The following is a 57,671-nucleotide window of genomic DNA, read 5'->3' on the forward strand; positions in this document are numbered from 1 at the left end:
CGCAGAGCCGGCGCGCTTTCAATACTTTCGGCTCACGGTAGAGCACTGAAACTGTACGTTGTTGCTCCGGCAACAATCCCGTCACCACTTTCAATACTTTCGGCTCACGGTAGAGCACTGAAACTTGCGCACTGAGTACACGATCTATATCGCGCTCGTACTTTCAATACTTTCGGCTCACGGTAGAGCACTGAAACGCGTGCCCTTCGCGAACAGGTTCGTACTTGATTGGCACTTTCAATACTTTCGGCTCACGGTAGAGCACTGAAACCTACGGCTCAGGCAAGACGCTGCTCGCTGTAGCACTCTTTCAATACTTTCGGCTCACGGTAGAGCACTGAAACCTCCTGACTGGCTGCACCGGCGACCAGCAGGAGACCTTTCAATACTTTCGGCTCACGGTAGAGCACTGAAACTGAACTCCCGCCGCCGATTGATCTGATGCAGCGCGCTTTCAATACTTTCGGCTCACGGTAGAGCACTGAAACCTGGTGATAGTAGTGATAGTGAGGTGACAAAATGTCTTTCAATACTTTCGGCTCACGGTAGAGCACTGAAACAGTGCGAGCGCGTCTGCGGGCGAACGAGGAGTTACCGCCTTTCAATACTTTCGGCTCACGGTAGAGCACTGAAACGCGTTTCTCGCCGTGTTTGTATATCCGCGCGCGCGCCTTTCAATACTTTCGGCTCACGGTAGAGCACTGAAACGCGTTTCTCGCCGTGTTTGTATATCCGCGCGCGCGCTCTTTCAATACTTTCGGCTCACGGTAGAGCACTGAAACCATCGCGCTACGCAGAAACGTTGCTGCAGAGCGTTTCTTTCAATACTTTCGGCTCACGGTAGAGCACTGAAACTGCCAAACGGTGGGACAAAGGAACGATACCCAATTGCTTTCAATACTTTCGGCTCACGGTAGAGCACTGAAACGTGCTTTCGGTAGCGTTGGCTTGGATATTGTTTGCGACTTTCAATACTTTCGGCTCACGGTAGAGCACTGAAACTTAAGTACCGGTATACAGCGCAAACGACATACGGCGCTTTCAATACTTTCGGCTCACGGTAGAGCACTGAAACATTTGGTTCGGCGAGTTTATGCGGAGTACGCGTGACTTTCAATACTTTCGGCTCACGGTAGAGCACTGAAACGTCTGGACGAGAGTTGGCAACGCTGACCGGCTCGCGCTTTCAATACTTTCGGCTCACGGTAGAGCACTGAAACGTCACAAAGGACGTTAGCGTCGGCATCGACTATGTGCTTTCAATACTTTCGGCTCACGGTAGAGCACTGAAACCACGGAATGACTTGTACCACATAACACACCTCACTAACTTTCAATACTTTCGGCTCACGGTAGAGCACTGAAACCCAACGACGGTGTTTCTACTTTGATAATGACAAGTCCTTTCAATACTTTCGGCTCACGGTAGAGCACTGAAACGAACTAAAAGTGCGGATAATACCACGTCGACCACCACGCTTTCAATACTTTCGGCTCACGGTAGAGCACTGAAACAGCAGTGAGAACAGGAGCAGAATAGGTGCAACAACCACCTTTCAATACTTTCGGCTCACGGTAGAGCACTGAAACAACCAAACGGTGCACGTGTACGCAATCGACGTTCCACTTTCAATACTTTCGGCTCACGGTAGAGCACTGAAACTTCGCTGTTGCTCCTCTTGTTTTCGACCCGTGCGCCTTTCAATACTTTCGGCTCACGGTAGAGCACTGAAACCGTAGGTAACACCACCGCTCGTTGTGTTGTTGTCTCTTTCAATACTTTCGGCTCACGGTAGAGCACTGAAACTGATGTCTTGTTGCCGGTAGTGTTTAACGAACGTGTTGCTTTCAATACTTTCGGCTCACGGTAGAGCACTGAAACTCTGCTACTTCTCATCGTCTGTCCCGTCCTTCCCAACTTTCAATACTTTCGGCTCACGGTAGAGCACTGAAACGGCGCTCTTAGAGGCGCTCGGGGCGTGGTCCACAATTCTTTCAATACTTTCGGCTCACGGTAGAGCACTGAAACCGTCCGCCAAGATAACGTGTTCACTTGGCCAAGTGTCCTTTCAATACTTTCGGCTCACGGTAGAGCACTGAAACCAAAAGCGTTCGCTAACAACAGTAACGCCAGCCAGCTTTCAATACTTTCGGCTCACGGTAGAGCACTGAAACACTACCCAAAAATCACTTGCCCATACGCCGGAAGCGGTCTTTCAATACTTTCGGCTCACGGTAGAGCACTGAAACATCACATACTGTCGAGTCAGCGCCCACAACGGATCGGCTTTCAATACTTTCGGCTCACGGTAGAGCACTGAAACCTGCTACGATGATTAATCCCAACGTCGCAGTCGGGACCTTTCAATACTTTCGGCTCACGGTAGAGCACTGAAACGTAAGCGTCTATACAACGCCAGCTTCGATTGCAAAGGCTTTCAATACTTTCGGCTCACGGTAGAGCACTGAAACCAAAACGAGGAACGAGTCAGCACGGCGCGATGTAGGGCTTTCAATACTTTCGGCTCACGGTAGAGCACTGAAACAAAGAGATAAAGTCTTTTTTGGCGTATCTGCGGAAGAACTTTCAATACTTTCGGCTCACGGTAGAGCACTGAAACACCGCTGGTACGCGGCCCACTGCTGCTGCCACTACCGCTTTCAATACTTTCGGCTCACGGTAGAGCACTGAAACAGCGCCGCTTCAATATCCAATCCGTGAGTGCTACCGCCTTTCAATACTTTCGGCTCACGGTAGAGCACTGAAACTTGGATTTGGCGCCGATCCGATCCTTGGCCCGATATTCGCTTTCAATACTTTCGGCTCACGGTAGAGCACTGAAACGTCTTTTCGGTTGCGATTGGTTGGCTTCTGTTCGCCTTTCAATACTTTCGGCTCACGGTAGAGCACTGAAACAGGTAGTTGCAAAAGGACGTTCTTCAGTAGGGCTGCTTTCAATACTTTCGGCTCACGGTAGAGCACTGAAACTGCGACTCGTTGGGTTGAGAAAGATGTACGGATTGCTTTCAATACTTTCGGCTCACGGTAGAGCACTGAAACTACGTCCGACCCGACCAATCCCACGTCCAGTCAATCTTTCAATACTTTCGGCTCACGGTAGAGCACTGAAACGCGCTTGCAGGACTGGCGCGGTGTGAGATCATATGCCTTTCAATACTTTCGGCTCACGGTAGAGCACTGAAACATGATGGCGGCAACACGGTACCCGGCCAAATAGAGCACTTTCAATACTTTCGGCTCACGGTAGAGCACTGAAACCATCATAAACCCGGGGGGACCGGGTCCAACGCAGCTGGCTTTCAATACTTTCGGCTCACGGTAGAGCACTGAAACTCTGAGAGAAGAAGAAGAAGATGAATACACAATCTACTTTCAATACTTTCGGCTCACGGTAGAGCACTGAAACATTGACTGGACGTGGAGTTGGGATGGGCGGCAGTACCTTTCAATACTTTCGGCTCACGGTAGAGCACTGAAACGACGGTCGTTGTGCTCGCGTCGCTTGTAGTGTATCTTTCAATACTTTCGGCTCACGGTAGAGCACTGAAACATTTCCGCGTGCAGCGCTGATCTGGCGCCTAGAGTCTTTCAATACTTTCGGCTCACGGTAGAGCACTGAAACGTCGCTTTCGGTAGCGACGGGCTTACTATCTATTATCTTTCAATACTTTCGGCTCACGGTAGAGCACTGAAACGCCGTAATACTTCTTGAAACGCAGATAAAAAATACCACCTTTCAATACTTTCGGCTCACGGTAGAGCACTGAAACTCACGCGCGGTGATACAGTCGTTATTGATGCTGAGCTTTCAATACTTTCGGCTCACGGTAGAGCACTGAAACGTCTACTGTCATACGTGAGAACGGCAGGGGTACGTACACTTTCAATACTTTCGGCTCACGGTAGAGCACTGAAACCTGGGTATCGCGTTGTTTCGGTGGTTGGTCGGTACCTTTCAATACTTTCGGCTCACGGTAGAGCACTGAAACGTTTATCTTTCTGAATCCCACATCGCGCCGTGCTGACTTTCAATACTTTCGGCTCACGGTAGAGCACTGAAACCTTCTGTACGGATCGAACGGGAAGGCTTGCATTAACTTTCAATACTTTCGGCTCACGGTAGAGCACTGAAACGCGCGGTGTGGAGCATTGAGGGGGCGGCCAAGGTAACTTTCAATACTTTCGGCTCACGGTAGAGCACTGAAACACCGGTGCGCCGGCTGCTTCCAGCTGCGGCAGCTGGCACTTTCAATACTTTCGGCTCACGGTAGAGCACTGAAACGAACCGTAACGCCCAACGATTGACACCACCCGGTAGCCTTTCAATACTTTCGGCTCACGGTAGAGCACTGAAACGAAACGCGCCAAACAGTGACAAAAAAACGAAGGGAACTTTCAATACTTTCGGCTCACGGTAGAGCACTGAAACAGTTGGGTCAAGTTAAGTGGTGAGGATCGGTTAGCGTACTTTCAATACTTTCGGCTCACGGTAGAGCACTGAAACAATATCAACCATCTGACCGTTGGTTTCAGTACATATATCTTTCAATACTTTCGGCTCACGGTAGAGCACTGAAACATCATACTGACCCACAGCCGGAAGAGCTTATTGGGCCTTTCAATACTTTCGGCTCACGGTAGAGCACTGAAACGTTCGTTGAAAGGTCTGGTCGTCGCGCTCTGGGGCCTTTCAATACTTTCGGCTCACGGTAGAGCACTGAAACTTCCCACACCGATAACCTGCGACGGCCCATCACTACCCCTTTCAATACTTTCGGCTCACGGTAGAGCACTGAAACTGTGGTCAATCGAGGGTAGCGCGCAGGTGATCGCTACTTTCAATACTTTCGGCTCACGGTAGAGCACTGAAACGGCCTTCAGCTGGTCCGTGAGCACTTGAGGCGACCTCTTTCAATACTTTCGGCTCACGGTAGAGCACTGAAACTCGCTCCAGCAGCGACGGGGGAGACAGAGAGCGTTACTTTCAATACTTTCGGCTCACGGTAGAGCACTGAAACAGAAGGCCGGCGCCAGGTCGTCAGGTTGCTCGAAGCCCTTTCAATACTTTCGGCTCACGGTAGAGCACTGAAACTGCGGTGTTTGTGTATCCGCGTGCGCGCTGGCGCAAACCTTTCAATACTTTCGGCTCACGGTAGAGCACTGAAACCTCTTTGTCACGTTAACGTACCATGACACGTGGGGCTTTCAATACTTTCGGCTCACGGTAGAGCACTGAAACAACTGTTGCGCCGTTCGGTCCAGCTGCCGGCTTCGCTTTCAATACTTTCGGCTCACGGTAGAGCACTGAAACGCTGGAAGTTTGCTAACTGCACTTGCTTCATTTGGACCTTTCAATACTTTCGGCTCACGGTAGAGCACTGAAACCGATACTCAACATCAAATGTTACGAGTTCGTGACGACTTTCAATACTTTCGGCTCACGGTAGAGCACTGAAACATCATGACTGAGGTCCACACCAAAGTGGTGTGGATGGACTTTCAATACTTTCGGCTCACGGTAGAGCACTGAAACAGGGCTTTTTCGTGTTGGTGGCGGACGGTGGGGTTCTTTCAATACTTTCGGCTCACGGTAGAGCACTGAAACCCACAGTTTGAGGTGGCGGAGGTGATAAATTTACAACTTTCAATACTTTCGGCTCACGGTAGAGCACTGAAACGTGGTATTAAGTGATTAAGTGAAAATGATAATCGTCTTTCAATACTTTCGGCTCACGGTAGAGCACTGAAACGTTTGCATTGCTCCGCAGGGGGTAACATGACAATCTCTTTCAATACTTTCGGCTCACGGTAGAGCACTGAAACGCGTCGCATCAAGTAGACGCCACCAAGCAAAAAGCCCTCTTTCAATACTTTCGGCTCACGGTAGAGCACTGAAACCGCAGCAATGACCTTGTCCATCGCAACGCGCGCATCCTTTCAATACTTTCGGCTCACGGTAGAGCACTGAAACTTATTGGCCAAACACAAAAAGCCCCGGCGCTACTGGACTTTCAATACTTTCGGCTCACGGTAGAGCACTGAAACGGGGCTCTGTGTCACCTACGCGCTCCCTGGCTCGACCTTTCAATACTTTCGGCTCACGGTAGAGCACTGAAACTCGTTCCTCGCTGTTTTCACATATCCGCGCTCGCGCCTTTCAATACTTTCGGCTCACGGTAGAGCACTGAAACAAGGCAGACGCGGTCGGGAAAGAAGAAGGAGAAAAGACTTTCAATACTTTCGGCTCACGGTAGAGCACTGAAACGAGCTGGAGCGATGAGCGAAGGCGCGGTTGGAGAACTTTCAATACTTTCGGCTCACGGTAGAGCACTGAAACTGCCACGGTACCGGCGCACCGAAGCCGGCAGCCGGACTTTCAATACTTTCGGCTCACGGTAGAGCACTGAAACCGTACAGGCCGGCCTCATCTTAGCTGGGGCTGGCATCTTTCAATACTTTCGGCTCACGGTAGAGCACTGAAACCAACGAAGACGCCAACAGTCGACACGAACATATCACTTTCAATACTTTCGGCTCACGGTAGAGCACTGAAACTCAGCAGCAAGTTTTACAATCGCGTACTGCATGTACCTTTCAATACTTTCGGCTCACGGTAGAGCACTGAAACTCTTCTCCGTTCCGGTGTGGGCGTACCGGATTCGCGTCTTTCAATACTTTCGGCTCACGGTAGAGCACTGAAACCCAGCGATGGTACGCCACAAAGCGCGACCAATTAGGCTTTCAATACTTTCGGCTCACGGTAGAGCACTGAAACGCTATTATGCAGTTGCGTTACTACGCTGGCTCATCGCCTTTCAATACTTTCGGCTCACGGTAGAGCACTGAAACTTGTGAACAATTTTGTTCACGAGAGTTTGTATAGCTTTCAATACTTTCGGCTCACGGTAGAGCACTGAAACTCTACTAAACAACATAGCATAGCTAGCGCTTGCTAGCTTTCAATACTTTCGGCTCACGGTAGAGCACTGAAACGAAGAGTCAATGGCGACCAGCACCTTCTTGTCCGTCTTTCAATACTTTCGGCTCACGGTAGAGCACTGAAACGTTGGGAAATGTCGTACAACGGTGTAGTTGTTTGCACTTTCAATACTTTCGGCTCACGGTAGAGCACTGAAACAACGGATTGTCAACCGCTGGTGCAGAATGTCTTTCCTTTCAATACTTTCGGCTCACGGTAGAGCACTGAAACTGAAACGCAATCACACTGTGCGCGTGCTCGATGGACTTTCAATACTTTCGGCTCACGGTAGAGCACTGAAACAGCGTAACGAAGCTGGATTACTGCGTTTGACGAGCCTTTCAATACTTTCGGCTCACGGTAGAGCACTGAAACATCACAGCGCGTAGAAACGTTGCTGCAGAGCGTTTCTTTCAATACTTTCGGCTCACGGTAGAGCACTGAAACGGAGCGGTCCAGTCGTGCGGGCTGTCGATGTTGGTACTTTCAATACTTTCGGCTCACGGTAGAGCACTGAAACTTCACTAACTAACTAACTGACCGCAAGAACACTATACTTTCAATACTTTCGGCTCACGGTAGAGCACTGAAACCATCAATCTTCGCGACGGTGTCTTCCGTCGCGTTCATCTTTCAATACTTTCGGCTCACGGTAGAGCACTGAAACCGATGAGCGACGCCGGACGGAACAGTGGCAAAAACAGCTTTCAATACTTTCGGCTCACGGTAGAGCACTGAAACATAGGATAAACATAGAACGAAAACTTGACATTTCGTTCTTTCAATACTTTCGGCTCACGGTAGAGCACTGAAACTTCTTCCTCAAGAACGCGAGAAACGCTTTTATTTCTTTCTTTCAATACTTTCGGCTCACGGTAGAGCACTGAAACGAAACCACGGGCTGGTGGTAGGTGTGTACACGTTGGCTTTCAATACTTTCGGCTCACGGTAGAGCACTGAAACCGGGTTTGTGCAAGCGCCGTATGAAGCAATTGACGCTTTCAATACTTTCGGCTCACGGTAGAGCACTGAAACATGAGCGACGGGGGAGGGGGAGAGCAAATGATCACCTTTCAATACTTTCGGCTCACGGTAGAGCACTGAAACCACGCCAAGCGCGTGCGGCATGGTGTGATGCGTTTCTCTTTCAATACTTTCGGCTCACGGTAGAGCACTGAAACTGATGCGCATCATCCGCTAGGTGTGGGCGGTGCGCTTCTTTCAATACTTTCGGCTCACGGTAGAGCACTGAAACAGGTACGCAATGAGTGATGTCGAGGTGGCAAAGTATCCTTTCAATACTTTCGGCTCACGGTAGAGCACTGAAACCGATCCGTTGTGGGCACTGCAACAGCCCGATGTGATCTCTTTCAATACTTTCGGCTCACGGTAGAGCACTGAAACTGCCGCCGACCAGGTGCTGCCGGCTCACGGTAGAGCACTTTCAATACTTTCGGCTCACGGTAGAGCACTGAAACGGGGAAGGCTTTATGAGTACGGGGGAAGGCTAACGAACGCTTTCAATACTTTCGGCTCACGGTAGAGCACTGAAACCTCAAGTCTAACATCGTGCTTGCGCCAGCGACTCCGGCTTTCAATACTTTCGGCTCACGGTAGAGCACTGAAACCGTAAAGGAGAGGGGAGTCAGGGAAAACCCACTCCCCTTTCAATACTTTCGGCTCACGGTAGAGCACTGAAACCGCCAACAAGGGTATTGACAACGTGCGCGTGATGTGGTCTTTCAATACTTTCGGCTCACGGTAGAGCACTGAAACACTTTTCATCGTAAACCCGGGGGGATCTGGTCCAACCTTTCAATACTTTCGGCTCACGGTAGAGCACTGAAACTTGCTCGCTCCAGCTTTGCGCGCGCCACAGGCGCGACTTTCAATACTTTCGGCTCACGGTAGAGCACTGAAACGACGAAGTGCCGAGTTCGCGCCAGCCGGCGCGCTGGCTTTCAATACTTTCGGCTCACGGTAGAGCACTGAAACCGGGAGTTGAAAAGTTTTCTTGCGTTTCTCAGAAAAACTTTCAATACTTTCGGCTCACGGTAGAGCACTGAAACCTGGCGGCTTCGGGCCGGCCACCTGGAGCGGTCCAGTTGCTTTCAATACTTTCGGCTCACGGTAGAGCACTGAAACCGCGCTCCGGCATTGCAAACGCAATACAGCGTCTATACTTTCAATACTTTCGGCTCACGGTAGAGCACTGAAACCACGATTGCAAACAGTAGCCACGCGAGCGCTACGGCTTTCAATACTTTCGGCTCACGGTAGAGCACTGAAACTCTTTTTCAGGTTGGATGCATTGGTAGACGGCGACACTTTCAATACTTTCGGCTCACGGTAGAGCACTGAAACTCAGCCCAACTGCGCTTCAACACCTGATGCGCCAGCCTTTCAATACTTTCGGCTCACGGTAGAGCACTGAAACTGACAGCGTCTCGCTGTTGCACAATGACGGGGGAAGGCTTTCAATACTTTCGGCTCACGGTAGAGCACTGAAACGTGGTACCTTATTAAAAATGATTAAAAATGATAATCGTTCTTTCAATACTTTCGGCTCACGGTAGAGCACTGAAACCTAACCGTCCGCACAACTGGACCGCTCCAGTTTGCTTTCAATACTTTCGGCTCACGGTAGAGCACTGAAACAGCTAAATGACTTCGTTTCCCTAATTTAATCGCGTTCCTTTCAATACTTTCGGCTCACGGTAGAGCACTGAAACATTCTGCCGATACTCGACGTCAAATATAGCGAGATCACTTTCAATACTTTCGGCTCACGGTAGAGCACTGAAACATAGTCTCCCGTTGCGTCAATGCCCATAGAGGGCTAGTCTTTCAATACTTTCGGCTCACGGTAGAGCACTGAAACCGAAAATTTTCGCGCTGCAGGTATCGCATCGCAGCACGCTTTCAATACTTTCGGCTCACGGTAGAGCACTGAAACCCGCCAACCGCGACGCCGTTCTCGGTCCCGGGTCTGCTTTCAATACTTTCGGCTCACGGTAGAGCACTGAAACGACGTGTTCGCGTCGGGCTTTTGCATGTTTTGCGATACTTTCAATACTTTCGGCTCACGGTAGAGCACTGAAACCGAAGGCGTTCGCTAACAACAGTAACGCCAACCAGTCCACTTTCAATACTTTCGGCTCACGGTAGAGCACTGAAACTATGTTAGTAATTGAGCATCGCGGTAATCTTGAGAGCTTTCAATACTTTCGGCTCACGGTAGAGCACTGAAACTTCCTGCTACTAAACGATAAACGATAAACGATAAACGCTTTCAATACTTTCGGCTCACGGTAGAGCACTGAAACTCACGGGGGAAGGCTAACGAACGGTGGGTTCAGTTTTTCCTTTCAATACTTTCGGCTCACGGTAGAGCACTGAAACAGCAAACGATTCTGGCTGGACATCATCTAGATAACTTTCAATACTTTCGGCTCACGGTAGAGCACTGAAACCGTGCACTACGACGCGCACAGTGAGTCCGTGCAACCCTTTCAATACTTTCGGCTCACGGTAGAGCACTGAAACCGTAAATAACACAGATTCGCTCCTGTTTGCAATCACTTTCAATACTTTCGGCTCACGGTAGAGCACTGAAACGCGATCGGGAAACCAGCGACGGTCGGGAAGGAAGGAGACTTTCAATACTTTCGGCTCACGGTAGAGCACTGAAACGGTAACCGGCAAACTGGTACAACGGACGCAACGCTTTGCTTTCAATACTTTCGGCTCACGGTAGAGCACTGAAACTTCTACCAACGGCAAACGGCAGCAACAGCGCGTACTCTTTCAATACTTTCGGCTCACGGTAGAGCACTGAAACACCTGGCGACCGTCCTTCGTCGCGCGCACTTGCGCGCCTTTCAATACTTTCGGCTCACGGTAGAGCACTGAAACCGGTACGTTTTTTCGTGTAAACGCACCTTGCGTTTACTCTTTCAATACTTTCGGCTCACGGTAGAGCACTGAAACATAGCAGCGCGCGTCGAGTACCACCAGCTGCACGCCTTCTTTCAATACTTTCGGCTCACGGTAGAGCACTGAAACGCCAAACTCGGTCCAGCCCGAGCGCGCATACATGACTTTCAATACTTTCGGCTCACGGTAGAGCACTGAAACTGACAGCGTCTCGCTGTTGTGCAGATCGAGCGAGAAGGCCTTTCAATACTTTCGGCTCACGGTAGAGCACTGAAACTACATCGTAAATGATAGCACAAATAGTCAGTCCATCACTTTCAATACTTTCGGCTCACGGTAGAGCACTGAAACACCACGCGGTAGCAGTTGGCGTTGGCGTCGCGGTTGACTTTCAATACTTTCGGCTCACGGTAGAGCACTGAAACCAACAACTGTCTTGTTGAATGCGACAACGGATAGAACTTTCAATACTTTCGGCTCACGGTAGAGCACTGAAACTTTACCAAAGGCAAACCCACTCCGTGAGGATACGCGCTTTCAATACTTTCGGCTCACGGTAGAGCACTGAAACGCATCTGGCGGATGGAGTATCAGCGTCGGGGTGCTCCACTTTCAATACTTTCGGCTCACGGTAGAGCACTGAAACACGCGCTGCAAATACTTCATTGACGCGCGCAGGAACGCTTTCAATACTTTCGGCTCACGGTAGAGCACTGAAACGGCTCGGCTGGCTTTCTGTATTCGCGCGCGGGTTGGCACTTTCAATACTTTCGGCTCACGGTAGAGCACTGAAACACGTCGCGCGAGCACCGAGCGCGCATGCCGGCGAATCCTTTCAATACTTTCGGCTCACGGTAGAGCACTGAAACTTGTTCAGACAAAACAGGTGCAACTTGCGAATTTTGCTTTCAATACTTTCGGCTCACGGTAGAGCACTGAAACTGGGGGTTGGCGGAGGGGTTGGCGTGGGGGTTGATGCCTTTCAATACTTTCGGCTCACGGTAGAGCACTGAAACTGCTGGATACCGTGTTGCCGCCATTTTAGGTCGATACCTTTCAATACTTTCGGCTCACGGTAGAGCACTGAAACGCCAATATTGGATGCTTTCTACATTGAGCCGCGCGCTTTCAATACTTTCGGCTCACGGTAGAGCACTGAAACAGCGTCTATGATATGTCAGCGTGACAAACAACGGAACTTTCAATACTTTCGGCTCACGGTAGAGCACTGAAACGTGGTGCGATATCGTTCAGCGCACAACAAAGCAAGCTTTCAATACTTTCGGCTCACGGTAGAGCACTGAAACACGTACCCGTTTACTACGGAGCCACCTCCGATTATTGCTTTCAATACTTTCGGCTCACGGTAGAGCACTGAAACTTCTCGGTTACCGGTCCGCTCACGATGACGCCAACCGCGCTTTCAATACTTTCGGCTCACGGTAGAGCACTGAAACTGATAGAGAGAGAAGGGGCCCCAGCACCACCATTTTCTTTCAATACTTTCGGCTCACGGTAGAGCACTGAAACGTACACATATATTGTCATGCTACCCCCTACGCAATACTTTCAATACTTTCGGCTCACGGTAGAGCACTGAAACGCGCTTCGTGCTCCAGCTGTAATTGCGCCTTCTCTGCGACTTTCAATACTTTCGGCTCACGGTAGAGCACTGAAACTGCCGGTATCGGCGTGACCGGTGCATCAAGCGTTGTCTTTCAATACTTTCGGCTCACGGTAGAGCACTGAAACACCAAGCGCGGCACGATTCGCGGCTTTAGCCGTGCACTTTCAATACTTTCGGCTCACGGTAGAGCACTGAAACTTCTTCCTCAAGTAGGCGAGAAAACTTTTTAACTCACTTTCAATACTTTCGGCTCACGGTAGAGCACTGAAACTGCATCACGTCGGCGTTTCTTACAGAAGTTAGCATTCTTTCAATACTTTCGGCTCACGGTAGAGCACTGAAACGGGGACCGCGAGCGGAAAATTCGAGATCACACCTTCTTTCAATACTTTCGGCTCACGGTAGAGCACTGAAACCGCTACGTTTGCATGCGCAGCGGCAAGCTTTGTGTTCCTTTCAATACTTTCGGCTCACGGTAGAGCACTGAAACCGGCGGCGCAAGTAAACCCCACCGTCCGCCACCAAACACTTTCAATACTTTCGGCTCACGGTAGAGCACTGAAACGCGTGAATGTAAGCCTTCCCCCGTTATCGTGAGAAGCTTTCAATACTTTCGGCTCACGGTAGAGCACTGAAACTGCTGTACGCTGCGTCTAACGCCCGCAGGTACCGGTATGCTTTCAATACTTTCGGCTCACGGTAGAGCACTGAAACGCGTAGTGGTCGGCGTTGGCGGAGTGGTGGGGGTTGGCTTTCAATACTTTCGGCTCACGGTAGAGCACTGAAACCGTGCAAGCGCGCAGAAAGGTTGCCGCGGAACGGCCTTTCAATACTTTCGGCTCACGGTAGAGCACTGAAACGTCGAGGCTTCAGTTAATGATGCGGACTTTTTGGTACTCTTTCAATACTTTCGGCTCACGGTAGAGCACTGAAACTCTATGGGCATTGACGCAACAACAGGTGATCGGCTATCTTTCAATACTTTCGGCTCACGGTAGAGCACTGAAACAAAGCTGCTATGATCTGGCGCTTAGAGTTCCAGAAGCCTTTCAATACTTTCGGCTCACGGTAGAGCACTGAAACCCAAAAGGGCTCGGATGTACCCAAACATGAGCTCAGCTTTCAATACTTTCGGCTCACGGTAGAGCACTGAAACTTCATTAGTAGATTTCTTAACTGATGAAACGATCGACTTTCAATACTTTCGGCTCACGGTAGAGCACTGAAACGCGGTACGTATCTAATACGTACCACAATTATTTCTCTTTCAATACTTTCGGCTCACGGTAGAGCACTGAAACAGCGGTGGGTGGTATGCAACTTCAAGCTGGCGAACCTTTCAATACTTTCGGCTCACGGTAGAGCACTGAAACGCTTGGTAACGAGCACTGCGTCCAGCAACTGCGAGACCTTTCAATACTTTCGGCTCACGGTAGAGCACTGAAACCGATGCTCCACAATTAACATTTTTACCCTACCACTAACTTTCAATACTTTCGGCTCACGGTAGAGCACTGAAACGTCGCTACCGAAAGCGACGGGCTTACTATCTATTATCTTTCAATACTTTCGGCTCACGGTAGAGCACTGAAACCGTCTTTCGGTTCGATATAGAAAGCGTCCAGTATTGGCTTTCAATACTTTCGGCTCACGGTAGAGCACTGAAACCACAAGCAGTACCAACTGCACCACCGTTGGTTGCTCCCCTTTCAATACTTTCGGCTCACGGTAGAGCACTGAAACAGCTTCGCTGGGTTCGTGCTCTCGATCGGTTCGGCGCTTTCAATACTTTCGGCTCACGGTAGAGCACTGAAACGCGCCAGAAAGACGCCGACCGAGACGACGATAAAGACCTTTCAATACTTTCGGCTCACGGTAGAGCACTGAAACAGGCGGCCCAAATGCCAAAGCCTGTGGTAGTCAGACTCTTTCAATACTTTCGGCTCACGGTAGAGCACTGAAACCCAGACGGTCGTTGTTCTTTCATCGCTCGTTATCTACTTTCAATACTTTCGGCTCACGGTAGAGCACTGAAACGTTTCCTCATGTTCACCATCACTGACTTTGGCAACGCTTTCAATACTTTCGGCTCACGGTAGAGCACTGAAACGCGCGCGGTCAAGGATGATTTGCGCAAGTTCATGCACTTTCAATACTTTCGGCTCACGGTAGAGCACTGAAACTCTCTGGTTTCCCGACCGTCGCTGTCGGCTTCGGGCCCTTTCAATACTTTCGGCTCACGGTAGAGCACTGAAACTGGCATGGTTCTTGTTTGCACTATTGCGTAGGGGGTAGCTTTCAATACTTTCGGCTCACGGTAGAGCACTGAAACATTAACATACCCAACACTCCGAACAATGCTGTTGACTTTCAATACTTTCGGCTCACGGTAGAGCACTGAAACGGCGGATATGCTTCTCGATATACGCAAACCTCTTCATCTTTCAATACTTTCGGCTCACGGTAGAGCACTGAAACTTCGCCATACCGGACGGCTGGGTCTTGTAACGTCCAACCTTTCAATACTTTCGGCTCACGGTAGAGCACTGAAACAGCGGATGATGCGCGTTTAAAAAAATCTTAACTGACTTTCAATACTTTCGGCTCACGGTAGAGCACTGAAACTAGCTTCTTGCCTGTCCCAATCGTCGACCGCGTCGCCTTTCAATACTTTCGGCTCACGGTAGAGCACTGAAACAAGTAGACAGCGACGGCGAACAGGAAGAGACAGGGCGCTTTCAATACTTTCGGCTCACGGTAGAGCACTGAAACGCCGGTTGGCTACTACACGTTCGCATATACCATCGTTCTTTCAATACTTTCGGCTCACGGTAGAGCACTGAAACTTGACTAAGTTATCTCGTTTGGCCGCCCGAATGGCGCTTTCAATACTTTCGGCTCACGGTAGAGCACTGAAACCTCCCAGATGGATAAGCGCCGCTTGGCCATATTACCTTTCAATACTTTCGGCTCACGGTAGAGCACTGAAACCTCCCAGATGGATAAGCGCCGCTTGGCCATATTACCTTTCAATACTTTCGGCTCACGGTAGAGCACTGAAACCTCCCAGATGGATAAGCGCCGCTTGGCCATATTACCTTTCAATACTTTCGGCTCACGGTAGAGCACTGAAACCTCCCAGATGGATAAGCGCCGCTTGGCCATATTACCTTTCAATACTTTCGGCTCACGGTAGAGCACTGAAACCTCCCAGATGGATAAGCGCCGCTTGGCCATATTACCTTTCAATACTTTCGGCTCACGGTAGAGCACTGAAACCTCCCAGATGGATAAGCGCCGCTTGGCCATATTAGCTTTCAATACTTTCGGCTCACGGTAGAGCACTGAAACCTCCCAGATGGATAAGCGCCGCTTGGCCATATTACCTTTCAATACTTTCGGCTCACGGTAGAGCACTGAAACCTCCCAGATGGATAAGCGCCGCTTGGCCATATTACCTTTCAATACTTTCGGCTCACGGTAGAGCACTGAAACGGACACCAGCTCCGGCGGTGGTGGCTTGCAAATACTGCCTTTCAATACTTTCGGCTCACGGTAGAGCACTGAAACCGTGAGCGGGCCGCCATCATGCGCCAAAGCTGCAATCTTTCAATACTTTCGGCTCACGGTAGAGCACTGAAACATTGCAGTTTGAATTCTATCCCCCGATCTTTGGCGCGCTTTCAATACTTTCGGCTCACGGTAGAGCACTGAAACTTAATTGGAGCTGGGATTGGAACGCGCAGACGTATGGCTTTCAATACTTTCGGCTCACGGTAGAGCACTGAAACATGCGCACCACCCGTTGGGTTGTGCTGGTAGTTTGCGCTTTCAATACTTTCGGCTCACGGTAGAGCACTGAAACACAACGTGTTCTCTTGTCCATATTTAATTATCTTCTTCTTTCAATACTTTCGGCTCACGGTAGAGCACTGAAACAACGTACATCGTGCTTGCGCCATCGCGCACGAGGATACACTTTCAATACTTTCGGCTCACGGTAGAGCACTGAAACTTTAAGTACGCAAACGGTAAGGGCTATGACGCCGTTCTTTCAATACTTTCGGCTCACGGTAGAGCACTGAAACCAGGAGATATTGGCACGAATGCGATATTATACGCGACTTTCAATACTTTCGGCTCACGGTAGAGCACTGAAACTCGATTAGCTGGTCGTGGGATTGGTCGGGGCGGCAGTCTTTCAATACTTTCGGCTCACGGTAGAGCACTGAAACTTGCGTGGTTTTTGTTTGCAATCGCGCGTCGGGGGTAACTTTCAATACTTTCGGCTCACGGTAGAGCACTGAAACGGAATCGCGAGCGGCAAGTTCGAGATCACGCCACTAGCTTTCAATACTTTCGGCTCACGGTAGAGCACTGAAACCGCCTCGTGAGCTCAAGTCTTTTTTGGCTTTTTTAAGCTTTCAATACTTTCGGCTCACGGTAGAGCACTGAAACCTCGCGATCCCGAACTTGCGACTCGTGAAAGAATACAGCTTTCAATACTTTCGGCTCACGGTAGAGCACTGAAACTTTCTTACTGTGACTGCGACGCCGACTGCGACACCCTTTCAATACTTTCGGCTCACGGTAGAGCACTGAAACCGGATGACACTGGCGGATCTGATCTCAGCAATTACACTTTCAATACTTTCGGCTCACGGTAGAGCACTGAAACTACGTGTTCCCGCTCCAATCCCACGTCCAGTCAATCTTTCAATACTTTCGGCTCACGGTAGAGCACTGAAACGGCGTTTCACTTGTGACAACGGTGCTGGAAGACGTCTTTCAATACTTTCGGCTCACGGTAGAGCACTGAAACTCGACACGAACATATCATGCGTTGCATGATAGATACTTTCAATACTTTCGGCTCACGGTAGAGCACTGAAACGCAGAGCACATCATTTTAGCTGATGAGGCGTGGAGTTACTTTCAATACTTTCGGCTCACGGTAGAGCACTGAAACTCCGGCTATTACACGTTCTCGTATGTTATAATTGCCTTTCAATACTTTCGGCTCACGGTAGAGCACTGAAACCAGGCGGTAGGCCCACACAGGGATAGAAAGTATATTGACTTTCAATACTTTCGGCTCACGGTAGAGCACTGAAACGGCGCGGAGCGTGATGGCATCTTCTATCTGGGCTTCCTTTCAATACTTTCGGCTCACGGTAGAGCACTGAAACTTGAAGGAAGCACGCTGCAAATACTTCATTGCAGCACTTTCAATACTTTCGGCTCACGGTAGAGCACTGAAACGCGAAATAAAAGCGTTTCTCGCGTTCTTGAGGAAGAACTTTCAATACTTTCGGCTCACGGTAGAGCACTGAAACGTGCGCTACGCGGCTTGGTTGTGGCGTTGTGGGGCTCTTTCAATACTTTCGGCTCACGGTAGAGCACTGAAACAAGTGGGCTCGTGAAGACATTCAGAGCTGGGCTTGACTTTCAATACTTTCGGCTCACGGTAGAGCACTGAAACCGACGGGATCTTCTACTTGGGTTTTCGAAAGTATTTTCTTTCAATACTTTCGGCTCACGGTAGAGCACTGAAACGGGGTACGTAAAGATCGCAAGAAACGCTGGAGCCAACTTTCAATACTTTCGGCTCACGGTAGAGCACTGAAACGGAAGGAATCTGCTTTACGACTCGTTGGGTTGAGGAAGCTTTCAATACTTTCGGCTCACGGTAGAGCACTGAAACACAGGAGCGCATCTGTGTTGTTTACGAGAGTATTGCCTTTCAATACTTTCGGCTCACGGTAGAGCACTGAAACTTCTCGGTCCCGGGTCTGATCACGGTAACGCCGGCTTTCAATACTTTCGGCTCACGGTAGAGCACTGAAACGTGACGGTGGGGGACGCGCTCCGCTCGCGCGCAGCCTTTCAATACTTTCGGCTCACGGTAGAGCACTGAAACCACGCTAGAATAGAAGCAGTAGAGCAAGAGAGCACAACTTTCAATACTTTCGGCTCACGGTAGAGCACTGAAACCCGGCAGATCATCTATTAAATTTCTTGCGTTTTCGTCTTTCAATACTTTCGGCTCACGGTAGAGCACTGAAACTGATTGCTCCAGCTTTGCGCACTGAGTACACGATCTATCTTTCAATACTTTCGGCTCACGGTAGAGCACTGAAACGAGCATGCAGAGCTGGAGCACGCAGAGCCGGCGCGGTCTTTCAATACTTTCGGCTCACGGTAGAGCACTGAAACTGGCGGTATCGTCTTGTCGGTGAATATCATGGATTCGCTTTCAATACTTTCGGCTCACGGTAGAGCACTGAAACGGTTGGGTTTCGGTTTGGGTTCAACGCGATCCCGCCTTTCAATACTTTCGGCTCACGGTAGAGCACTGAAACTGCCACGCAGTCGGCGCGCCGAAACCGCCGGCAGTACCAACTTTCAATACTTTCGGCTCACGGTAGAGCACTGAAACTTGAGTCGTTATGTTCGCGCTGTTGAGATTGAACGCTTTCAATACTTTCGGCTCACGGTAGAGCACTGAAACCGATCCTGGGCCGGTACGGTTCGGGCAAGACATTACTTCTTTCAATACTTTCGGCTCACGGTAGAGCACTGAAACTTCACTAATCACTAACCATCACTGGACAATTCGATAACTTTCAATACTTTCGGCTCACGGTAGAGCACTGAAACCGAGCTCTCTCGGCTCGCGTATGCCAACTACGCTAGCTTTCAATACTTTCGGCTCACGGTAGAGCACTGAAACAACGGCGCGACGGTTGGGAAGGAAACAGGAGATGAGCTTTCAATACTTTCGGCTCACGGTAGAGCACTGAAACTCGGTCTGACGGCTGGTATTCAGTGTCATACCATCCGCTTTCAATACTTTCGGCTCACGGTAGAGCACTGAAACCGATGCGCGCTTCGTGTATGACGTGCTCGCGTACACGCTTTCAATACTTTCGGCTCACGGTAGAGCACTGAAACCGCATAGGCGATGGTGTCGACATCGCCATCACGAAACTTTCAATACTTTCGGCTCACGGTAGAGCACTGAAACGCGTGATCGTGCACAGAAGCGGAGCGCGTCAACTTTCAATACTTTCGGCTCACGGTAGAGCACTGAAACTATTTACAGCTTCTTTGCTGATCCTGACTCAAATAATAACTTTCAATACTTTCGGCTCACGGTAGAGCACTGAAACACCGCGTCGCGCGGGGGCCCCAGCCGCGAGGGTGGGCTTTCAATACTTTCGGCTCACGGTAGAGCACTGAAACATCACCCTTTGGGCGTTGGTGGTGCGCTCAAGGGCTTCTTTCAATACTTTCGGCTCACGGTAGAGCACTGAAACACGGAAAGCGACGCCGTAGCGCCTGCATAAACTTGCGCTTTCAATACTTTCGGCTCACGGTAGAGCACTGAAACGTAATAGCTGACACTAAATTCGCGAGCGTCAAGTTTCTTTCAATACTTTCGGCTCACGGTAGAGCACTGAAACTACAATCCGGTAAATTTGTTCGTGTTTCCTTTTAGCCTTTCAATACTTTCGGCTCACGGTAGAGCACTGAAACAAGTCGAAATAACGATACGGTCAATTTTATAGTTGTCCTTTCAATACTTTCGGCTCACGGTAGAGCACTGAAACGCGTTTTGAAGGGCGACGACGTTTAATTAGTGAATGGCTTTCAATACTTTCGGCTCACGGTAGAGCACTGAAACGGGAGCGCGTAGGTCACGCATAAACCCGAGAAGCGCGCTTTCAATACTTTCGGCTCACGGTAGAGCACTGAAACTCGAGCGCTCGACAACGTCGCACCAGAGCCGCGCGCTTTCAATACTTTCGGCTCACGGTAGAGCACTGAAACATCGATTTACGATGAGCGCCTAATGCTCGTCAAGCGCACTTTCAATACTTTCGGCTCACGGTAGAGCACTGAAACCTGAATTCGCCCGCGCCCAGATTCCAGAGCACAATGAACTTTCAATACTTTCGGCTCACGGTAGAGCACTGAAACTCACAGCACCGATCAAGTCAGCGAGCGTCATTAAACTTTCAATACTTTCGGCTCACGGTAGAGCACTGAAACGTACCTGCGCTTCAGCCAAGCGACATCGAGCCCGCGCTTTCAATACTTTCGGCTCACGGTAGAGCACTGAAACGACGGTGACGTCGGGGGACGCGCGAGGCGTGACGCCTTTCAATACTTTCGGCTCACGGTAGAGCACTGAAACCGCTTTTGGTACTCGAGCCGCCAGATGAGAGCAGCTTCTTTCAATACTTTCGGCTCACGGTAGAGCACTGAAACTGCGTAAACGCCAGTTTCTCTTCACCGCCGATTTTCACCTTTCAATACTTTCGGCTCACGGTAGAGCACTGAAACTGCTCTGACAACGTAAGCAACTTTACGACATTGTGCCTTTCAATACTTTCGGCTCACGGTAGAGCACTGAAACACCAAGTTTGGCGCGGCCTCGCTCATCGCTCTCTTGCTTTCAATACTTTCGGCTCACGGTAGAGCACTGAAACCGCCAACTCGCACGTCGACTGCTATGTCACCTGCCCTTTCAATACTTTCGGCTCACGGTAGAGCACTGAAACCGGCGCTGTTCGTCTACTCACAGACGAACGACTTGTTTCTTTCAATACTTTCGGCTCACGGTAGAGCACTGAAACGACGAGCACTTAGTGCTCGTCAAGCGCGACGCTCCAGCTTTCAATACTTTCGGCTCACGGTAGAGCACTGAAACTCGCTGATTGCTCCAGCTTTGCAAACGCAACACAACTTTCAATACTTTCGGCTCACGGTAGAGCACTGAAACGCTCTACGGTGACGCGTCGGATTTTCAATACTTTCGACTCACGGTAGAGCAGAAACGTGCTATCTTTCTAATTGGAGTCTTCTTGTTTGCCTCGTGTGTTGGTTGACGTAAGACGCCAGAATTGCCGAATGGATGATCTATATGTCTGCGATTTGGTTTAACGCTTTCCAACAATTTCCTACATTACACCCATTCCGCCTATGTCTACGTTGAACCTAAGTAATTTGAAAGCGCCTCTCGACAAGCGATTGATTGTTGTCGTTGCTCTCGTTGGTCTCGCTATGCGCCTATGGATCGCTTGGCAGCCGACAGATGAACTTTCGTGGCGCGCAAATGCTGACGATGCCTACTACTACTTTAAACTGGCACAACATCTCGCTTCAGGTGCGGGCGCTACGTTCGATGGTGTGAATCCAACCAGTGGCTTTCATCCGCTCTATGCATTACTGCTCGTGCCAATCTTCCAGTATGCCGGTAGTGATATTGATCTTGGCGTACATCTGGCGCTTACCTTGGTTGCGCTGGTCAGCAGCGTAACAGCTTGGCCGATATACCTTGTTGGAAAGTATGTTCACTCTCCACTTGCCGGCACCATCGGAGCAGTGGCCCATCTCCTCAATCCATGGGTTGTCATTCTGACGATGACCGGGGTGGAGTCGGCTGTGTACGTGTGCTGTTTTGCCTGGACGGTGATGGTATATGCAAGGTGGAGATTGCACGATCAATCGCTTCGTGGGATCGTATTGATTGGCTTGTTGGCCGGGTTGACAATAATGGCGAGGTCTGAGGGTGTTTTTTTGTTGGCGGGGATCATTCTTGATCGATTGGCTGTGGATTGGCGAGTGCCCAGACAAGCAGTTACTTTTGCAGCTCTTTGTGGGCTGTTCGCCACCGTCGTGTGCCTACCATGGGTGCTCTGGAGTGTATCCCAGTTTGGTAGCCCTCTTCAAATTAGTGCTAGTGCAATCATGCTACACAACTACGCGGCTATGCCGGCAGATGCAATAGCAGCGTTCGAATGGTATGTTGGGCGTGTATTCTGGTTCTTGCCCCGCTATGCATACAAGATCCTTCTGTTTAATCTCCCCATTGTACTCTTGTTCGGGTTTGTGATCGGGCGATCATGGGTGTCTCGTCAACGATCCCTGAAAATAGCCTGGTCGTCTGTCTCACAGTATCTGTTTCTCATCCTGCCATTTATGGGTATCACCGCTTACTATAACTTGATACTGCTTCATCAACAGCACTGGTACTTTAATGCACTGGTATTGATATTCACCCTTATCGGTGCGTCTATGAGTGCTGAAGAGATCATTCGTTCAGAGAACGTATATTTGCAACAAAAGTATCAGAGAGTCGCCACATCTATTATCTGTGCTCTTTTCGTTATCGTCATTACCCTTATGTGGCAGAGGGGGTTATATCCTAACCAAAAAGACTGGTCCATCCTTGGTCGGCAAATTGCCAGCACCGATTTGCGATACGAACGTCTGGGTGCGACCGACAATGGTATTGTCGGATTTTTCTGCCGCTGCACTATGGTTAATCTTGATGGTGTGATGAATAATGCGGCCGTTGCGTATTATCGTGTTCACGGGTATGAAGAAGAGACCATTCTCCAGTTCGCACGTGAGCAGCACGTGGCATATGTCTGGGATGTGGGATCTTGGAACTTCACGTCTCTTGATCCAGATAAGGTGCAAATCGTCAGGCGAATCCAGTTTGCAGCAGGCATGTTGTATCAGATTAGGTAACGTGCTCGGCTCATTACCACACGTGTGATATAGGTTAGCTGTCTAGCAAAGTGAAGCGGTAAACCTGGCGCGAACACCGGCCGGGGATGGCTTCGCAGCACGATAGCTGTATGTCATTTGCTTGACTGAAAATAGGATGCTCCTTATGATTTCGGTGCAACTTCTGCGACGTCCTGCGGAGCTACTGATGAAACCTGCACGTCATTCATAAGCGGGGCAAGCTCCTGCTAAGCAATATTCGGTTTTCATCAATCTTCGCTCACTAACACGGTAAACGTTCGCGATATTTTGCTGAGCAGCAGATGCTCGTTGTGTATCCGATTTCCGCCGATGCGCGGACTGCCGCAGCCTGCTCTGTTGGGCCTGGTGCGTCGTTGATACGTTTCCATAGGTGCTCTACTGGTAGTACAATGAAATAACGCGCTGCAAGCAGCGAGGCTTAAGGCGCTTTATCGGTGGAGGCTTAGCGTGGAGATTGATGTGGCGCTAGTGCGTACCTGGGCGCAACGCGCTGGTGAGCTGTTATTACACTCCTACTTTAACCAGGTGACACCTGAGCGAAAGCTTGATCAGAGTGTGGTGACAATGGCTGACCGCGCTATCGAGGATTGGTTACGCGAGCAGATTCTTGCTCATTATCCTCACCACGGTGTGATCGGTGAAGAGCGTGAGCCGATCGGTCTCGAGCGTGAATATGTGTGGGTGATCGATCCAATCGATGGTACGAGTTCGTTCGTGGCTGGTTTGCCGATGTGGGCCGTCTCGATCGGTGTTCTGTGGCGTGGTGGACCGCTCATCGGTGTGATCTATCTGCCCGTGCTGCGTGATTGCTATTGGGCGATTGCTGGCGAAGCTGCGTTCTGGAATGATACGCCAATTCACGTCGCTCCACCTGAACCTCCTAATCCTAACGATTGGATTGCCATCCCTTCTACCTTCCACCGTGCCTACACCATTCATTATCCCGGTAAGGTGCGAGTGCTGGGGTCGGTAGCCGCCGATTGTTGCTACGTGGCTCGTGGCAAAGCACAGGCCGCGATTATCGGACGGGCGAAGGTGTGGGATGTTGCTGCCGGCTGGGTTATCGTCCAAGCTGCCGGTGGGGTGGTGTGTCCGCTTGAAGGGACATTGCCCGATTGGACGACGCTGCTCCATACAGTTCGTTTGCCGACTCCTGTCGTTATTGGTCATGCCGAACAGGTGGCGCGTGTCTGCTCGTGGGTGCGACGGATACCGGTATGACGCACTCGGTCACACTTTTTGTTATAATGCCCCTACCAATAGTCTGGATCCATCGATACACAAGGGAGTGTTACCTATGACTGCGCCTGCTGTGCGCCATATTCGTCTTGTCACTGCGATTCCCGGCCCACGTTCGCGCGAGCTGTTGGCGCGGCGCGATGCCGCGGTTGTAGCCGGTCTGGGCCGTGCTACGCCGATCGCTATCGCTTCGGGTAGTGGAGCACTCGTGACGGACGTTGATGGCAATACGTTGATTGATTTTGTTAGTGGTATTGGTACGTTGGCTGTCGGTCATTGCCCGCCCGAAGTGGTGCAGGCGATCCAGCAGCAGGCTGAACAGTTGATCCATCTGTCGGCATTGGTCGGTACCTACGAGCCGTATGTTGCGTTGTGCGAGCGATTGAATGCACTGGCACCGATTAGTGAACCGTGCAAGACGTTGCTCGCAAATTCCGGCGCCGAAGGCGTGGAGAATGCGATTAAATTCGCTCGCGCTGCGACCGGACGCCCCGCCATTATTGTGTTTGACGGTGCTTATCATGGGCGTACTTTGCTGACCCTCTCCTTAACCTCGCGTACCTATTTCAAAAAGAAGTTTGGTCCGTTCGCACCTGAAATCTACCGCGCCCCCTTTCCCGATGCCTACCGTATGGGAGTCGATGAGGCTGAAGCGGTTGAACAGTGTTGGGCCGCGTTTGAACGTATGCAGATCGCCGGCGTTGATCCTGAAACGGTCGCTGCAGTTTTGATTGAGCCGGTGCAGGGAGAGGGTGGTTTCATTCCGGTACCGGTAGAATTTATGCGTCGGCTACGTCAGTTCTGCGATCGGAATGGCTCGCTGCTGATTGTTGATGAAGTGCAGAGTGGCTTTGGGCGGACCGGTACGCTGTTTGCTATCGAACAGTTTGGGGTTGAACCGGATATTATCGTCGCTGCGAAGAGTATTGCTGCCGGTATGCCTCTCGCTGCTACTATCGGGCGGGCACGGGTAATGGATAAAGCCCATTACGGCGGGGTCGGTGGAACGTATGGCGGGAATCCGCTGGCCTGTGTTGCTGCCCTGGCTACGCTTGAGATTATCGAACGTGAACGATTGGTAGAACGGGCGCACATCATTGGTCGCCGCATCAGGGATCGCCTTGAACCGTTGCTTGCCGATGACTCGCTCGATCCGCTCGTAGGTGATGTGCGTGGCTTGGGCGCGATGATCGGGATTGAGTTGGTGAAGGATCGCCGCAAGCGCACACCGGCTGCTGCCGAAGAGGTATTGGCAATTCTGGGTCGGGCACTTGAACGCGGGGTGCTGGCGATGCGGGCCGGCCTCTATGTCAACTGCATCCGCTTGTTGGTCCCACTCGTGATTACCGATGATCAGCTTGATGAAGGTCTCGATGTGCTGATCGGTGCGATGCGTGGTTGAAGAACTGCGGCGGACACTGGCGTGTTTGTCCGCCGCTTTTTATTGTGAGGATCGTATGAGTATCGTCATTGTGCAAACCCGACCTGAACATATTCCTCAATTGGTCATCCACCAAAAGATCTGCTTCCCGCACCTTGCCCCCGAAGATCACTTTGATGCTGATAATTTTGCTGCCCATTTACGAGTCTTTCCTGAAGGTCAGCATGTCGCACTTGATGGTGATCGAGTAGTTGGGCAGAGTAGTACCTTCCGCATCCGCGGCGAAAAAGTGTTTGTCCACCATACGTTTCACGAAATTGTTGATTATGGTAATTTCGGTAATCACGACCCCGAAGGTGAATGGTTGTACGGCGCTGATATGAGTGTGCATCCTGATTATCGCGGGCGAGGGATTAGCCGTATGCTCTACAATGCACGCAAGGAATTGGTGCGTCGCCTTGGGATGCGCGGGATCGTCGCCGGTGGTATGACCCCCGGTTATGTGGCCTACCGCGACCGGATGACCTTTGAGGAGTATGTTGATGCGGTAGTCGCCGGTCGCCTAACCGATCCGACATTGACTCCTCAGTTGCGGAATGGCTTTACTGTGCGCGGGATTATCTACAACCATATCCACGATAGCGAGAATCCCCACGCTACCTTGATTGTTTGGGAAGCCTAACGTGCATACATTGACCGTTTTTCAACGCCACGGTTTTCAAGCCGTGACCGATCTCGATCAAATCAGCGATTTGCTGATGCAGCCACGCACGCTGATCTGGCTCGATCTCGAACAGCCCACCTCGTCAGAAATCGAACGTTTGCGCGTAGAATTCGGCTTTCACCCGCTTGCATTGGAAGATGCCTTGCAAGAGCATGAGCAGCCAAAGATCGAGACATATCCCGGCTATTACCTTATCATTTTCTATAGCGTGGGGTACAACGCCTCGGAACGATCACTCCAGTTTCTACCGATCACGCTGTTTGTCGGTGCAAATTATTTGGTCAGTATCAGAAGTGGTCCGGTGAGCCACGTGCAGCAAACACTAGCACGTTGGCAGGGAAATAGTCAAGTTCCCGGGTATCAGATCAGTAGCGTGCTGTATGCCCTGATTGACGCGATTGTCGATGATTATTTCGTGGTGCTTGACCGAATTGGCGAGCAAATTGATGAAGTCGAGGGAGCGATTTTCAGTCACAGGCGAAACGAGGTGGCAAGCGGTATCTTTGCGTTGAAGAAAGATCTGCTCCTCTTTCGCCGGATTGTTGCGCCTGAACGTGATATCCTCAATGTGTTGCTCCGTCAAGAGGTACGCATCTTTCAGCCACGCGAACTTGCCTATGTACGCGATGTCTACGATCATCTTGTGCGCTTGACCGAGTCGATTGATCTCTACCGCGATCTGTTGTCGAATGCGCTTGATAGCTATCTGTCGCTGCAAGGCAACCAGCTTAACCAGTTGGTGAAGGTACTGACCCTCTGGTCGATTATTTTGATGGCCTGCTCCCTGGTAGCCGGGATTTACGGCATGAATTTCGTGTTTATGCCCGAACTTCAACAGCCATGGGGCTATCCCTTTGCCTTGAGTCTGATGCTAATCATTGCTGTTGGTCTGAGTATCTATTTTAAACGGAGAAACTGGTGGTAAGCGAGCCGGTGTTGTTACTCGACGGCGTGCCGCCGGCCGGTGCAGTAGTGATCGAACGAAGTGTCGTCGAATGGTCGTGTGAGCTGCCTGCGACGGCGACGGCGCAACTTGTGATCGATGGAGCAACGCTAGAGCCGTTTTTACGGCCTGGTGAGCGCATCTGGCGTTGGCGCTGGTCGGTACCATCTGTCGCCGGTGAGTATACGGTGCGCTTCACAGCGACGTGGCCGGATCGGCAGTTCGAGTGGTGCGATGTTGTGCAGGTGGCGCCGTCCTTGCTCGATGCTCAACAGTATGCATCGCTGCTCGCCGATCTCGCTGCCATCGGGCCGGTATTAGCCCATGCGTTGTACGGCGGTCGGTTCGGTGCAGGAAGTGGTGGGTATGGTGTTTCTGACCCGGCAGCGTTCGCTGCTCTGTTGACAGGGTCGGCAACGCGGCGGTTGTTGACGACCATCGAGCGGTTGGCGCGCCGCCCGCGCCGACAACGGTTGCAAGCAGGAGGGTGGCACGAGTTGGGCGCGTTGCGCGAACGGCCCGATCCTGCTCGATGGCGGCCTGCTGCTGATGCCTTGCCACTGCCCAATACCGGCTGGCCAGATCGGGTGTGGGTCGTTACTTCCCAAACCGATCCGCTTGACCGTCATTTGGTAGTGGCCGCTTCGTTACTTGACTGGCTCATCAACATCGGTCGGTGGGTGATGTTACGCGATGTTCCTCATGCTGTACGGGCTACGCTCGTGATGGTGTTGGGGAGAATGCGCACCCTCCGCATCCGGCTCGATGTTCCGGCGCGCTTGCCACCGTCACTATCAGCGTGGACGCCACAGAGTGCTGATGAACGGGTGCTCGCTGCGTATCGGCGGTTGCTGCGCCGCCAACTGAGCGTAGGCTGGACACCTGAATTGCTCTCTATTCCGGTACGAGATGTGGCACGCTTATACGAGCTGTGGTGTGCTGTGCGTGTGGCCTTGAGTCTGTTACGACTCGGTAGTAGTGAGGTATTGACGCAGACATTACTCGCTTCTGATTTAACCCTACAGATAACTACCGGACATCCACTCTTAACTCTCGCCCTGCCCAACAATACGACGATCACCCTCCGCTATCAGCCGCGCTATACACCTAACAGCACGCCATTCCGTTCCCTCGATGATCGGGTGCGGGTGCCTGATTTGGCCATCGAGATTGCTACTCCCAATCGATCCCCCACCTTGATCATCCTTGATGCTAAATACCGCAGTGAATCAGGTGAGCTGCCAGCACATGTTCTCGATGAGGGCTATAGCTATCTGGCCGGCTTGGGCCGTGAGCATGGTGGGTGTGCCGTCAGTGCGTTGGCCCTGCTCTTTCCCGGCCACAACGCACCGATAACCTACGCTAGTGGTTTGACCGTCTTACCGTTGTTGCCGGGTGCGTCATGTGACAACTTAGACTCATGGCTTCGACATAACGTGCTCGACAGGATTACCTGATAGGTGACGGAGATACGCTTGCAACGCTGTAATTCGCTCCTCGACCGTTGGATGGAAGGAGTCGTCTGTCCACGGTAGGTTCATCTCAAGGAGACGAGTCTGCTCAAGAAACAGGAGAAGACTGTACGCAAAGCCGTGATAGGCGGCGAATCGGTCAGCAGCCAGTTCACGCTGGCGTAGATAATCGCACCAGATGTATGTGGTAACGACAATACCGTATCCACCCACTAGCGTTAAGAGTACTGCCCGAACAAACTGCCGACCAAATCTGATGAGACGCACTCCGAGGTTGCATTCTACCCGTAACAATACATACGCGAGCGCTTTCATTAGTCCGAACATCAATGCTAATCCACACTCTATCAGATCGTAACCATGCATAATACTGTTGACTAGGGTCTTGCCACCAGGAATGGTTAGCCGTTGGAGGGCCAGTGCGAGCCGTCCATCGCTGCTGTGATAGTGACCCATTTCGTGGGCCAAGACTGCAGCCAAATGCGGACTGTCGAGCAGCTCACGGTGAATGTATAGAGTATGGCCGATCACACCGGCGTTTAGCCCCGGTTGATCGAGAATATAAATGAAGGCTGGGGGAGGAATTCCACGATTAGCGAGTACGCGCAAGGTATTGGTAAGGATACTTTGTTCGGTGATGGTTGGCCGGCGTCCCTGCAATTTCCAGCGCACAATCCAGTGACCACCGGGTGGCCCAAACCATGCCAGTAACGAATAACACGGTGGTCCGATTCCGCCGATAAGAGCGAGTGTTTCGGAAGCTGCAACGGGTAAAAATCGTGAACCGGTGTGCTCGATCACGATATAGCGTAACGCAACACCGGCCATTTCGATGAAGAGGGTTAGGCTGTAGCGTGCAATTCCCGCCACGGGGTAACCTCATCTGTGGTTATTTATCGCTGCCCTTGCGGTGGGATAGATCCCCACATCAACCACGTAGCGCCACTTTCGGTTTGTGGTAGGGTTACGGCCGGTTGCTCACCGATCGGGTACCAGCGTAAGCTCGTACCGGTTTCGGTGCGCACCAACGCCACAATGCCACTTCCGTCAGGTGCCCAGCGAACGAGCACCGGTACCTCACGGAACGGCGGTCGCAACGGTGTTACCATCCCATCAGGTGATTGGCGGGTAAGCGTAAAGGTAAAACCGTCGTCAGCCCGGTCTACCGCGATGAACAGCAGGTCAGTGCCGTTAAAGAACGGAGCACGCGCCAGTGTCCCCTCGGTACTCAAACGGGTCGCCTGCAGCGTGCGGGTGTCAACCTGCCAAACACCGGGACCCTCCGGCGGTCCGATGAGCATCAGTGCGGTCTGATCGCTACGCCACATCGCTTCACCGCACCAACTCTGCATACCCTCAGGTAAGACCGGACGCCGTAATTCGCCATCCTGTGGTCGCCAAAACACCAACTCACAATCATCATAAAAGGTTGCAGTCGATGCCAAGATAAGCGAATCACCTGATGGTTCCCATAAGAGAGGCGCATAGCTCCGTACCGACCGGCTTGGATTGAGCGGATCATCCACCGGATCGTCGGCTCGTAAGAGTTCGAGTGGACCACCGGTTGCCGGTACGCGGTACAGACCATCGGGTTGATCGCGTGTTGTGCGGTTGTTTTGCAGGTGTAGATAGATAAACTGCGCATCAGGTGACCAACGCACGGCACTCAATTGATAATCGGTCTCGAAAAAGATAGTCTCTGGATTATCACCGTCGAGAGAGGCACGCACCAGTCGGTCGCCTTGTGCATCCCCAACCACGTAGACCAGGCCGGCAGTCGGATGGAGGTCCATATCGCTAATCGGTGGTATCCCGGCGAACTCGATCCGCTCGCGAGTTAGTTGGCGGCGTGTTGCTCCGTCTGCTTCGATCCGAGCGATTTGGCCGCGGTCGAGGACGTACAAGGGAGCCGGTAATATCCGTATGCCCGGCGTCGGCTGCACGACGGCGCTCGATGGTGTTGGTGTGGGTGAGGAAGGTACAGATGGCAAAGTAGTAGCAGAACACCCGGCGAATAGGACAATGACCACAATGATCAAGCACCATCTCATAGCGTAGCCTCTGTTGAGCGAAAGAAAGATATCTTCGTGCGGTTTTTTTACCCAGAAAACGAGATGCAGGGTCTGATGCTATGTACCGCGACGGTAATACAGACGAGAATATGTGCTCGCCGGTAATCTTTTTCAGTATACGTCATGTCGGGAATAGACATGATTAGGTTTATAATAGCTGATACATGGAAAACTGTAGAAGTTTACTCGTGCTCAACCCATATGCATATGTGCCGGTTTATTTCAGTATTGCGGCCTACCGGCCAGCAACTTTCCTTTCTTGTTGCTGATGAGCAGCAACGAGTAGCCGTTATCTTGTTTCCCCTTCTTAGCATGCTTGCCGTGGTATCGGTGGTATTTGCCCTTGTCACCCCATTTCTCTACAATGCCCCACAGATCCCGACCTTAGCGTCACTCGTGATGGCAACAACCTTTGCCGGTGGTGTCTGGCTCCTGCGACGCAATAATGTGAAGATCGCCGGTTGGCTGGTCTGTGGTGTGCTATGGTTGGTTGTCACGATCACGGCCTTGTTCACCGGTGGTGTTCGCAGTTCGGCTAGTTTGCATTACGTTATCGTGATGTTATTGGCTGGGGTGAGTTTTGGCCGCCTCGGTGCATTAACAACCGCTCTGATCAATACGCTTACGCTCGTTGTGCTTTGGTTTTTAGAAACCAACCACATGTTACCATCAGATTCGGCACTCTTGGCAACACCGCTGGCGCACACCATCATGCTGGGTGCTATTTTTATCCTTATCGGCCTAATCCTATCGATTGTCGATGTTCAACTCTCAGCGGCACTCAAGGTAACTCGCGACGAGATGAGTGAACGCAGGTATGCCGAACAGTCATTGCACTTCGCCCTCTTGGCTGCACGGGCTGGGGTATGGGAATGGGATGCCTCTAAACGAACGATACGTTGGTCTGAGGAAAACTATCCATTGCTGGGATTGATTCCCGGTAAAGACCAGTTGACCTATCGCACGTGGTGTGAGCGGATCCATCCCGCCGATCAAGCTCGATTACAAGCAGTGGTTGATCACGCAATCAGCGAGCAGCGTGATTTTGAGGTCGAGTTTCGGGTGGTGTTGCCTGATGGCTCGACCCGATGGTTGCTCGGTGTTGGACGGCCGATTCGCAATGCCGATGGTTCGCTGCGCGGTATCGCCGGTTTACAGATCGATATTACCGCCCGCAAACAGATTGAAGCTGAACTCGAACGTAGCGAACTGTATTATCGCAGTTTGGTCGAGGATCTACCGGCAATGGTCTGCCGCTTCCGCCCTGATGGTACGCTCACATTTGTTAATCAGCTCTACTGTGAGGTATTCAAACGATCGCGTGTGGAGTTGATCGGGTTTAACTTTTATGACCTTATCCCACCGTCACAGCGCGCTGCGGTAGCCGCCGGTATTGCCCAATTGAGTGTAGCCCAGCCGGTGATGGTGCATGAACACGAAGTCATTCATCCCGATGGTTCGATAGGCTGGCAGCGTTGGATTAACCGTCTCCTGCTCACTACCGATAGCGAGCCGGTTGAGTATCAAGCGTTGGGTATTGATATAACCGACCGCAAGCGGGCTGAAATCGAGCGCGAGCAGTTGATCGCCGAACTTGCAGCCCGTAATGAGACGCTCGAACAGTTTTCATACACTGTCTCGCACGATCTGAAAAGTCCCCTGATTACGATTAAAGGCTTTGCCGGTTATATTCAACAGGACCTGATGGCTGGTAAGCTTGACCGAATTCCTAACGATCTGCAACGCATTATCGCCACTGCCGACCGTATGCACCAACTGCTCGAGGATCTCTTACACCTTGCACAGACCGGACGGCAACTTAGCACACCTGAACGAATAAAGCTCAGCGTGCTCATCGGTGAAGCGGCAGCCGTCGTCAGTGCGCGATTGGCCGAACGAAACGTTTTGCTTCATGTGCCACCGAATTTGCCTGAAGTCATTGGTGATCGCACTCGCCTCCGTGAGGTATTTCAAAATCTGCTCGATAATGCGGCTAAGTTTATGGGCGATCAGCCTTCGCCTCAGATCTGGATCGAGGCGCAACCGGCTGAGAATCCCAACGTTATCTTGGTGAGTGTGCGCGATAATGGTATCGGCATCGATCCACGCCATCATCAACGTATTTTCGGTTTGTTTGAGCGCCTTGACCAGCGTATCGAAGGAACCGGTATCGGTTTGACGTTAGTCCGTAAGATCGTCGAAGCGCACGGTGGTAAGATATGGGTGCGCTCTAACGGGTTGGGTCAGGGAACGACGTTTTATCTTACCTTACCGGCCGCGCCGCCATTAGCGGATGAGGATCATCTTCCATGAATGTACATACTGAGCCATTGGTGATTTTGTTGGTCGAAGATAATCCTGATCATACCGAACTAATTATACGTGCGTTGAGTGATCATCAGATTCCGAACCGGATTATCCATGTGAGCGATGGTGAAGCGGCACTGGATTACCTCTGGCGACGGGCACAATTTGCCGATCCGGCTACCAATCCGCAACCGCACGTGATCCTTCTCGATCTCCAGTTACCGCGCCTGAACGGTCTTGAGGTCTTGCAGGCGATTAAGAGTAGTGTCGAGATGCGTCACATCCCGGTTGTGGTGGTATCTACCTCACATGCTGAGCACGATGTGTCTGCCGCATATCGGAACTATGCAAACAGCTATTTGGTCAAGCCGGTAGATTTTCAGCAATTCACTCGTATGCTGCACGATCTCGGTGATTACTGGTTGGGTTGGAATTGGCCGTTGCGCGAACGGCTATCGCCACCAATGCCATAAGGTTACGCCCGCTAGAATCATCACCCTGGTCGCCCATGTGAAGGTGAAACAGTGAACGTTCACGTCTTATTGATCGAAGATAACGCAGATCATCTCGTACTGGCGCAGCGTTCGTGTGATCAGAGCCATTTTGTCCTCACACTAGCGTCGTCGTTAGCCGAGGCTCGACGCCTGCTCGCTGAGCAAACGTTTGATCTGATAGTGAGCGACCTGATATTGCCTGACGGCCGTGGTGATGAGTTGCTTACCACCGCCGATGATGACCTGCCATTACCGGTTGTGTTAGTGACCGGTCAGGGCGATGAACAAATTGCCGTCGCTGCCCTTAAGGCCGGTGCCCTTGATTACATTGTTAAGACACCGGCTTCGGTGCGCGATTTGCCGCGGATTATCGAACGTGCTTTGCGTGAACGTCGTTTGCTGGTTGAGCACCGGCAAGCTGAGCAAGCGCTCCGTCAAAGTGAACGGCTCTTTCGCGCGATGATCGAGCGGAGCAGTGATGCAATATCGATTGTTGATCGTGCCGGACTGGTTCGGTACGCAAGCCCTTCGACCCGTCATCTGATCGGATATGCGGTAGATGGAATGCTCGCGGTGCCGATCAACGGTTTTGCCGTCATCCATCCTATCGACCGTGAGCGGGTACGTCAGTTGTTTAACAAACTTATCCAGCACCCCGGCTCATCGGTAACGGCTGATTTTCGTGTTCGCCATGCCGAGGGTGGCTGGCGCTGGATTGAAGCAACCGCCTCAAACTGGCTGGATGATCCGGCAGTACAGGGAGTTATCGTCAATTATCGCGATATTACCGAGCGTAAAATGATGGAGCTGAGGTTACAACACGGTATTTTGCACGACACGTTAACCGGTTTGCCTAACCGCTTGTTGTTAAACGATCGATTATGGCAGGCGATCAAACGCAGCCACCGCAACCTTCATTATCAATTTGCCCTTCTCTTTCTCGATCTCGATCATTTCAAGTTTATCAACGATAGCTTTGGTCATCCGGTCGGTGATCGTTTATTGATCGCCATTGCTTCACGGTTGCGCAGTTGTTTGCGTGCTGTCGATACCTGTGCAAGGTTAGGTGGTGATGAATTTGTGATTCTACTCGATGATATTGCATCACCTACCGATGCCATACGGATTGTCGAACGTATCTTACGGCAGGTGAGCCTACCGTTTGAGATCGATGGCCGATTATTTCATACCGCGGCGAGTATTGGGATCGTGTTTGGTGCCAACAACTACACCGATCCGTCGCAGATGCTCCGCGATGCCGATATTGCCATGTATCAAGCCAAAATGGCCGGCAAAGGGCGGTACCGTATCTTTGAGCCGGCAATGCGCGAAGCAGCACAGATTCGGCTTGCCCTCGAACACGAGCTACGACGGGCCGTTGCCAATCACGAGTTTTGCGTCTATTATCAACCGATCATTCACCTGACTACCGGACGATTGGTTGGGTTTGAAGCTTTAGTCCGTTGGCGGCATCCCACACGTGGCATCTTGTTGCCGGCTGCTTTTCTGCATGTGGCCGAAGAGGCTGGTTTGAATGATAGTATCGGGTGGCAGGTTCTGGAACAGGTGTGCCAGCAACTGGTGGTATGGCGGCGTCTGAATCCGCGCGCCGCTGCATTGTCGGTGAGCGTTAATCTGTCAGCACGACAGTTTATGCAGCCCGATCTGTACGATCGTCTTATTCAATTGCTTGAACAGTATCAGGTGCCATCAACTGCCCTGAAGCTTGAATTGACTGAGAGTGCATTAATGGAATACAATCATGATGCGGTGGCACTCTTAACACGGTTACGCGAGCAGGGTATCCAGATTGCGATTGACGATTTTGGGGTTGGGTATTCGTCACTCAGCTATTTGGTGCAGTTACCCATTGATCAGGTCAAGATTGATCGAAACTTTATCTTCCAACTTGAAAGCAAGCACCATTCACAGGCGATTGTCAATACGATCGTTAATCTGGCCCATAACCTTAATCTTGAGGTGGTGGCCGAAGGGGTAGAAACACAAGGTCAACTCGATCGGATACGAGCCATCGGTTGTCAGTATGGACAAGGTTATCTGATGGGCCTGCCGTTGACGGCAGACGAGGCGACGCAGATGGTGCAGAAGATGGAGTTGCCCGAGGATTGAGGATCATTTCTTGCATGCCGATGACTGTTGCATTTGTCCATTCGCCTATCCGTACCCTGTTTCCATTTCAGATCGGTGCGTATACGACATCGTCTGGTGTGATCCGCTATGTTAATGAAGGTGTTGGCCCATCGGTCGTAATGTTGCACGGTAATCCGACATGGTCGTTCTTTTATCGACGTCTGATTACTGCCCTTCGTGACCGGCGACGAATCATCGCTCCCGACCATCTCGGCTGTGGTTTATCGGATAAACCACAAAATTATCACTATTGTCTTGCCAACCATATTGCCAATCTGGAACAGTTGCTCCTCCACCTTGCCACCGGCCCGGTCGATCTCGTTGTGCACGATTGGGGTGGTGCGATTGGGATGGGCTGGGCTGTACGCCATCCCGAATTGGTACGACGGATTGTAGTGTTGAATACGGCAGCGTTCCTTTCACCCCACATCCCATTGCGGATTGCTATAGCGAAAATTCCACAACTTGGCGAGTGGACTGTGCGTCAGTTCAACGCATTCGTGCTGGCTGCTACCGTATGGGCTGTCGAACGTCCGTTGCCACCGGAGGTTCGCGCGGGTTATCTGTGGCCTTATGATACACCGGCTCATCGGATTGCCGTTGCGCGGTTTGTACAGGATATTCCTCTCCACCCTGCGCATCCGACATGGCCGCTGATCGATGCTATTGACCGCGAGTTGGTCTGTCTACGTGACAAACCGATGCGTATCGTCTGGGGTGGTCGCGATTGGTGTTTCGATGACCGATTTTTGGCCGGCTGGCTCAAACGGTTCCCTAATGCAGAAGTGACCCGCCTTGATGACGCCGGGCACTACGTGTTGGAAGATGCTTCTGATGAAGTGATTGCCCGCATTGCTCGCTGGCTATTGGCCGAATAACGAAAGTGAGACGTTATGAGTGTTGAGGCTCTCCGTCCGCCACACGCCGAACGCAAACCGGTGATAATTCGTCTACACGGTGATGAGATCGTTGATGAGTTTGCGTGGCTGGAGAATCGTGATGATCCGGCAGTCATTGCCTATCTCGAAGCTGAAAATGCCTATGCTGAAGCAGTGATGGCACCGGCCGCACCGCTGCGTGAGCAGCTCTACGCTGAAATGCGTGACCGGATCAAAGAGGAAGATCGGTCGGTGGCGGTGCCGCGGGGACGGTATCGTTACTACTCGCGGACTGAGGCCGGTGCTGAGTATTCGGTGATGTGTCGCACCGCGGGTGATGATGGACCGGAAGAGGTGTTACTTGATCTGAACACATTAGCAATCGGGTATGTGTTTTGTCAGTTGGGAGCTTACGAGCCGTCACCGAATCAACAATTATTGGCGTATAGCTTAGATACCACCGGTTCAATTATCTTTACGCTGTTCATCAAAGATCTCACAACTGGTGCCTTACTCGATACGCCTATCGAGCGGGTGAATGATGTACAATGGGCCGATGACCGAACCCTCTTCTACACCGTCTTCGATGATGCTCACCGGTCGTACCGCCTCTACCGTCATGTACTGGGGACTTCACCTGCCGACGATACGTTGATCTATGAAGAGACCGATGAACGGTTTAGTCTGAGCCTACGTCGTACCCGTTCGGGATCGTATCTCCTCCTTACGAGTTATAGTCACGGGGGAACTGAAGTACGCTATGTGTCAACTGCTACCCCATTTGCCGACTGGCAGGTGCTCTATCCGCGACGGCCCAAGGTTGACTACTTTGTCGATCATCATGGTGAATATTTCTACATCCGCACGAACGACGGCGCCGAGAATTTTCGCCTGATCCGCGCACCGATCACCGATCCGATGGCGATGATGGAAATCGTGCCCGGTCGTGTTGATGTGCTAATCGACCATTTTGATTGTTTCGCTGACTATTTGGTAGTCTATGAGCGGCGCGATGGGTTACGTCAGATTCGGATCAGCACCCCCGATGGTAATCAGGTGCGTTACGTTTCGTTCCCCGAACCGGTTTACACGTGTGGACCGCACGAAAACAAAGAGTTCGCAACTGACCGGTTACGCCTGAGCTACAGTTCACTAATCACACCGCTGTCGGTCGTCGAATACAATATGCGCACCGGCTCATGGCAGGTGGTGAAGCAGGAGGAGATTCCGTCCGGCTACGATCCATCGCACTACGTCAGCGAACGCCTCGCTGCGACGGCGCCAGATGGAGCACAGGTGCCGATCTCACTCGTTTACCGGCGTGACCGACCGCGTAACGGTGGACCTTGTCTTTTGGTTGGGTATGGCTCGTATGGCTACAGTTATGAGCCATCCTTTGATAGTAAGCGCCTCAGTCTTCTCGACCGGGGCTTTGTTGTGGCAATCGCCCACGTTCGCGGCGGTCAAGAACTAGGGCGACAGTGGTATGAGCAGGGGCGTATGCTTCATAAGCCCAATACGTTCAGTGACTTTATTGCCTGCGCCGAACATCTGATTGCTACCGGATACACCTCACCTTGTCAATTGGCGATTAGCGGGCGGAGTGCCGGTGGTTTGCTCATGGCTGCCGTCGTCAATGCTCGCCCCGATCTCTTTCAGGCGGTGGTCGCCGGAGTGCCGTTTACCAATGTGATTATCGCGATGCTCAAACCCGATCTACCACTCACCGTCACTGAATGGGAACAATGGGGTAATCCGGCCATCGAAGCCGAATATCGAGTGATGCGTTCATACGATCCCTATCTGAACTTGAAGCCGGGGCCGTATCCACACATTCTGGCGACTGCCGGTCTCCACGATTTGCAAGTGCCGTATTGGGATCCGGCCAAATGGGTGGCTAAGCTGCGTACTGTCAAAACCAATGATGCGATGGTACTGTTACGCACCAATATGCAGGCCGGTCATAGCGGCCATTCTGGGCGCTTTGCCCGTCTCACTGAGTTTGCATGGGAGTATGCGTTTATCTTAACTGCCTTGGGAATGGTGTCATCGTAGGTGTCGAGCGTTTCCCAAGAGGAATGTGCTATGCGCAACCTTAGTCAACGCAGCGAAACTGAGCTATGGCCCAAGGTGGTCGGGGCGAATGTCGCCCGTTATCTGCCGTGGATGGCCCAACACATACCAAAACAGACGGCGATTATCACCGGGGTGGGCCGTGATCGGTCTGGCAAGGTGATCTATCGCCGGCAAAGTTTCGCCGGTCTCAATACCGCTAGCGACCGGCTGGCGTGGGGGTTGACAGCCTACGGCTTTCGCCCAGGTATGCGGGTCTTGTTGATGGTTCCGGCAGGCGAACCACTGATCCGTCTGACCTTCGCTCTGCTGAAGGCTGGTTGTGTTCCTATCTTGATCGATCCTGCGATGGGGCGACGCAATTTGGCTCAGTGTATTGCCGAAGTTGCACCGGAGGCCCTAATCGGTGTGCCGCGTGCGCATCTCCTCCGACTCATCTTTCCGCGTGCCTGCTCGACGATCAAGCACGCGGTTTCAGTTGGTCCGGCGTTGCCCGGTACCGTGGCTTTGCACGAGCTAGAGGTGGCGGTGAATGCTCCCTTTGCGCTGGCCGAAGTCGCCCCTACCGATCCAGCAGCGATCGTCTTTACCAGTGGGAGCACCGGTACGCCGAAGGGGGTGCTGTATACCCACGGAATGTTTGAGGCCCAAATTCACGTATTGCGTGAATTGTTTGGTATTGAACCGGGTGAGATCGAGATGCCGGCTTTTCCGCTCTTTGCCCTCTTTAATGTTGCGCTCGGTGTCACTTCGGCTATCCCACCAATTGATCCGACGCGCCCTGCCCGGTGTGATCCGGCAGCAGTGGTCGAGTTTATCCGTGATCTCGGTGTTACCTCGACGTTTGGCTCACCGGCGATTTGGGAAAAGGTTACAGCCTACTGTCTTGAACACGGTATTCAACTTCCATCGTTGCGTCGGGTACTGATGGCCGGTGCGCCGGTACCGGCCTACTTACACGAGCGCCTCCACCAGATTTTGATACCGCCGGCCGATAGCTTCACGCCCTACGGTGCCACCGAAGCCCTCCCCGTCACCTCGATTAGTGGCCGTGAGGTGCTCGCGGCCCGCGCCGAGCAGCCATCGCCACTGGCCGGCACCTGTGTTGGCTGGCCGGCCTCCGGCGTAAAAGTGGCGATTATTCCGATCAGCGATCAGCCGATCCGGTCGTGGCAAGAAACCCAGTCTCTCCCGGCAGGCGTGATTGGCGAGATTTGCGTGAGCGGGCCGGCAGTGACCCGCGAATATGTGGGCCGACCCCAAGCAACGGCTCTAACTAAGATTGCCGACGGCGATCAGGTTTGGCACCGTATGGGTGATCTCGGCTATTTCGATGAGTATGGTCGGTTGTGGTTTTATGGGCGAAAAAGTCAGCGTGTGATCACGTCTTATGGGACGCTCTTCACTGAGCCGGTCGAGTTGCTCTTTAACCAGCACCCGGCGGTGGCGCGCTCGGCGCTGGTCGGTGTTGGGCCGAGCGGTGCGCAATTGCCGGTGGTCATTGTCGAGCGACGGCCACAGGTCACTATCGCGCCAACCCAACTTATCGCCGAATTGCGCCAACTCGCTGCGACGACAGAGATGACTGCATCGATCCATAATTTTTTGATCCATACGGCATTTCCGGTCGATATTCGCCACAATGCCAAAATCTTTCGCGAGCAATTGGCGGTTTGGGCGGCCAAGCAGTTGCGCGTACCAGGGTGAGCATGTGGCGCAAAAAACTGTGCTTCGATGTGTCACGTTTCATTGAATGTGATAGAATGCGGTAATCGTGCGGAATGCAACAGTTTCTCTGCCGCATACTCATCGATTGACTATCAGTCAGCCCATCACTATGCTCTCTCGCGGCATGCGTCTGCGAGTGCAAGCAGAATACGGGGCAAAGTGCATAGTCAGCCTGGTGTTATCCAATGATCGCTCTCGTTACCGGCGGCAACGGCTTTGTTGGCCGCTATCTGGTTGAACAACTCTTAACCCGCGGCGACCACGTGCGCGTGGTGGGGAGGGGTGAGTATCCTGAATTGCAGGCGCTCGGCGTTGAGACATTTCGCGCCGATCTCGCTACACCCGAAGCGGCGCCAGTGTTGGCCCGCGCTATGCGCGGCGTGACAACGGTCTTTCACGTCGCAGCTAAAGCCAGTTTGTGGGGCCGTTACGACGACTTCTATCAGGCCAATGTCAGCGCTACCCAGCGCGTGGTGAAGGCTGCTATCCGTGCCGGTGTGCCCAAGTTTGTCTACACATCCACACCGTCGGTTGTGATTGGGATGGAAGACTTGCACGGCGTCGATGAACAGACACCGTACCCAATCCGCTACCTGGCTCCTTATCCGCAGACGAAGGCCATCGCCGAACGCTACGTGCTTGCTCAGACCGGGATCGCCACCGTCGCGTTGCGGCCTCATCTTATCTGGGGCCCACACGATCCGCATATCTTGCCGCGACTCTTACAACGGGCACGTCGTCGGATGCTGTTTCAGATCGGGGATGGTACGAATCTGGTCGATGTCTGTTACATAGAAAATGTCGCCGAGGCTCACATTCTGGCGGCGGCGGCCCTCGACGAGCGCTCCCCGCTGCGTGGACGGGCTTACTTTATCGGCCAAGAGCACCCGGTCAATCTCTGGCAGTTTATTGGCGAGATTCTTACCCATGCCGGCTGCCCACCGGTACGTGGCAAACTACCGGCTACAGTCGCTTACCGACTCGCAACCGTCCTAGAATTTCTCTATGCCACGCTGCGGTTGCCCGGTGAACCACCGCTCACTCGATTGATGGTGCATGAGTTGAGCCATTCCCATTGGTTTAGCCATGCTGCTGCCGAACGCGATTTTGGTTATACGCCGCGGATTAGCATTGAAGAAGGACTTAGGCGAACGTTTGCTCAGCAAGCAACGTAACGCAGCGCTCTATAATGCAGCAGTTTCTCTACCGCAAAGATATGTTCACCTGCCGCACGGTCAATACAACACGGAGGCTTACGTGCTCTTCAAGCATGTCATGATCGAAGCAGTTAGTTATGTATTAGCTCCCCATCGTATTACATCGGCTTGGATCGAGGATCAGATCGCCGAAACAATGGAGCGTCTGCGTTTTCCGCGCGGTAAGCTTGAGGCACTTTCTGGTATCCGTGAGCGTCGGTTTTGGGATGAGGGAACCCTGCCCAGCACCGTGGCGACAATGGCTGCTGAGCAGCTCTTGAGCCGGGTCAACATTGATCGCGAGCGGATTGGTCTGTTGATCAACACCTCGGTGTGCCAAGACTATCTCGAACCATCAACCGCCTGTTTTGTTCATCGCAATCTCGGCCTGTCGCCGCGCGCGATCAACTACGATGTGCGGAATGCATGCCTTGGTTTCTTGAACGGAATGGCAATTGCCGGGATGATGATCGATGCCGGTACGATTGATTATGCGCTGATTGTCGATGGTGAGGGTTCGCAAGATGCGGTAATGGCGACAATCCGGCGTTTGCGTCGGCCAGAAACCACCAAGCAAGATCTCCGCGATAACATTGCCACGCTTACGCTCGGCTCAGGTGGCGCGGCGATGCTGCTGACCCACGAGCGCCTCTCGCGCAGTGGCCATCGCTTGAACGGTGTGGTTACACTGGCGGCGACCCAATACAATCACCTCTGTCTCGGCCAACCCGATTATATGAAGACCGATGCCACCGCATTAATGCATGCCGGTGTTGAGTTGGCCGTGGCGACGTGGCAATTAGCTCAAGAGACGTTGCCCAACTGGAGTGATCGCCAGATCGCGCTCTATGCACCCCATCAGGTCGGTGCGCGCCATATGGCCGCGGTAACCAAAGCGTTAGGGATTACGCCGGCCAAGCTCTTTCTTAACTTTCCGACCCTTGGCAACATCGGGCCGGCTGCCTTGCCGATCTCGTTGGCTCAAGCCGTCGAAGCCGGGTGTGTGCGTGCCGGTGATCATATCGGCCTGCTGGGAATTGGGTCTGGTCTCAACTGTGCGATGATGAGTGTGACGTGGTGAGTCGGCGATGGAGCGAGCACGGTCGCGCTTCGCTACGCGGCTGGGATGGTGAACCACACTAGTGTTCCTTGCTTAACCTCACTCTCGATCCCTATCGTGCCGCCATGGGCCTCAACTAAGCCTTTGGCAATCGAGAGCCCAAGACCGGCATTATTGGTGTTACTCGATCGGTTGCGAGCCTGATCAACGCGATAAAACCGCTCGAAGAGATACGGGAGATGCTGCGTCGGGATGCCACAGCCGGTATCTCGCACACCGATCCGTACTTGTTTACCAACCGGTTCGGCGGTGATCGTAATCGTTCCACCGGCCGGCGTATAGCGCAGCGCGTTGTCGATCAGGATCAGCAGAATTTGACGCAACCGGTCGGGATCGACTAATACTGTACCCTCGGCTCGCGCTAGTATGATGGTGATGCCATGCTCGTCACCGAGCCGACTGACGTGACGGTGGAGATCGGCCAGAAAATCGTTGAGTGCTATCGGTTGGCGTTGTAACGTCAACGATCCACTATCGAGCCGTGAGAGTGTCAGTAGATCATCGACTAGCCGGCGCATGTGGTCGCTTTCGGTGAGTACGTCGGTCAAAAGTTCACGCTGATCCTCATCTTCAGCATTCCGCAACGCCACTTCGGTGCTGGCCCGGATGAGCGTCAACGGCGCCCGCAGTTCATGGCTAGCGCTCGAGATGAAGCGCAATTGGCGCACCCATGCCTCCTCCGCCGGACGCAATGCTCGTCCGGCCAACCACCAGCTCGCAATGCCGATCATGACTGCGCCGAATGTCCCATACCCTACCAATCCCGTCAGTAACTGGCGCAGAACCAGGTCTTGATCGTTGAGCACCCGACCTAATTGCAGTGCTGCCGGTCCATCGGGCCGAGTAAGCCGGTAGGTTAATAACCGTACCCGTTCCCCGTTTATTGTCGTGATCGTGCGCAGGTCTGAGCCGTTCCACAGGGCAGCCGCTAACGCTTCTTGGTGCGCAGTCATTGGTAATGCTGCTGCGTTGGGATTAAACAAAATGCGGCCTTGGGCGTCGAGTGGCAGTACAAAGATCGAGGCTAGTTCAGCATCATAAGCTGCTGGCAGTAAGGTTGTTGTCGGTGGATTCAGGTGTTCACCCTTGATTTCGATCTCAAGAATCCTACCGCTATACGCATCGATGATCATTTCACTATCATCACGGAATTTTATTTCGTATTCATTGTTTTCTTTTTTCAATTTCACACTCTTAATCTCACCACTGCGCGCCGCACGTGCAATCCGGCTCGCTTCTTGCGGTGTTAACAGACGGCTGCGATTGCCCGTCCCCTCTGTTCGTAACACCGACCAGTCTACATCGGCTGTTGCCAATTCCGGTGGCAGTGGCGCATTGAGTGAATGAAACTCATGCACCATTTTGTGCTGTAAAGCAAGATCGGTAATCTGCTCGAAGTAGCGGTTAACAATCGTGTAGGCACCACCACTGACTAAAACAATGATCACGATAGCGGCAAGTGTATAGAGAAAAGTAAACTGCCAACGCAGTGGTTTGAGCACATTCTGCCTCCAATCGCCACCTGGCTTCACGCTTGAGGCCGATTGGGTCACACTCTTCATCAGTAGTTTAAGCACGTTCCGCCTCCAATCGATACCCAATTCCGCGTATTGTTAGAATTGGATCGGTTTCACCTGGCGCATTCAATTTGCGCCGTAAGTATGAAATATACACATCAACCATTTGCGGTTGTACGTCATGTTCAAACGACCAGACATAATCAAGGATTTGTTGACGGGTGAGAGTTTGCCCGGCGTTTCGCATCAGATATTCGAGTAGCCGCCATTCGGTTGGCGTCAGATCGAGTCGGCGTTCGCCACGACGGGCCGTGTAGTTACGCAAATCGAGAACGATAGCGCCGATCCGTAGCTCGTTATTACCAAGACTCGGGTTAAATCGCCGTCCCAATGCGCGCACACGGGCTAACAATTCCTCAAAAGCGAACGGTTTGACGAGATAATCGTCGGCGCCACTTTCAAATCCCAGTACTTTATCCTCGAGCTGTCCGCGTGCTGTGAGTAAGAGGAGCGCTGTTGGTAGCCGTGCTGCGCGGACGGCTCGGCATAGCGACGGCCCATCTCGCCCTGGTAGCATCCAGTCAATCACTGCTACGTCGTACACGCCCTGCAATAGCAGATCGAGCCCTCTCTCACCGTCGTGAGCAACATCGACAGTATAGCGTTCTTCGCGCAACACCCGCTCGATCAAGCGTGCCAGCCGTTTGTCGTCTTCTACGATTAAAATCCGCACGATTTGCTCCTCTATCGTATTCCGCTGTTATTGCGCGGGGAATCGCTCTCAATTCGAGCCAAATCATCTCTCTTTCCCAGCGGGAGAAGGCTGGGTTGAGGCACTCCCCCATTAAACCACGTTGCGCCCTCTGCGCGCTTCGCGTCTTTGCGTCTTTGCGTCTTTGCGTCTTCGCGTCTTCGCGTCTTCGCGTCTTCGCGTCTTCGCGTCTTTGCGTCTTTGCGTCTTTGCGTCTTTGCGTCTTTGCGTTTGAATCATCTGCGCCTATTCGTTCACCCTCCCCTAGCGGGGGAGGGTTGGGGTAGGGGCATCCTCTGTAGCTACCCCTGTTATACCCCGAAAACCTTGGAAAAAGATTGGAATATCCGTGTTTCATTTTAAGACTCTTTTGAGCAAGCGCCGATATGGTTATAGGCGGAACCTGAACAATGCAATGGAGATGACCTTATGTTGAAGCAACTATTCCGGCCTCGCAATGTAGCAATTGCCATCGTGATCTTCTTTGTCGCTATCCAAGCCGTACCGGTGTGGGCATGGCAAACCAATCCACCGGTAGTGACAGATGTGGCATGGACGACACCCGAAGCAGCAAGCATCGCCCGCCGCGCGTGCTACGACTGTCATAGCAACGAGACAGTCTGGCCGTGGTACAGCAAAATTGCACCGGTCTCGTGGCTGGTGACGTATGACGTGATCAAAGGGCGTAACGAGCTGAACTTCTCGCTGCCGCTGCGCGAACCGGCTGAATTAGCCCAAGAGATTGCCGAGGTGGTGCGTAACGGTGAGATGCCGCCGCGCGCCTATCTGCTGACCCATCCCGAGGCGAAGCTGACCCCGCCAGAGGTGCAAACGCTCATTGCCGGTACACCCGGTGCTACCGATGGTCTTACATCCGAACACGATGACGATTAAACCCATTCATTACAAATAAGGAGGAAATGAACCGTATGAATCGCACAATGTTTCTGATCTCGGCCGTATTGACTGCCTTCGTACTTGTCGTAATTGGTGGTGTTGCCGGCCAACTCAGCCTTACTATGGTTGCCGAACCGGTACCCACCGAGATTGTTGTTGAGTCTACTCCTGTCACCGTTCCGGCTATCGATCCGACAGCGGAAGCATTGATCCGTGAGCGCGAAGCAGCATATCAAGCTTCCCTTGCCGAAGCCAATCAGCGCTTGGCCGAAGCCAATCAGCGCCTTGTTATTGCTCAGCAGGAACTTTCAGCTCAGGCAGCAGCTTCTGCACCGGCAGCACCTCCAGCTCCGGTAGTAGCGGCTACCGCCCCGGCAGCAGCACCTCCCGCCCCGGCAGCAGCGGCTACCGCCCCGGCAGCAGCACCTCCGGCCCCGGCCTATGCAGTCACGCCTGAGCAAGCTCAAGCCATTGCTATCGCCAATGCCGGTGGCGCAACCTTGATGCGCTTCCCTGAGTTGGTCAGCTTACAAGGTACACCGGCGTATGAAGTTGTCTTTGATCGCGGTGCCATCTACATCGATGCCCAAACCGGTGCGATTTTAGCCAACACTATCGTTGAAGTTGCACAAGCTGCTAATCCGATCGGTGAAGACCAAGCTATTGCAGCGGCAACTGCCTACCTTGGCGGCGGTACCGTAGCAAAAGTGAAGCGTGAATATGAGCATGGCGTCGATGTCTATGAAGTCAAATTCACCGATGGCAGCGAAGTCTATGTTGATGCCTATAACGGTCAGGTCGTCTATGCTAAAGTCAAAAATGATGGCGATGGCGACAAGGACAAGGATAAGGACGACTAGTCGCTGCTTGACAATCCGGGTGGTGGACTACCCAATGCTAGTCCACCCACTGCCCGTGTAGTGATCCCAACGTTTATTGCAATCCACAAGAGGAGGATATACCATGCAACAACAGCGTAAATCTGCTCGTGCCGATGTCACCGGTCTCAAGTGGTTTATCAGCTCAGCGGCACTGGCCGCTACTATCGGTGGCTGGGGTTGGCTGACGACACAAAACCCACCCCTGATGGATATAGCCGCAACAACACCGAATATCGTGATTGAGGAGCCGTTGGTAGAACGTCAGCCTCTTCCGAATTGGCTGGTACAGGCACCTGGTATCCCGGTGTTGCCAACGGTGGCGCCGTTGAACATCCCTGAACGACCAGCAGCAGCCCCCGCTCCGGCCCCGGCAGCAGCCTCCGCTCCGGCGCCGGCAGCAGCCCCCGCTCCGGCGCCAGCTCTCCGTGAAGTCTCAGTACCGGCACCGGCACCCCGCCCCGCTCCGGCGGCTCGCACTCGCTCGTCACGGTAAGCGGAGGAATCATCATGCAGCGGCTACAGTTTCGCGCGATGGGTTCAACGATCACTATCGTGATCGATAGCGATGATCCGACAGCCCGCTCAGCCCTCAATATCGCCCGGCGAACCTTTCTGCGCTATGAGCAGATTCTGAGCCGCTTTCGTTCGCATAGCGAACTGTCGGCGCTTAACCGACGTGCCGGTCGTGGGCCGGTTCGCGTCGGATACACCCTATGGTGTGCCGTGCAGTATGCCTTGTGGGCTGCGTCTGCCAGCGATGGCATTGTGACACCGACTGTTGGTGCTGCACTGGTTGCTGCTGGCTATGATCGTGATTTTGCAACCCTCGCCGATGGGATTGTACGTCGGCCAGCCGCTGCCCATCCTGCTCCCGCTTGGCGACACCTTCAGCTCGATCCGAGTCGGCGTACTATCGCCCTCCCCGCCGGGGTACAGCTCGATCTAGGAGGGAGTGCCAAGGGTTGGACGGCGGCTATCGTTGCCCGTCGCTTGGGTCGTCGCTTTCCCACACTCGTCGACGCCGGTGGCGATATTGCCATTAGCGGTCCGCAGCGCAAAGGTGCGCCTTGGCCGGTTGAGGTGGCCGATCCACGTGATCCCGATCATGGTCTCGAACTTCTGTTACTCTGGCGTGGCGGTGTCGCTACCTCCGGCATCGATTATCGACGCTGGCAACAAGGTGATCGATGGCAGCACCATCTGATCGATCCGCGCACCGGTTCTCCTGCTGCTACCGATATCCTAGCCGCGACTGTTGTTGCATCCAGCCTTACTATCGCCGAAATGGCGGCCAAAACGGTCGTCATCCTCGGCTCTGAGGCAGGTTTGCCCTGGCTCGCGGCTCGTCCTCAACTTGCTGCTCTATTGATACGACTTGACGGTACGATCATTCGCACGCCGAATCTTGCCCGCTATTGCTGGCAACCAACGGCAATCCCAACTTCATGAGGAGACATCGATATGAGCACTGAACCACTCGCTAACGACCAATCAATCTCAGCCGAAGTCGCTCAGGCGGAACCGGTTGCACCGTCTCGTCCACCTCGACCGGCGCGTGCAGCAGCTCAGTCGGCGCAGCCGACAGCACGGCCACAACGCACGCTCACCGCCAATCCCGATCTGGTCGATCTACCACCGGCGATGTCGTTACCGGCGCTCTTTACTATTCTGCTCGGTGCTATTCTTGGTGCATTCGCGGCCGTGATCATCTTACCGGCTTGGTTACCAGGGCTGGGCTGGTCGTTGAGCGGTGATGAGCCGAAAGCCTATTGGTATCTCTCGCGCAGTAGTGCTGTTGTCGCGTATGCTCTCCTCTGGTTATCGATGGTCTTTGGCTTGCTCATGACCAACCGCATGGCACGGCTATGGCCGGGCGGTCCGGGCGCTTTCGATCTGCATCAGCATACAAGCCTGTTGGGGCTTGCCTTCGCCATCTTCCACGCCCTCATCTTGCTCGGCGACCGTTACATCAGTGCAACTCTGACAGAAGTTCTGACACCCTTCGGTTATATCGGTTATGAACCGTTTTGGGTTGGTTTAGGCCAGCTTGCACTGTACGGCATGGCGGTGGTTGGCCTCAGCTTCTACATCAAGCAGTGGATCGGGCGAGCGATGTGGCGGCTGATTCACCTCCTCAGCTTTGTCATCTGGATTCTGAGCCTCCTGCATGCCATTTACAGCGGTAGCGACCTCGATATTCTCACCGGATTGTACTGGCTGAGTGGCGGTAGTGTGCTGTTTTTGACCATCTATCGGATCCTGGTCTCGTTTCAGCCGACCAAGCCACGCCCGGCGCGTGCCACCGAGTAATGTCTCTCATTGAGAAATAAATCGCAACCCAATTTACCCGCTTTGCGCTTGTTTCACCAAGTTGCGGCGGGTAAACTGTTTTCATGGTTTTGCGAAGAGGCACCATCACCGCAAAGGAGTGGCCAATGACGACGCTCGAACACTTGCAAACCGGCATTGGCGTGCTTAGTCCGGCAGAGTTGTATGCCGAGCTGCTAGCCGAGCGCCCGTTGATGATTCTTGACGTTCGTAATGCGGTAGAATATGCACGCAATCGAGTGCGTGGCCGTCAACCTATTCCCACCCTAAATATCCCCTATTTTGAGTTTATCGAGGATGAAGAACAGACAATTGCTCGCATATCTACCGATAAGCCGGTAACGGTGATCTGTGCCAAAGAGGATTCATCGCAGTATGTAGCCGAATTGTTGTCGGCTCACGGTATTGCTGCACGCTATCTGCTGGGTGGATTCCGCGCCTGGCTTGATTTTCACGTTGTCAACGAAGTTGTCAATGCGCCATGGGGTCGTATCGTGCAAGTTTTCCGACCGTCTCGTGGTGATCTGAGCTACGTGATCATTAGTGCTGGCGAGGCCGCCGTGATCGATCCCGGTCGCCAGATCCACCTCTACCAGGAGATTGCTGCTGCGGCGCAAGCCGATGTTACCCGCGTGTTACTTACCCACCTCGCCGCCGGTCGTTTATCGGGTGGGCCATTACTTGCCGGTACACGCCATACCTTGCTTTATATCCATCCGTATGATGCCCTCCATCCGCGCACATTGTTGCCGGCCCGTCTTGCCTATATGCCGTTGCTTGGTGGCGAACGACTACCGCTCGGTCATTTGCTCATTGAAGCCCACTGGTTCCCCGGTCATACTCCCGGGCATCTCGTCTATCGGGTGATTTCGCCCAACGGTGAACGCTATTTGCTTACCGGCGATGCGTTATTGGTATCCGGCTGTGGCCGTACCGACCTCGCCGGGCATCCGGTTGCTTGGACTGAGCTACTCTTCCGTAGTTTACACACGACGCTCACCGAATTGGTCAACGATCAGACGCTGATTTTACCGTCGTCGAGTGTGAGTTTGGCTGAAGTCCAACCTAACGGGACGATTGCTGTGCCGTTTGCCGTCTTGCGCAATCAACATCCGGCTTTACGCACTTCAGATCCGACGGAGTTGTTGGTGATAGTGAATCCGCCAACGGCTGCGGTATCAACCACGGTCGATACCTTTTGGCAAGTCAATCTCGGCTTACGTCAGCTCAGATCCGAAGAAGTGGCTGAGCTTGAAGTGGAACCATCCCATTGTGTCTTAGCGAATTGAATGATAACGGTCAACACTTGTTTTACATCGGTCGAAGATCGGCTATACTGTATCTCATCAGAAGGACTCGCCGATAGATAACAGGTGGAGGTGTCATGAACCAGACATTGACCACAACCGAGACGCTGGCCCAAGCAGTTTTGCCGCGCCGTGGCTGGCTGGCTTACCCATTAGTGGCCGATGCACTGCTGGTGGTATTGGGTAGCCTATTCGTTGCGCTGACGGCACAAATCCGTATTTCACTTATGCCCTTCTCACCGGTACCGATTACCGGTCAGACGCTGGGGGTACTGGTAACAGGTAGTCTGTTAGGACCTCGACTTGGTGGGTTAGCACTTGTGCTCTATTTGCTCGAGGGTGCAATCGGGTTACCGTTCTTTGCCGGTGGCGCCGCAGGTTACACGTACATTTTTGGGGCAACCGGTGGCTATCTGATCTCATTTCCCATCGCTGCTGCTTTGACCGGTTGGCTGGCAACACGTGGTTGGGATCGTCGTTTTTTGACTGCTGTAGCGTCAATGGTGTTGTCCAACGTGGTTATTTATCTGATTGGGGCAACATGGTTGGCATTCTTTATCGGCGCCGAAAATGCCATCCTTAAGGGCGTGCTCCCCTTCCTGCTCGGCGATGCAATCAAGATCGTTCTTGCCGCTGTTGCTCTGCCGGGCGGTTGGCAATTCCTCAAGTGGTTGCGGGAGCGTCGGTAAGATACGGATGGACGGGGACACGGATACTATGAAAAGGGACACGGATCCTGACGGATGTGACGGAATGCACACGGATGAAATAGGACACGGATAATAACGGATGTGACGGATGCACACGGATTTGAGACAATAAGTATATGCCCGATCCGTGGTCATCCGTCTAATCCGAGTCCCCTGATCGACCCGTCTAATCCGTGTCCTCCTGGTACGGTACGCACGTTGTACACACCCGAAAAGGGATGCCATTTTCACTCATCACACGTACATTATCGCGCGTACCACAATACCGACACACCGACAGATTTGCGATCTCATCAGCGCGCCACAACTGGGGCGTCTGGCTTAACTCCATTGGTGCCTCGGTTGTCAGCACACCGATCCGAACACAAACGGCAGCGGGAAAAATATCGGCTACGCGGGCGGCTAGATGGTAGTGGTACGAATACACCTCGTCACCGATCAGCATGCCGTGCAAACGGGGATGCGGTTGAATTTTCATACCTGTGCTAACCGTTCCATTAATTGTCGTAGCTCACCTTCGGATAATACGAACGGCGCATCGTCGGCGAACATAAGATCGTCGAGAGCGTCGCGAATCACAGCTTCTTCTTCAGGAGGCACGATGATCTCACCCTGCTCTAACTCGTAAAACCGGTCAAATGCCCATGCAGCCAGTTGTTTGCGCGAGAGGCGACCGGCTAGATGTTCGGCAATCGCCGATACGAGATCATCGCACGAAAACTCCATTGCCATCCTCGCTTTCTCAGCAGCACGAGAAGATTGTCGTCAGCTAAGCGCCTCTTCACACTGACTGCGAAAACCGCAACCGCGGCAGCGTGCGATTTCATCGTGGTTACGAGCGACATCCGTGGCGGTGAGGAGATCACGCATCTCGGCCAACGTATTCAATACCTCGTTCCGTACCTCATCGGTATAGCGCAGTCGAAAGGTATCATTGGCGTATCGTAGGAGGCCGTAAGGTGGAGCACTACCGGTAGTCTCTTCCAACAACACGAGATACGCCGCTAATTGCATTAAATCCGACAGATAAGGCTGGTTAGCCTGTCGGTTTGGTTTCACCTCCACCGGGATCAGCGCCTGTCCTTGCTGCAACAAATAGTCAGGCTTACCGGTCAGGCCAAGTCGCGCGCTATATAGTGGCTTCGCCAATGTGCGGGTCGGGCCGGTATCCATGTCGATCACTCGTGCCCATGGTAAACCGCTGCGGCGTCGGAGCACAACCGCAAGGACAAGCATTACTACAGCGCAGAGGATGAGTACGAAACCTAGCCCTACCATGTGCCTGCCCAAACCACGAGTCCAATCCCACCGATCAGCAGCGCAACACCAAGCCAAAGCAGACGCTGGCTGAATACCACTAATCGCCCGTGACGAACATGGTTTATTGTCCCGAAGGCGCGTCGTTCGGCACCTTCAGGTTCGCGACCACCAACTCGACGTAACCACCACGAACGGGCACAGTAGTAGTACTCGCCCAATTCACTTGCCCGAATAATCTCCATCAGCGCCCAAAGATTGGTGTGCCTTGCACGGCATTGATCACGTCGTTTACCGTCAAGAGCAACATCAGGCCCATCAACGCCATAAAGCCAAATGTATGCACCAGCGCCTCTTTTTCAGGTGGTAGCTTCTTCCCTCGCACCCATTCAATCAATGCGAATATAATATGGCTACCATCGAGCGCCGGGATAGGTAGCAAATTGAGGATAAACAGGTTCAGACTTAACACTGCCGTGAGCGACCAGAATGAGATGAAACCGTCGGGCTGGCGAATCACTTCACCGGTCGCACGGGCAATTCCGACCGGACCCAGTGGCTCACCGGTAGGTGGCGGCGTTGGGCTAAATAGTCCGGCAATCGCTGCCGGTAGATCGGCCAGCATCATTACCATCCGCCCGGTCAGTTCAAAACTATGCATCAACCCGGCACCGATTGCAGCCAGCGGATGAATCGGCTGATTCACGACTTGTGGCCCGTAACTGAACCCAAACCCGGCACTAAACTCGCGCCCGTCGGGCGCTGTCCACGGTCCTGGGGTAACATTCAGCGTCAGTTCCGATCCGTTTCGCACCACCACCGCTTCAATCATTGATCCTAACCGTTTGCGGGCAACATCACGGATGACCTGCTCGCTCGTAACCGGTTGACCATCAAGCGACACCAACTCATCGCCGGGCTGAAAGCCGGCCATCGCCGCCGGAGTATTTGGAAAAACGTTACTGATCTCCATCCGTCCGGTCGGCGTTGGAATACCGGTAGTAGCAAAGAGGACGGCAAAGATCACCACTGCTAAGATAAAATTCATCAGTGGGCCGGCCAGCATCACCGGTATCTTACGCCACGGTGGCGCTGCGGCCAGACTACCACTACTGTATACCGCATCTTTTTCTCCGTCCATACCGGCAAAGCGGACAAAACCGCCTAGCGGTAGCCAATTGAGAGTGTATTTGATCCCGTTTCGTTCAAATAATACTAATGCGCGCGGCGGAAATCCGATGCCGAACTCTTCAACTTTAATCCCCATACGCAGCCCAACCCACAGGTGACCTAATTCATGGACAAACACCAGTAGGCTGAGCATTATCAGAAAGACCAGAGTTGTCAGCAATGGATCGAGAATCCCACTGATAAGTTGTGACCAAAGTGTGTTCAAAGTTGTAGTGAGCATACCATGCCCCAATCAGTAAGAGTAATAACGGCGACGAGCCAACCGCCCGCCGCCGCTCGTGTCTACAGATAGTGTACCGGATCGACTTGCTCAAGTCAAGGGATTCAAATATTGACCCGTCGGTAAGTTACGGTTGTCGTTTCAGATAAATGTTTTCAAACCCAACATTGAAGATTGCTGTTGAACCGCTGATAGTCGGAGTAATCGATGTGCCATCGCGCGTATAAGCGGCAATAACTGATGTGGCCGGTAACGTAATCTGGCGCGGTGTCCCATCAGTTGACCAGATCACATCAAGCACAAAGCCATTACCTCGGAAGCGATAGGCTTCGATGCCGGTACCATAGCCGGTAAACGCTTGTGGTGGCACGCGCACCTCGTTCAGCCGTTGAATAGCGAATTGCATCGCATTGTAGGCCGGTCGTGGCTGCTGACTGTCGTCCAGTAAGCTCGTATAGCTCCACCCAGGACCTTGCAAGGTATACCAGACATACGCTTCAACCCCTTCAGCCATTGCCCGTATCGATGTACGGATCAGATGGTTGGCTTTTGCCTGTTCAAATTGGGGTAGTATAGAATTACAATTGAAATATTCATTCATACATCGTAAACCGGTCTCATTCAGAAAGAGTGGTTTGTTAATGCCGTAGCGTTGCATCACGTCACGGAGGAAGCGAATTTTGCCGATTGTTGTCCCTCCTCGATCTTTCCAAGCACCGTTGAGACTCTGTTCATGGAGATCAAAATCGACATTGGGGACTCCTAGAACGTTGGCAATATAGCTCGGATAGCTATGAAACGCTAGAATGTCAAAATACGGGCCGGCACCGGCTCGTAGAGCACCCTCTAAGAAATTGAACGGTTTGCCGTCTGTATTCGTTGGCTGATTCTCAGGACGTGCTAGTAACAAACCGCCGAAAACAACTTTTGCACCCGGATCGGCAGCCCGAATTGCTGGGGTTACAACTTTTAGCATCCTGCCATACCGCTCACCACCGTAATATTCATCGGCGATGTTACCCCAACAGCCGAATTGAGAGTTAGTAGGAACAAGAATAGGATCAACATCTGGTTCGTTACCTAATTCCCAGTAACGGACCAAATATGGGGCTTGGCTGTATTTTGCAACAACTTCTCGTACAAACATGGCAAATTCATCATGGTATTCGTCAAGAATGGCCGCGCAGATATGGCTGCTCCCGGTCGCCCACGATGGGTGATCGTCAATGATGGCCATTACCTGCAGCCCTAACTCATTGGCCGTCAAGACCTCCTGCTCAAATATCTGGAAGCTGGGCGCATTCCAGTTAATCGGGCTGTTCTGGGTAGGTTGCGCTTCCCGCCAACTCAGCGTGTTGAGTCGTACCCAGTGCGCATTGAGGGCTTGGGCGCGTGGTTTAACTTGTGAACTGTACAGCCAACCTGGATTTGTCTCAAACCCGAGCGGTCGAATCGCGTGCGAAGCAACGATCGGTATGTAGAGATTGGTCGTTACCGGTGTCTGAGCTGCTGTTGGGAGGGCGGTCGTAAGCAGTGTAAGGATAAGGAAGGTTAGGATGAGACGGTGCATGACGGTTCTCCTCTAAAACACACCTGTTGTCGTTCACTGATGTTCTATTACCCACCGCTTAACGGTATCCGCATACGTCCATCGGCCATTTGGCTAATCGTAGCGTTGTGATAGTTTGGTGACCATACTTCTTCCCCGTTGTAGGTGATCACCGTTGAATCGGATGGGGGTGGGAGCAGCAAAGCTCCTTGTGTCCCTTCAGGTGCCTGAATCGTCACTCTGCCGGAGTTGCAATCGGTTCTTTCCCATGTTACAGTAAGCGAACCGCTTAGCAAGGGTATTATTCCCGTTGCATGATTCATACTCTCCCAAGCCGGGATAACCTCCCATGTCGTTGGACTGGTTTGGCGCGCTCCCACAATAGCGGTGGTCAGAAACCACGTCGGCGCTCCACTCCAGCTATGTGAACGGCTCGCGTACCAAAACCGATCGCTGTTCAGATGTTCCCACCACGTCGTAGCACCGTTAGCCAGTTGCCAACCGTAAAATGTTTTTATGAGATTGATAGCATCGTTGAATCTTCCCGCGCGGCGCAGACCTTCTAGTACCCAAAACATACCGTATAACTGTACATTGGCGCGGGCCGGATCACGTTCGGTCAAGTCGAGCAGTGCGGTAGCAACCAGTGGGATCTCCGCTTCCGGTACTATACCGTAGGCAAGCGGAAACGCTTGCGCGTGCGGGCCGGGGGCAATAATGTGCTCGTCAATAATGCTGGTAACGTAGCGGTGTTCAGATGAGTCGTATAGGTAACGGTTGATCCCTTCACGTACCCGTGTTGCTTCGTCTAGCCATTGCGTAGCCGTGTTGGTTTCACCGAGCGCCTGGGCAATCGTAGCCGCTGCTTGCAATGTGCCATAGTACATTGCATTGACCGGAGTAGATCTGCCGTAGCGAGCGGCTACGACGCTACTGTCAATATAGCTCGGTCGCCACGCCAGGTTTGTCGGTAGCTCAAGTAGTCCGGTGTCATTCTGGCGATAGACGGCGATGTAGTCCAAAAAACGAGTAATGGTAGGCCATAACTCGTGGGCAAGGGTTGCGTCACCGGTACGTTGGAGATCTGCGGCAATCGCTTGAACCCACAGCATGCCGTAATCAAGCATTCGTCCGGCAACATTCGGTGCCATTGCTGCCGGTGTCCCTTCAGGGGTGAAGGCGTCGGCAAGCTGCCGTAACCCGCGTCGGAGCAATAATTGGTCGCCGAAGGCAACTTGATTGATGTGATAGGATACAAATGCGTCGCCCCACCATTGCCCTCGTTCACGCCAGGGCGTATCGGTGTAGGCATCTGTCATATTTGGCAGTAAGCTATCGACGCCGACCTGCCAAATCTGGTTTAACAACGGATCGTCACTCGTAAATGACCCAATTTGAGTAACCGGATACCGTTCCTCACGCACCTGGAGATTGCGCAGCTCAACCGATTCATTACTCCAGACCGCAATGACAATGTACCGCCCGGCTCGGGTATCGATAGTGGTTAGACGCTGTTCGCGCCCATCAAGCCGCCACGAATCGATTTGGTTCCATTCTGGGTGTAACTCGCCGGGAAATGGGAGCGGAATAGTTTGTTGCCATAATCGTTCATCCCAACCAATGTCAACCGTGGCCCCGTCCGGTCCTGCTACCTCTGCGTATAACCTGCCATGCACGGTTCGCCCCAAGTCAAGAACGGCATAACTGGCCGGTGGTTGGAAGGATAGTGTCGGTGAGGGTGTCTCGGATACGGTGACTGCTTGTGGATCGGGTTGTGGCGGCGCCAGCAACACTCGCCGTCCGGCGTGGGCTGTAGCGTTCAATGTCGGTATGCTTGCTAACCCCTCTCGCGAGATGAATATCGTCCAGCCTTCTGGTCGCTCGCTGAGTCCGGTGACGTGCAGCGTATGCGTCCCAACATTTGCCAGATACGAAGCAGTGACAATGCCCGGTGGTCGTTCGGATGCGGGTCTCCAGATGAGTTGATTTCCGTTTATCGTTATATTTGTGGTAAGTTCGTCTTGTAAACTTACCAGTGTAAGCATTGTCTGGTGCTTTACTTGAATCTGGAAACGCGCCTGATCCTCGCTACTCAATAACTCAATCGGGACGAAATCTTTCCCCAGCCAACCGGTGCTAATACGCTGAATTGGTATAT

32 protein-coding genes and 1 CRISPR repeat array (1 of these 33 running past the window's edge) are annotated in these 57,671 nt (G+C 52.5%); of the genes, 21 read left to right on the forward strand and 11 right to left on the reverse strand.

The annotated features are described in order from the left end of the window. Nucleotides 1–15 precede the first annotated feature (15 nt). Nucleotides 16–21,352: direct repeats of the CRISPR family, unit length 37 nt; unit sequence CTTTCAATACTTTCGGCTCACGGTAGAGCACTGAAAC. 200 nt (nucleotides 21,353–21,552) lie between these two features. The 6 genes from ACP5OT_RS12885 to ACP5OT_RS12910 all read left to right on the forward strand — a co-directional run bounded on the left by ACP5OT_RS12885 (nucleotide 21,553) and on the right by ACP5OT_RS12910 (nucleotide 28,871). Then, a complete protein-coding gene (locus tag ACP5OT_RS12885; RefSeq protein WP_424675242.1) occupies nucleotides 21,553–23,106 on the forward strand; it encodes a hypothetical protein in 1,554 nt (517 codons plus the stop codon). A 480-nt stretch (nucleotides 23,107–23,586) separates the two neighbouring features. Further along, nucleotides 23,587–24,348 carry an inositol monophosphatase family protein gene (locus ACP5OT_RS12890; protein WP_428132332.1) on the forward strand — a complete coding sequence of 254 codons (762 nt, stop codon included), beginning with the start codon at nucleotides 23,587–23,589 and terminating at the stop codon, nucleotides 24,346–24,348. Between the two features lie 76 nt (nucleotides 24,349–24,424). Next, nucleotides 24,425–25,768, forward strand: coding sequence for an aspartate aminotransferase family protein (locus tag ACP5OT_RS12895; protein ID WP_424675244.1), 1,344 nt, complete (start codon nucleotides 24,425–24,427; stop codon nucleotides 25,766–25,768). Between the two features lie 55 nt (nucleotides 25,769–25,823). Continuing rightward, nucleotides 25,824–26,429: a GNAT family N-acetyltransferase gene (locus tag ACP5OT_RS12900; RefSeq protein WP_287906485.1), complete on the forward strand. Its 606-nt coding sequence runs from the start codon at nucleotides 25,824–25,826 to the stop codon at nucleotides 26,427–26,429. A gap of 1 nt (nucleotide 26,430) precedes the next feature. Then, nucleotides 26,431–27,396 (forward strand): magnesium/cobalt transporter CorA, encoded by a 966-nt coding sequence (gene corA / locus ACP5OT_RS12905; protein WP_424675246.1) that lies wholly within the window; start codon nucleotides 26,431–26,433, stop codon nucleotides 27,394–27,396. Next, nucleotides 27,390–28,871, forward strand: coding sequence for a nuclease domain-containing protein (locus ACP5OT_RS12910; protein ID WP_428132335.1), 1,482 nt, complete (start codon nucleotides 27,390–27,392; stop codon nucleotides 28,869–28,871). Before corA ends, ACP5OT_RS12910 begins: the two co-directional genes overlap by 7 nt. Here ACP5OT_RS12910 and ACP5OT_RS12915 read toward each other — a convergent pair. Together ACP5OT_RS12915 and ACP5OT_RS12920 are read right to left on the reverse strand one after the other, a co-directional pair. Next, entirely contained in the window at nucleotides 28,833–29,756 is a 924-nt protein-coding gene (locus tag ACP5OT_RS12915; protein ID WP_428112591.1) for a M48 family metallopeptidase, read from the reverse strand. The two genes, ACP5OT_RS12910 and ACP5OT_RS12915, sit on opposite strands and share 39 nt — an antisense overlap. Before the next feature lie 23 nt (nucleotides 29,757–29,779). Continuing rightward, the gene (locus tag ACP5OT_RS12920) at nucleotides 29,780–30,937 is read right to left on the reverse strand and encodes a TolB family protein (RefSeq protein WP_428132338.1); all 1,158 of its coding nucleotides are present in this window, start codon (nucleotides 30,935–30,937) and stop codon (nucleotides 29,780–29,782) included. A gap of 228 nt (nucleotides 30,938–31,165) precedes the next feature. Between ACP5OT_RS12920 and ACP5OT_RS12925 the strand changes: the two genes are divergently transcribed. The 8 genes from ACP5OT_RS12925 (at nucleotide 31,166) to ACP5OT_RS12960 (ending at nucleotide 42,866) form a co-directional block, all read left to right on the forward strand. Then, entirely contained in the window at nucleotides 31,166–33,271 is a 2,106-nt protein-coding gene (locus ACP5OT_RS12925; RefSeq protein WP_428132340.1) for a sensor histidine kinase, read from the forward strand. Next, the gene (locus ACP5OT_RS12930; protein ID WP_424675252.1) at nucleotides 33,268–33,738 is read left to right on the forward strand and encodes a response regulator; all 471 of its coding nucleotides are present in this window, start codon (nucleotides 33,268–33,270) and stop codon (nucleotides 33,736–33,738) included. The genes ACP5OT_RS12925 and ACP5OT_RS12930 overlap by 4 nt, the downstream gene beginning before the upstream one ends. Before the next feature lie 51 nt (nucleotides 33,739–33,789). Further along, nucleotides 33,790–35,889: a putative bifunctional diguanylate cyclase/phosphodiesterase gene (locus ACP5OT_RS12935; protein WP_428132342.1), complete on the forward strand. Its 2,100-nt coding sequence runs from the start codon at nucleotides 33,790–33,792 to the stop codon at nucleotides 35,887–35,889. 14 nt (nucleotides 35,890–35,903) lie between these two features. After that, nucleotides 35,904–36,788: an alpha/beta fold hydrolase gene (locus tag ACP5OT_RS12940; RefSeq protein ID WP_424675254.1), complete on the forward strand. Its 885-nt coding sequence runs from the start codon at nucleotides 35,904–35,906 to the stop codon at nucleotides 36,786–36,788. 15 nt (nucleotides 36,789–36,803) lie between these two features. After that, nucleotides 36,804–38,843 carry a S9 family peptidase gene (locus ACP5OT_RS12945; RefSeq protein ID WP_428132344.1) on the forward strand — a complete coding sequence of 680 codons (2,040 nt, stop codon included), beginning with the start codon at nucleotides 36,804–36,806 and terminating at the stop codon, nucleotides 38,841–38,843. Between the two features lie 30 nt (nucleotides 38,844–38,873). Continuing rightward, nucleotides 38,874–40,568, forward strand: coding sequence for a fatty acid CoA ligase family protein (locus ACP5OT_RS12950; protein WP_424675256.1), 1,695 nt, complete (start codon nucleotides 38,874–38,876; stop codon nucleotides 40,566–40,568). Nucleotides 40,569–40,774: 206 nt separating this feature from the next. Beyond that, nucleotides 40,775–41,764: an NAD-dependent epimerase/dehydratase family protein gene (locus tag ACP5OT_RS12955; RefSeq protein WP_424675257.1), complete on the forward strand. Its 990-nt coding sequence runs from the start codon at nucleotides 40,775–40,777 to the stop codon at nucleotides 41,762–41,764. An 82-nt stretch (nucleotides 41,765–41,846) separates the two neighbouring features. Continuing rightward, nucleotides 41,847–42,866 carry a 3-oxoacyl-ACP synthase III gene (locus tag ACP5OT_RS12960; RefSeq protein ID WP_424675258.1) on the forward strand — a complete coding sequence of 340 codons (1,020 nt, stop codon included), beginning with the start codon at nucleotides 41,847–41,849 and terminating at the stop codon, nucleotides 42,864–42,866. Nucleotides 42,867–42,898: 32 nt separating this feature from the next. Here ACP5OT_RS12960 and ACP5OT_RS12965 read toward each other — a convergent pair whose 3' ends face one another. Together ACP5OT_RS12965 and ACP5OT_RS12970 are read right to left on the reverse strand one after the other, a co-directional pair. Further along, complete coding sequence (locus ACP5OT_RS12965; RefSeq protein WP_424675259.1) at nucleotides 42,899–44,407, reverse strand: ATP-binding protein; 1,509 nt, start codon at nucleotides 44,405–44,407, stop codon at nucleotides 42,899–42,901. Between the two features lie 67 nt (nucleotides 44,408–44,474). Then, nucleotides 44,475–45,155 carry a response regulator transcription factor gene (locus ACP5OT_RS12970; RefSeq protein ID WP_424675260.1) on the reverse strand — a complete coding sequence of 227 codons (681 nt, stop codon included), beginning with the start codon at nucleotides 45,153–45,155 and terminating at the stop codon, nucleotides 44,475–44,477. Nucleotides 45,156–45,602: 447 nt separating this feature from the next. Between ACP5OT_RS12970 and ACP5OT_RS12975 the strand changes: the two genes are divergently transcribed. The 7 genes from ACP5OT_RS12975 to ACP5OT_RS13005 all read left to right on the forward strand — a co-directional run bounded on the left by ACP5OT_RS12975 (nucleotide 45,603) and on the right by ACP5OT_RS13005 (nucleotide 51,275). After that, entirely contained in the window at nucleotides 45,603–46,067 is a 465-nt protein-coding gene (locus tag ACP5OT_RS12975) for a heme-binding domain-containing protein (RefSeq protein WP_428112583.1), read from the forward strand. Nucleotides 46,068–46,102: 35 nt separating this feature from the next. After that, complete coding sequence (locus ACP5OT_RS12980) at nucleotides 46,103–46,930, forward strand: PepSY domain-containing protein (RefSeq protein ID WP_428132347.1); 828 nt, start codon at nucleotides 46,103–46,105, stop codon at nucleotides 46,928–46,930. A gap of 103 nt (nucleotides 46,931–47,033) precedes the next feature. Further along, on the forward strand, nucleotides 47,034–47,444 hold the full coding sequence (locus ACP5OT_RS12985; protein WP_428132349.1) for a hypothetical protein: 411 nt from the start codon (nucleotides 47,034–47,036) through the stop codon (nucleotides 47,442–47,444). Between the two features lie 14 nt (nucleotides 47,445–47,458). After that, nucleotides 47,459–48,400 (forward strand): FAD:protein FMN transferase, encoded by a 942-nt coding sequence (locus ACP5OT_RS12990; RefSeq protein WP_424675264.1) that lies wholly within the window; start codon nucleotides 47,459–47,461, stop codon nucleotides 48,398–48,400. A gap of 12 nt (nucleotides 48,401–48,412) precedes the next feature. Then, the gene (locus ACP5OT_RS12995; protein ID WP_424675265.1) at nucleotides 48,413–49,261 is read left to right on the forward strand and encodes a hypothetical protein; all 849 of its coding nucleotides are present in this window, start codon (nucleotides 48,413–48,415) and stop codon (nucleotides 49,259–49,261) included. Between the two features lie 125 nt (nucleotides 49,262–49,386). Next, nucleotides 49,387–50,568 (forward strand): MBL fold metallo-hydrolase, encoded by a 1,182-nt coding sequence (locus ACP5OT_RS13000; protein WP_424675266.1) that lies wholly within the window; start codon nucleotides 49,387–49,389, stop codon nucleotides 50,566–50,568. 95 nt (nucleotides 50,569–50,663) lie between these two features. Next, nucleotides 50,664–51,275, forward strand: coding sequence for a biotin transporter BioY (locus tag ACP5OT_RS13005; protein ID WP_428132351.1), 612 nt, complete (start codon nucleotides 50,664–50,666; stop codon nucleotides 51,273–51,275). A 187-nt stretch (nucleotides 51,276–51,462) separates the two neighbouring features. Here ACP5OT_RS13005 and ACP5OT_RS13010 read toward each other — a convergent pair whose 3' ends face one another. From ACP5OT_RS13010 to ACP5OT_RS13040, 7 genes are all read right to left on the reverse strand, one after another. Further along, complete coding sequence (locus ACP5OT_RS13010; RefSeq protein WP_424675268.1) at nucleotides 51,463–51,774, reverse strand: hypothetical protein; 312 nt, start codon at nucleotides 51,772–51,774, stop codon at nucleotides 51,463–51,465. Continuing rightward, complete coding sequence (locus ACP5OT_RS13015; protein WP_012615842.1) at nucleotides 51,771–52,022, reverse strand: hypothetical protein; 252 nt, start codon at nucleotides 52,020–52,022, stop codon at nucleotides 51,771–51,773. The genes ACP5OT_RS13010 and ACP5OT_RS13015 overlap by 4 nt, the downstream gene beginning before the upstream one ends. A gap of 39 nt (nucleotides 52,023–52,061) precedes the next feature. After that, nucleotides 52,062–52,574: a CRISPR-associated protein Cas4 gene (gene cas4 / locus ACP5OT_RS13020; protein ID WP_428132354.1), complete on the reverse strand. Its 513-nt coding sequence runs from the start codon at nucleotides 52,572–52,574 to the stop codon at nucleotides 52,062–52,064. Next, nucleotides 52,568–52,798 carry a hypothetical protein gene (locus ACP5OT_RS13025; RefSeq protein ID WP_424675270.1) on the reverse strand — a complete coding sequence of 77 codons (231 nt, stop codon included), beginning with the start codon at nucleotides 52,796–52,798 and terminating at the stop codon, nucleotides 52,568–52,570. Before ACP5OT_RS13025 ends, cas4 begins: the two co-directional genes overlap by 7 nt. Then, nucleotides 52,798–53,964: a M50 family metallopeptidase gene (locus tag ACP5OT_RS13030; RefSeq protein WP_424675271.1), complete on the reverse strand. Its 1,167-nt coding sequence runs from the start codon at nucleotides 53,962–53,964 to the stop codon at nucleotides 52,798–52,800. The genes ACP5OT_RS13025 and ACP5OT_RS13030 overlap by 1 nt, the downstream gene beginning before the upstream one ends. 127 nt (nucleotides 53,965–54,091) lie before the next feature. Then, entirely contained in the window at nucleotides 54,092–55,534 is a 1,443-nt protein-coding gene (locus tag ACP5OT_RS13035) for a cellulase family glycosylhydrolase (RefSeq protein WP_428132357.1), read from the reverse strand. Nucleotides 55,535–55,581: 47 nt separating this feature from the next. Continuing rightward, nucleotides 55,582–57,671 carry the 3' portion of an alpha-L-rhamnosidase gene (locus ACP5OT_RS13040; RefSeq protein WP_428132359.1) on the reverse strand. The gene runs 658 nt beyond the window's last position, so 2,090 of the gene's 2,748 nt are visible here — the last part of the coding sequence; its start codon lies beyond the right edge, outside the window — the gene reads right to left on this strand; it ends in the stop codon at nucleotides 55,582–55,584.

Origin of the sequence: Chloroflexus sp. (assembly GCF_049970315.1) — a bacterium.
Classification (GTDB): Bacteria; Chloroflexota; Chloroflexia; order Chloroflexales; family Chloroflexaceae; genus Chloroflexus.

Bases quoted from the DNA above. Each gene is read 5' to 3' on its own strand.
- ACP5OT_RS12885 (WP_424675242.1), top strand. From the start codon at position 21,553: ATGTCTACGTTGAACCTAAGTAATTTGAAAGCGCCTCTCGACAAGCGA.
- ACP5OT_RS12895 (WP_424675244.1), top strand. From the start codon at position 24,425: ATGACTGCGCCTGCTGTGCGCCATATTCGTCTTGTCACTGCGATTCCC.
- ACP5OT_RS12900 (WP_287906485.1), top strand. From the start codon at position 25,824: ATGAGTATCGTCATTGTGCAAACCCGACCTGAACATATTCCTCAATTG.
- ACP5OT_RS12920 (WP_428132338.1), bottom strand. From the start codon at position 30,937: ATGAGATGGTGCTTGATCATTGTGGTCATTGTCCTATTCGCCGGGTGT.
- ACP5OT_RS12925 (WP_428132340.1), top strand. From the start codon at position 31,166: ATGTGCCGGTTTATTTCAGTATTGCGGCCTACCGGCCAGCAACTTTCC.
- ACP5OT_RS12930 (WP_424675252.1), top strand. From the start codon at position 33,268: ATGAATGTACATACTGAGCCATTGGTGATTTTGTTGGTCGAAGATAAT.
- ACP5OT_RS12940 (WP_424675254.1), top strand. From the start codon at position 35,904: ATGCCGATGACTGTTGCATTTGTCCATTCGCCTATCCGTACCCTGTTT.
- ACP5OT_RS12945 (WP_428132344.1), top strand. From the start codon at position 36,804: ATGAGTGTTGAGGCTCTCCGTCCGCCACACGCCGAACGCAAACCGGTG.
- ACP5OT_RS12950 (WP_424675256.1), top strand. From the start codon at position 38,874: ATGCGCAACCTTAGTCAACGCAGCGAAACTGAGCTATGGCCCAAGGTG.
- ACP5OT_RS12955 (WP_424675257.1), top strand. From the start codon at position 40,775: ATGATCGCTCTCGTTACCGGCGGCAACGGCTTTGTTGGCCGCTATCTG.
- ACP5OT_RS12975 (WP_428112583.1), top strand. From the start codon at position 45,603: ATGTTGAAGCAACTATTCCGGCCTCGCAATGTAGCAATTGCCATCGTG.
- ACP5OT_RS12980 (WP_428132347.1), top strand. From the start codon at position 46,103: ATGAATCGCACAATGTTTCTGATCTCGGCCGTATTGACTGCCTTCGTA.
- ACP5OT_RS12985 (WP_428132349.1), top strand. From the start codon at position 47,034: ATGCAACAACAGCGTAAATCTGCTCGTGCCGATGTCACCGGTCTCAAG.
- ACP5OT_RS12990 (WP_424675264.1), top strand. From the start codon at position 47,459: ATGCAGCGGCTACAGTTTCGCGCGATGGGTTCAACGATCACTATCGTG.
- ACP5OT_RS12995 (WP_424675265.1), top strand. From the start codon at position 48,413: ATGAGCACTGAACCACTCGCTAACGACCAATCAATCTCAGCCGAAGTC.
- ACP5OT_RS13000 (WP_424675266.1), top strand. From the start codon at position 49,387: ATGACGACGCTCGAACACTTGCAAACCGGCATTGGCGTGCTTAGTCCG.
- ACP5OT_RS13005 (WP_428132351.1), top strand. From the start codon at position 50,664: ATGAACCAGACATTGACCACAACCGAGACGCTGGCCCAAGCAGTTTTG.
- ACP5OT_RS13010 (WP_424675268.1), bottom strand. From the start codon at position 51,774: ATGAAAATTCAACCGCATCCCCGTTTGCACGGCATGCTGATCGGTGAC.
- ACP5OT_RS13015 (WP_012615842.1), bottom strand. From the start codon at position 52,022: ATGGAGTTTTCGTGCGATGATCTCGTATCGGCGATTGCCGAACATCTA.
- cas4 (WP_428132354.1), bottom strand. From the start codon at position 52,574: ATGGTAGGGCTAGGTTTCGTACTCATCCTCTGCGCTGTAGTAATGCTT.
- ACP5OT_RS13025 (WP_424675270.1), bottom strand. From the start codon at position 52,798: ATGGAGATTATTCGGGCAAGTGAATTGGGCGAGTACTACTACTGTGCC.
- ACP5OT_RS13030 (WP_424675271.1), bottom strand. From the start codon at position 53,964: ATGCTCACTACAACTTTGAACACACTTTGGTCACAACTTATCAGTGGG.
- ACP5OT_RS13035 (WP_428132357.1), bottom strand. From the start codon at position 55,534: ATGCACCGTCTCATCCTAACCTTCCTTATCCTTACACTGCTTACGACC.